A 56,658-nucleotide genomic window follows, 5' to 3' on the forward strand; every position below is an offset into this window, starting at 1 on the left:
CCCTGCTGGTCGAGAACAGAAAATAGCTTTGATCTTTCGCAGCGTCTGCGGCCCGGCGCAGTTCAGGACCATTCGGGCCGTCGACCCGGCGAATATAATGCCCGGTCGCCATGGCCGCCCCGCCCAGATCACGCGCCGTTTCAAGCAGATCCTTGAATTTTACCCGCTCGTTACAGCGCACGCATGGGATCGGCGTCGCGCCGGCGAGATAGGTGTCGGCGAAATCCTCCATCACCGCTTCGCCGAACCGGCTTTCATAATCAAGGACGTAATGGGGAAAGCCCATGGCTTCGGAGACGCGCCGCGCATCCTGAATATCCTGCCCCGCGCAACAGGCCCCCTTTTTTTGAATAGCAACGCCATGGTCATAGAGCTGAAGGGTCACGCCAACGACATCATAACCTGCAAGTTTGCAAAGCGCCGCCGTCACGGAGGAATCGACGCCGCCGGACATCGCCACAACAACGCGCGCCCCGGCGGGAACGCCGAGGTCTATGCGCGGCGCGTCGATGGTTGATATGTCAGCCAAAACGTTCATTCGGGCCGGAACATAGGGATTAGAGAGCACCGGCGCCAGCCCGAAAACACCAGAATTATCAGGGTTTGAGTGCGCCGGTTTCAAGGTCGACGCGGGCGCGCCGCAGGCCTTGTATCAGCGGCCCCAGTAGGTCGCCGTATTTATCTTCGGCATGCTGCGCTGATTTGCGTAAAGGCTGGCGCACCTGCGCGGAACTGAACGTTGCAATCGGGCGCCGGTACTTATGAAATTCAAGACATTCCGCCCGCCAGTTCAACCCGCACAGCGCAACAATCCGGCGCGCCTCCGTTTCAAAGTCGGCGATAAGATCTTCATATTGAAATAGCGGGAATCCCGATCCCAGAATCTTTTCCCAATGCGCCGAAACGCGCGCATATTCGCCATAAAAATGCGCAATGCTCTCAAGATCTACAGCGAAAGGCCATGCTTTCCCGAAATCATTACGGTAGATTGAAAAACCTGTGTCCACCGGATTGCGCCGAATGTGTATTATAACGGCTTCTGGAAAAAGCGATCTGATGAGCCCTGGCGCCCTGAAATTCAGCGGCTGTTTGTCGACAACGCAAAGCGCGCCGCCAAAATCGGGATAGCCGGCGAAATATTGATCGCGCCATGCCTGGCGTTTTTCATGCGGCGCGTCAGCGAGCGTTTTGCCGCCCGCTTGCTCCGTCCACGCCAGAACGTTGCTATAGACTGCCGGCAACGTGTTCAATTCGCCGGCGCCGTAAACCTGCGGATGCGCCGCCAGAACGCTTTCCACCAGCGTCGTGCCGGAGCGCGGCATCCCGACAACGAAAACCGGTCTCGCCGGGCCTTTCGCGAACGTGTATTTTTCCGGCGGCGCGCTGAAAATTTTATCTTCCAGAGCGCGCTGGCTCTCATAACGCGCCGGGCTGTAAGCAAGGCCTTGCGCGCGCAACAGCCCGCTGCTGATCTCATTGGCTTGATCAAACGAACGTATCGCCGCCCGGTAGTTCCGCCGGGAATGATTAATTTCTCCCAGGGCGAAAAAAAGCGAAGCGCGATGCTCCGGCGGCAGTTCGCCTCTCGCTCCCAACCGTTCCATTCGCATTTTGATATCGTCAGCGACGTCGCCATTGCGCAGCTTTGTATATTGCGCGTAGGCCATGGAAAAATTCGGATCAAGACGCATAGCTTCGGCGCTTAGCGCCTCGGCTTCATCGAGCGATCCCAGGAATAGTTTTAGGCGTCCGAGCGCATACCGGTTTTCAGCAGAAGCCGGCGCCAGTCTTTGCGCTTTTTCAAGCGCCTGCGCCGCTCCTTCATAATCGAACGCCGCCAGACAAAGACGCGAATAGATGTTCAGATGGTCCGCAGACCGTGGATTTGCTTCAACCAGAGCATGAAAAGTATCGCGCGATCTTATTGGATCGCCATTTTCAAAATACGCATTCGCCAGAATGTGTATCGCCTGTGAATTTGCAGGATCGTTTGCGCGCCATTGTTCTCCCGCCTGGATCGCATTTCCCCAGTCGCGCAATTCCGTCGCTGCAATTGAGGCGATTTTAAGCATCGCCAAATTATCAGGCGCCTCATCAAGAACGGCGAGCGCTATGCGCAACGCCTCGGCGAAAGCGCCGGTTTGCATCGCCGTTCTGGCTTGCGCAGCGCTGGCGTCGAGCGATTTAAGGTTTGAGCCGTTCTTGCCTGACAAGTTATGCCGTCCGTTTGCGTTTCTGTTGAATAGCGCTTTGAAACGCTGAAAAACGCTCCCATGACTGACAATGAAGCGCTTTCATCCGGCAGCGGCGAGCGGTTTACAGTCAGGCGGCGCGTTTCAGTTTCAATACCGTCCAGGCGTCATCGAGAGCGCCCAGAAGTACATTCATATGTTCATCGGTGTGCAGCGGCGTCGGCGTTAACCGTAAACGCTCCGTGCCTTTGGGAACGGTTGGATAATTGATCGGCTGAACGTAGATATTATGCTTGTCCAGCAGATAATCGGTCACACGCTTGCATTGCACCGGATCGCCGACTTTCACCGGGACGATGTGGCTGACTGACGCCATCACGGGCAGATCTTCTTCTGCAAGCAGCGATTTCAATTTCGCCGCGCGCTCCTGATGCAATTCACGCAGATGATTTGATTTTTTCAGCGTTTCCACGCTGGCGAGGGCGCCGGCGACCAGCACCGGAGACAGCGCGGTTGTAAATATAAAGCCCGACGCATATGAGCGAACCGCATCGATGATTGAAGCGTTTGCAGTAATATATCCGCCCATCACGCCGAACGCCTTGCCCAGCGTGCCTTCGATGATGTCGATGCGATGCGCAACGCCTTCGCGCTCTGAAACGCCGCCGCCGCGCGCGCCGTAAAGACCCACCGCATGAACTTCGTCGAGATAGGTGAACGCGTTGTATTTTTCTGCGAGATCGCAAATCTCTTTCAAAGGCGAAATATCGCCGTCCATTGAATAGACAGATTCAAAGGCGATGACTTTGGGACGTTCAAGCGGCAGCTCGGATAAGAGCGCTTCAAGATGATCCAGATCATTGTGCCGCCAGATGCGCTTGATCGAGCGCCCGCCGCGAATGCCTTCAATCATCGACGCATGATTGAGTTCGTCGGAAATAATGACGCAATCGGGAAGAATGCGCGCCAGCGTCGACAGCGTTGCTTCGTTTGACACATATCCCGAGGTAAAAAGCAGCGCCGCCTCCTTGCCGTGAAGGTCGGCGAGCGCGCGTTCGAGCTTGACGTGATAATGTGTCGTGCCGGCGATATTGCGCGTCCCGCCGGCCCCGGCGCCGACGCGATCGACAGCGTCCTGCATGGCCTCAATCACCGCCGGGTGCTGGCCCATGCCAAGGTAGTCGTTTGAACACCAGACCGTAATGTCACGCGGCGGATGGTCTGCGTCGCCAAGACCGCTTTCATTATGGCCGCCATGATAAAGCGCTGTTGGAAAGCGCCCGCGCATTCGCTCGATATCGGCGAAAACCCGGTAGCGTCCTTCCGCGCGGACCGCGTCCACGGCCGCTTTAAATGCTTTGTCGTAGTCAACCATCAAAAATTACGGCTTAATCTCGCCCCCGCCTGATCCGATTTATGAAACATAATCAAGACGCGGGAAGAAACGCCACCCTTATTTGAAAAGAATGCGGCGGACCGAACGCCGCATCCTTCAAGGGCGGTATATAGGAAAAAGAAAGCGCGCCTCAACTATGAGACGCGCTCAGCGTGTTTTTGAGAATGGTTCTTAAAAACAGTGTTTACAGGCGAAAACGCACCTGATCCGCCCAGAACCGCTCAAGACGCTGTAACGTCTTGTTCGTATTCTCGATCAGACCGTTATCAACGCCGCCGACCTGCTCAACCGAAGCGAGCTGACGCTGGAACAGGGAGGCGATGGCGTCACGCACTTCAAGGCCCGTTTCAGTCAATGAGACGCGCTTTGACCGGCGGTCCGTATTCGAGCGCTCGTCGCGAATATAGTTTTTCTCGACCAGCTGCTTGAGGTTATAGGAAACATTGGAGCCCAGATAATGCCCTCGGGAGCGCAATTCACCCGGCGTCAGTTCGGCGTCCCCGATATTGTAAAGCAAAAGCGCCTGAACCGAATTTATGTCAGTCTGGCCGATCCGCTCCAGCTCGTCCTTGATCACATCCAGAAGCTGGCGGTGGAGCCGCTCCACAAGATGCAATAATTGAAGATATCCGGACTCAAGCGCCTCCGGGTCCTTCTCGACTGTGCTTACCGCCTCGCCAATCACTTCGCGTATCGCCCCGTTTACCGACATTGTCATACTCACTCAAACTAAAGTTGTTTCATGATATACAGACGAGGTCTAAAAGCTGGGTTAAGTCAGACTGTTCAATTTGAAATCAAATTCTAATGAGGGCAAAAATGGGACACGCTCGAAGAAGGCAATTCGATAACAAATTATGAACAGAACGCCCCTCGCCCGTTATCCCGCCCTGCGCCTGCGCCGTCCGCGCATGAGCGACTGGTCGCGCCGCCTCTATGCTGAAACAAATGTTTCCCCGGATGACTTTCTCTGGGCGATAATCTTAAAAGACGGCAAGAATGTTCGTGAGCCTATTGAGGCGATGCCAGGCGTTTATCGCTTATCGACCGACGAAGCCGTGAAGGCGGCGAAAGAGGCGAAATCCTTAGGGATACCGGCGCTGGCGCTCTTTCCGTACACGGATGCGGACGGCCGCACGCCAAACGGCGATGAGGCGCTCAATCCCGATAATCTCATGTGCCGCACAGCCAAAGCGATCAAGGACGCCGTTCCCGACATCGGTCTGATGGCGGATGTGGCGCTCGATCCCTACACCGATCACGGCCATGACGGGCTGATGCAGGACGGCGAGATTTTAAACGATGAATCGGTCGATATTCTCGTCCGCCAGTCGGTGGTGCAGGCGCGCGCCGGCTACGACATCATCGCGCCGTCGGACATGATGGACGGACGCGTTGGCGCCATCCGCACGGGGCTGGACAGCGAGGGTTTCAAAAACGTGCAGATCATGGCCTATGCGGCCAAATACGCCTCAGCCTTTTACGGACCCTACCGCGAAGCCATCGGCTCGGCCGGCGTTCTGAAGGGCGACAAGCGCACCTATCAGATGAACCCGGCAAACGCCGACGAAGCGTTGCGTGAAGTCGCGCTCGATCTCGCCGAAGGCGCAGACAGCGTGATGGTAAAGCCGGGCCTCGCTTATCTCGATATCGTCGCCCGCGTGAAACAGGAATTTAGCGCGCCGACATTCGTTTTTCAGGTCTCCGGCGAATATGCGATGGTCACCGCCGCATCCCAAAATGGCTGGCTGGACGGCGAGCGCGCCATGCTGGAATCCCTGATGGCGTTCAAACGCGCCGGCGCCAACGGGATTATCACCTATTTCGCGGCGGATGCGGCGAAAGCGCTGTAATTATATTAACCAGGATATTCGCCTGGCGCGCGATTTTTACCTTTATTAATCCGCCTGCGTTGCAAACGGGATGCTGCGGCGGCGCTATTTGACGTTCATTGCGCAAAAAATAGTCTCTTCTGATTATTGATCTATCATCAACCTGTCCCGCGGTGCGGAAATTGCAACGGCCGAATAGTTGTGCAGCACGTGGGAATATCATCATGAATATCATTGCAAAAGTAACGGCTGGCGCGCTCGCCGCCGCCGCTCTTATGGCGACGCAAGCAGCCCATGCCGGCGTCATCGGTGTTACCGTCGATCCTGGCGATAATTCTGCGGTCGGGGAAACTGAATTTCGCGCGGCGCTCGGCGGCGACGCGATCCGCTATTTCATTCCGCTTGGAAACGATGACGGCGTATACGGCGTCGACGACAGCGGCGATTTCGGTCTTGCGGCGGATAGCGGCAATGGCGGCGGCGCGCTGTCAATGTATCTGTTGTTCGACGGCCTGAACGCCGGCGGCGCATATTCGCTCGATATTCTCTTCGAAGATCTCGATCTTGCCGGGGCCAACGATCCCAACGGCTTTTTCGAATCCATCGAAGTCCTCAGCGCTGACGGGTTGACCAGCTTCACCGGACTGATCACGCAAATCTCCAATCCGATGGTCAGCGGCGACGCGTCAACGCAGCAACTACTTTCTGTTTTTCTGGGAACCATCATGGCGGAATCGTTTGTTCTGCGTCTCGATTTTGTCGCAAATTTCAACACGAACGGGACTAACACTGCGGAATTTCTGATCGCCGAAATTAATGAAGTTCCCATTCCCGCCGCGCTTCCCCTGTTTTTCGCAGGAATCGCCGGGCTCGGCTTCGCCAGCCGCCGTAAAACAAGATAGACGGCGAAAAACGTTCGAAGCGGTTAGTCTCTGGTGAAAACCCCGCTCACCCAGCGGGGTTTTTTCCTGTCTATCGTCCGCCAAAACCGCCCTTGGGTTTCAGGGAATGACGCAATAATCCGTACACCGGCAAAAACGCCAGCGCTATAAGAAGCTTGATGGCGAAGTCGCCGACCATCCAGTTCAGCCAGGGCGCGCCGGTCCCGATGTAAAGGCCGGGAAAATATAAAAGCGCGAAAGTCAGATAGCCGAACAGCGCGGCGAATAACGGCGCACGCCACCACCGCCCGCCGCCGCGCACAATGTCATAAACGCTGGCCGTCATGTATTGCGCGGCCATGGCGCTCGCGGTGAAGGCGACGGTGAAACGAACCCCCGGCAGATCGCCCTCCTCCAGTGACGGCGCCAGATAGGAAAGCTCCGCGAAGACGGCCACAGCCGCCAGCCCCCAGGATGCGGTGACGGCGCGCGAGGCTTCGCCGCCGCCATATTTGCGTGCGAACAATATGATCAATAACGGCGCAAGCGCCATGATAAATCCGCCGCGGCTGAGCCAGTTCGAGGGGCGCGCGGCGATCGCGTCGCCCGCAAAACGGTCAAATACATGCAGCGGCAGATCGACGGTAATGATGGCGGCAAGCAATACCGGCGTCAGCATCATCGCCAGCATGAGCATGCGCGCGAGCGCTGTCGTAAACGCGGCTGACTGCCGCGAGAACCGTTCTACAGCGGTTTCAGGAGACTGATATCGCTCGACTGCGGCTTCCATTCACCCTACCTCGCGGGCAGGCGGAAAACCTGAGAATCGCCTTGGCCCGTATCAGGAAGCTTTCGCCAGTTTGCGCTTCAGTTTCAAGGCGTTTGGCGACAATTGATCGTCATCCGCCTTTGCAAGGAATACGTCCAGTCCGCCCATATGGTCGACGGTGCGCAGGGTTGAGGCGGCGATCTTGAACTTGAAACCCTGGCCGAACTTGTCTGAATGCAGCGTAACATTGCACAAATTCGGCAGAAAACGCCGCTTTGTCTTGTTATTCGCGTGGGAGACATTGTGTCCGGTCGCAGGACCAACGCCTGTCAAATCACACCGCCGCGCCATGGGTCTAGCCTTTTTTTAATATTCAGGGCCCACGCCGGCGTCCGGCGGCGTTCTCGCCCTTGTTGAACCTTGAAATCGAGCGGCGTCTGTTAGCCGAGCCGCGCCGGTGCGTCAAGCGATACATCGCTGATTCCAATATACGTCATTGACATATATCCGTCAGAGGCGTATATAGTGTCATGATCCGGCATCATACCGTCGTGGAAACTGAAGAATTCAGCGCCGATATACGTCATCTGAAAGTGCCGGATGAAGACGTGACGCGAATTATAACGGAAATCTCATTGAACCCAGAGAGCGGCGATATCATCGCAGGATCAGGCGGATTACGCAAAGTACGGATCGCCGGGCGCGGCGGTGGGAAAAGCGGCGGATACAGGATCCTTGTTCTCTATCTTAATGAATACTGCCCGACCTACATCTTCGCGATGCTTAGCAAAGGCGAACGGGCGAACTTTTCAAAGGCTGAATTAGCCGAACTGAGCAAAATCGCGAACGAGATAAAGCGGTACTGGAAGGAGCGAAAACAATGAGCCGGAGACCCTTAGGCGAGCGGGTGGTAAGCGCAGCGCGCCAAGCGCGCGATCATGCCGCCGGTAAGATCGCCTTGACCGAACATCTGCCGGTTATCCCCGAGGAGATTGACGTAGCGGCGATCAGAGCGCGCGCACAATTGTCGCAAGCGAAGTTCGCCCAGCGTATCGGCGTATCGGCGGCCACGCTTAAAAACTGGGAACAAGGCCATCGCAAGCCAAGCGGTCCATCCCTGGTCTTGCTTGCCATGCTGAACAAGAATCCGCACATTGTTGAAGAAACGCTTCGTACAGACAAATAATAAGTTGATGAATCTAGAGCAAAAACAATTGGCGCTAATGCTGATGTACCATAGCAATATCACCCTGCTTATTAGCTTTCCCGGAAATACAGATGCGATTGAGCAAGTTTGTTTTCTACCTAAACATTTTGATAAAGCCGGAAAACTGTTGTCCCGAGACTTCATTCAAATCATTCACAACGTAGCAACAATTATTGACTGGCCAGATCACGACAAACGTAAGATCGAATTCGAAGGTTACAAAGCGCAAATGGAAAAAATTATACTAAAACATCTGTCAACATCGCACATGGGAACAGGAACTAATATTATCTATGAGATTTGCAAACTTCCAAGGGAAACTATGATCGAATAAATATCGAATCGCTGATCGATCTGTGAAAGCCAGTATTTTACGTGCCTTCTTCCTTCTCTTTTGACGATTTCTCGCCCGCGGGCGGCGGGCGCGTGTGCGCCGTTCTTGGCCCTACCAACACCGGCAAGACCCATTACGCGCTGGAGCGGATGCTCGCGCACAAATCGGGCATGATCGGCCTGCCCCTCCGGCTGCTCGCCCGGGAGATCTACGACAGGATCCTGAAGGTGCGCGATCCGCGCGAAGTCGCCCTTGTCACCGGCGAAGAAAAAATCATCCCGCCGAACGCCCGCTATTGGGTGGCGACGGTCGAGGCGATGCCGCTTGAACGCGATGTTGAATTTCTCGCCATCGATGAAATTCAGCTCGCCGCCGATCCGGAACGGGGCCGTGTTTTCACCTCGCGGCTCCTGCATGCGCGCGGTAGCGCGGAAACATTGTTTCTCGGCTCGCACACCATGCGCCCGATCCTTCAGCGCCTGTTCGGCAATATCCAGTTTCTGGCGAGAGACCGTTTCTCGCGCCTGACCTATACCGGACCGAAAAAGGCGACACGCCTGCCCCGCCGGTCGGCGATCGTCGCGTTTTCATCGGATACGGTATACGCCATGGCGGAATTGATCCGCAGACAGAGGGGCGGCGCGGCGGTTGTGCTCGGCGCGCTTTCTCCGCGCACGCGCAATGCGCAGGCCGAGCTTTACCAATCGGGCGAAGTTGACTTCCTTATCGCCACCGACGCCATCGGCATGGGGCTCAACATGGATATCGACCATGTGGCTTTCGCAGCATCGCGCAAATTCGACGGGCGCCGGCCGCGTCATCTGACATCGGCCGAAATGGCGCAGATCGCCGGGCGCGCCGGCAGGCATGTGAATGACGGCACTTTCGGCGTCACCGCCGACTGTCCGTCGTTCGATGAAGATCTCGTAGAGGCCATAGAAAATCACGAATTCGATCCTGTGAAAGCCTTGATGTGGCGTTCGGAAAAAATTGATTTTTCGTCGCTGCCGGCATTGCTGCGCTCGCTCGACCGGCCGCCGCCGCGCGACGTTTTTATCCGTTCTCGGCGGGAAGACGACGAAGACGCGCTAGCCCGTCTGGCGGCGCGCGACGATATCCGCGACATGGCGAAAGGCGGCGCGGCGCTGGCGACATTGTGGGACATTTGCCAGGTTCCCGATTTCCGAAAAGTCGGCGGCGACCAGCACGCGCGGCTTCTTGGCGAACTTTACATGCTGTTGATGCGCGAAGGACGCATCGGCGATGACTGGCTGGAGCCGCGCATTGAGCGACTTGACCGCACCGACGGCGATATTGACGCGCTATCTGCGCGCATCGCCCATGTGCGCACATGGACGTACCTTTCTCATCGTTCAGCATGGCTGCAGCGCGCGGCTTATTGGCAAGAGCGCGCCCGCGCGATAGAAGACTCTTTATCAGATGCGTTACATGAGAAATTAACTCAACGATTTGTCGACCGGCGCACATCGACATTGTTAAAGCGATTGAAAGATGATGCGCCCTTACTTGCAGGCGTTACCGACGACGGAGAAGTGATTGTGGAAGGCCAATTTGTCGGCCGGCTTTTGGGTTTCGAATTTATCGTGGACCCGCGCGCCAGCGGCGCGGAAGCGAAATCCTTGCGCGCAGCGGGCGAAAAAGCATTGCGGCCCGTGCTTGCGGCCCGTGCGGCGGCCCTCGCCAATGCGCAAAGCGATGAATTGCGCCTGGCTGACGACGGAACGCTGTGGTGGCGCATGGCCCCGGTTGCGAAATTGCGAAAAGGCCCCGCGCCGTTGCGGCCAGAGCTGTTGATCACCGGCGCCGGCGACATCACGCCCAATATGCGCGGGCGGGTCGAAGACAGGCTGAAGGGCTTCATCGCATCGAAAATTGAAGGACTGCTGGGCCCGCTTGTCGCCTTGCAGGCTGCGGCCAACGCGGAAGGCGACGATGCGCTGAAGGGTCTGACGAAGGGCGTCGCCTATCGTCTGGTCGAGAATTTCGGCGCAACTTCACGAACGCAATTCGGCGACGACCTGAAACAGATCGATCAGACGGAGCGCTCCAAACTTCGTAAAATCGGCATGCGTTTCGGCGAATTTACGCTCTATATGCCGGCGCTTTTAAAACCCGCGCCAGCATCCCTGTTGACCCTGCTATGGTCATTATGGACTGACCGCAAACCAGGCGACACCCCCGCCCCACAGGCCGGGCGCGTCTCCATTGAAATCAATGAAGCTCTTCCGCATGCGTATTATTATGCGACGGGCTATCGCCCCTCCGGCGTTCGCGCGGTTCGCATTGACATGCTTGAACGCCTGGCGGGCCTTATCCGTTCGGCGCGCAATGAAGGCAATCCGCGCGAAGGGTTTGAAGCCACCCCCCAGATGATGTCGCTCGTCGGCTGTTCCGGCGAAGAATTCGAAGCGATCTTGCGCTCGCTCGGGTTCAGGAAGAATGTCGTAAAGCGCAAAATCGAACAAAAACCGGACCAAGAAAAAGCAGGCGAAAACGAACAGCCGAAAAAGCCTGAAGCAGAAACACCGGCTGGCGCCGATGCGCGGCAACCCGAAGACAACGCCGCTCCTGTAGCCGGCAATTCGCCCGCCCCTTCACAATCTGCCCCGCCGCAGGCGGAAACCTCACTCACGCCTCAGGCGGAAACGTCAGTCTCGCCAAACCCGTCGGCGCTGGGTGAAGCGCCTCAAGCCGGCGTGGAAGAAACAGGCGCCCAGAATACAGCCAATCCGCCGTCAGCTGCGCCCGCCGGCGCGGGACAAACAACGCCGGAGGAGCCAGCCGCCGCGGCAAGCGCGCCGCAAGGCGGCGATGCGCTTGAAGTCGCACCTACTCCTGAAATTGGCGCCCCCGCCGCCGAGCCGAACGAAATCGAAGTCGCGCTCTGGCGCCCCGCCCCGCGCCGGCCAAAACCGGCGCACAAGCCACAGCGCAAAGACGCAAAAGGCAAGACAGGCCCGTCAAGGGATGCGAAAGGCAAAGGCCGCAGCGCCAAACAAGATCAGCGCGGCCGCAACAGGAATAATCAGAACAAGAACCGGCCGCCCCGGCGCGAGAAAAAGGCGGACCCCAATTCGCCTTTCGCTGTGCTCGCGGGATTGAAAGCCGAACTTTCCAGCGGCGATGCGAAGCAAAAATCGAAAGAGTCCGAGAAAGCGGAATGACGATTGCAAACGCGGCGCAGAACGCCAAGCAGGAAAGTCAACGCATCGACCAATGGCTTTGGCGCGCCCGTTTTTTTAAAACCCGTACGCTTGCTTCAAAATTTGTCGCCAGCGGCGGCGTGCGCCTCACGCGCAGTAACGAGACATGGCGCGTCGATAAACCGAGCGCGATGATCAGGCCCGGCGATACGCTCGCCTTCAGTCGCCGGGAGCATCTGCGGATAATTGTTATAGAGGCGTGCGCCGCGCGGCGCGGACCCGCGCGCGAAGCGCAAAACCTTTATGAGGATCGTTCGCCGCCGCCGCCGCAAAAACCGGAAAAACTAGTTCAGCCCTTCGCCCGTGAAAAAGGCGCCGGCAGACCCACAAAAAAAGACCGCCGCTCGCTACAGGCGCTGAAATCCGCCGATTAGAAAGGAGCCCCATGCTCGATAAACTTTTTGACCGCTTCCGGCAGGAAACGTCAGCGCCGGAGACGCAGGAAATCGATGCGCTGCAACTTGCCTTCGCCGCCCTTCTCGTCGAAGCGGCGCGCGCCGACGAGGTCTACGCCCGGCATGAAATCGCCATTATCGATCGCGCGCTGAAAAGCAAATTCGGCCTCAACGATGAAGGGGCCGCCGCGCTGCGGACAAAAGCGGAAAGCGTTCAGGAAAACGCCACCGATATTCAGCGTTTCACGCGAATCGCCAAGGAAATGTCGAACAATGAAAAAATCAGCCTGATCGAAGAAATCTGGGAGATCATACTCTCTGATGGTGATCGCGACTCCTTTGAGGATACGCTGGTTCGCAGAATATGCGGCCTGATTTACGTAGACGACCGGGCAAGCGGCGAGGCGCGCCATCGCGTGGAAGCGCGGCTTAAGGACGGCGCCTAATAGCAAAATCAGAATTTATGGTGATCTGCCCGCTTGCGTCGCGGCTGCGAGATAGTAAAGAAGTGCCAAAAGCGATAAGAATTCAAGGAGCCTCGCGCCATGACTTACGTGGTCACTGAAGCCTGCATCAAGTGCAAATACACCGATTGTGTAGAAGTCTGCCCTGTAGATTGCTTCTATGAGGGCGAAAATATGCTGGTGATTCATCCGGACGAGTGCATTGATTGCGGGGTGTGCGAACCGGAATGCCCGGCCGAGGCGATTATCCCCGATACGGAAGACGGCGCGGACAAATGGGTTGAGCTGAACACCAAATACGCAGCCGAGTGGCCGAATATCACCCAGAAAATCGATCCGTTGCCCGGCGCGGACGACGTCGCCGACGAGGAAGGCAAGCTGGAAAAATATTTCAGCGATAAGCCGGGCGAAGGCAATTAGGGCTGTGAACCGCCGCGCTCGCCGGACCCGTAGCATCGATTGAAATTTTGTGCTAATATCCTAGATGAATCATAGGTTCTCTTGCGGCGCATTCTTTTAAGCCGGAGCACACGAAAGACGGCGTAAATCCCTGAAATTAAATAAATTTTTCTCGTTGCGCTGAGCTCGGGAAGAATCACGTTCAGGGCGTCTCCGACATCGAATCGCAAGAAGTAACCTTACCAATTGGACCCGTCGGCGGCGAGCGCCGGCGCTGTTGAACATGAAGGTCATCCATGGCGACGAAAACGAAAAAAACCGCGGCCAAAAAATCCACGGCGAAGAAAGCCGCGACGAAAAAAACGGGCGCGGCCAAGCCGAAAGCCAAAAAAACCTCCGCCAAGGCGCCCGCCGCCAAAAAGAAAGTGAAAGCGACCGTAAAATCGACAGCGTCGAAGAAAAAAGCCCCCGCTAAAAAAACGGCCGCAAAAAAGGCGGTAAAATCAGCCGCCAAAAAGAAAGCGACGGTAAAGACCACCGCCGCCAGGAAAAAGCCTGCGAAGAAAGCGCCTGTAAAAAGCGCAGCCAAAAAGACGGCGGCAAAAAAGACAGCGGCCAAGAAAACCGCGGCCAAAAAGGCGACAGTGAAATCGACGGCGACGAAGAAACCCGCAGCGGCCAAAACGAAAAAGAAGGCCACAAAGAAAGCCGAAATCGCCAAGCCAAAACCCAAAAAGCTGGCCAATGTCGGTCAGGCGCCGCGCAAGACCTCTCTTGCCGCATCCATACCGACGCCCTCAACGGTTCTTCCCAAAGACGCCCCACAGGCAGACGCCGAAGCGTCAGAAGACCCGCAGGCTTCGAAAACCGCCAAACAGGATTTCAGGGTAAAAGACAAAATCGTTTATCCGGCGCATGGCGTCGGCACGATCGTCAGTCTTGAAAAACAGCAGGTGGCGGGCATTCCCATTGAACTCTTCGTGATCGATTTCGATCAGGAAAAAATGAAGCTGCGGGTGCCGACCGGAAAAGCCAAAACCGCCGGGATGCGTCCGCTTTCGGACGACAAGACGGTGAAGGATGCGGTTACAACGCTGAAAGGCCGGGCCCGCATCAAACGCACCATGTGGAGCCGGCGCGCACAGGAATACGACGCCAAAATCAATTCCGGCGATATCAAGCTTGTAGCGGAGGTCGTGCGCGACCTTTACCGCGGCGACGACCAGCCGGAACAAAGTTACTCTGAAAGGCAGCTTTTTGAAGCCGCGCTGGACCGCATGGCGCGGGAAGTCGCCGCGGTGCGCGATGTCGATCTCGGCAAAGCCATTGAAGAACTTGAAAGCGTATTAAAGAAAAAAACCGCGGCGGCGGCGTCCGCCTCGGCGGCGAGCTAAACTCCGGTTAGCAGTTCGATCTGTTTTTGATGGGTCAGGTCAATGGATGGTCCATTGATCTCCTCTACAAATCCGCGAATGCGCACATGCGCGCCTTCAAGCGCCTCGAGATCAAATCCGTTGTTCAACCAACGGCGGTGAAGCCGCCCGGCGGCGCCGGCTGTAAAATCAGTGCGATAATCCTCGCCGAAATTCAGATATAAACGGCTGCGCGTATTGGCGGCGCGCTTCGCGACGCCTTCTATCAGATGATAGCCGCCGATTGCGCCTTCAGCCGACCCGGCTTCAAACACGCCATAATCGTCGATGAACCACAGGCCGGCCCTTGCGTCGCGCGCCAGGGTTTCCAGCGCTAACAACCGATCGATAAATTCATGATCGTCCGTTTCCGGCGCAACACGCACCGCGCCCTCTTGCGTCAGGATTTCCTGAAACGTCTTGCCTGCTGAAACGCTTTTTACCGTGCTCATCTGTACGCCCCACCGGTTCGGCGCGCCGATTTTTTCAATAGCAAACTCCGCCGAAAGCAGCATTTGCAAAGCAACCCTTGCTTTGTCGAAATAGGCCGGACGCTGATTATCAATAGTGTACAAGGCCGGCGCCGTTACATCCGTCAGCTTGTATTCGCCACCGCCGGCTAGAAACCGGTCGCCTGAAAGGGCGCGCGCGTTTGTCGTTCCGCCTTGCGCATGCGCTACGACTGGCAACGACATGGCGGCGGCAAGAAACTTCCGGCGTTTCATCCCGCTGAAACGCGAACTTTGGACCGCGCAGACTGGCCCGCCCTGTCGACCACCACAATGTCATAAAACCCTGATTGCTCAGGGCGCCAGATTGACCGTCCGCTCGTTGATTCCTGCGCGACAAGATCGCCGTTGACGTACCAGCGATATTCATCGGCGCCGCCGCGCGCGGAAAGCGAAAACCCGTGCGTTTGCGCGCCAAGATAAACTTCAACGCCGTTACGCGGAAAAATAATTTGCGGCGGCGTTTTTTCTACGGGTTTTTCAAATCGCGCCAACGCCAGCGCAGAATTGTCGTCTGCGCTCATGTCCACGCCATCGCGCATCTCTTTGTGACGCCCCAACAGATCGAACGCCTCAAACAATAACGGCGCGGCTGTTTTGCGGCCCGTATGTCCCGGACGCGGCGCGCCATCGGCCCGGCCGACCCAGACAACAACGGTATAATCGCCGCCATGTCCGGCGGCCCATGCGTCGCGAAATCCGTATGAAGTCCCGGTTTTGTAAGCGATCTCAATTGCGTTTTGTGAAAGCAACGCCGGCGCGCGGCCTTCAAGCGATGGCGCGCCGGCGAGAATGGCGCTGATTCGCGTCGCCGTCGTTTCAGAAAACAAACGATAGCCGCTTGCATTGTCATTCACCCGGTCTTCGCGCCACACCAACGGTTTAACCTCTCCGCCGTCGCCCAGGCCTGCATAAAGCACGGCAAGTTCCTGCGCGGTGATCCCCGCCCCGCCGAGCGCCAGGGCGAGCCCGTACGCGTTGTCCGTGCTGCGCGGCGTTTTCAGATCAACTCCGGCCGATTTCAACAACGCCGCAAAACGGCCAGCGCCGACGCGATCAAGCGCGCGCACCGCCGGAACATTCAAGGAATGCTGAAGCGCTTCGCGCACCCTCACCTCGCCCCGAAAACCGCGATCGAAATTTTCCGGCGCGTAATCGCCAAAAGCGCGCGGCATGTCGTCGATGACGGTGTCGCCGCCTGCAAATCCGTCTTCAAAAGCCAGCCCGTATATAAAAGGCTTCAAAGCAGATCCGGGCGAGCGGGACGCGCGCGTCAGATCCATCCAACCGCCATCTGCGTCAAGACCGGACGAGCCGACGCTGGCCCTGACGGCGCGCGTTTCATTTTCAATGATCATCATTGAGGCCGTGGCGCCGTCGTCGAATTGTTTTACATATTGCTGCAGCAGAATTTCCGCGCGGCTTTGCAATACGAGATCGAGCGTAGACTGAATGACGCCGGCGCGGCCCGACTGTGAAAGCCGATGCGCTGTATGATAGGCGAGGCGCGGCGGCGCATGACGCTCACTCGGCAATCTCGATTGCGCCGCCTCTTGCGCCAGTTGCGGCGACATGGCGCCGAGGCTCACAAGTTTTTCAAGTATTTTTTCCCGTGCGGCGCTCGCTGTCATCGAACGCCTGTCCGGGCGGCGCGTTTCCGGCGCCTGCGGCAACGCAATCAGCAACGCCTGTTCTGCATCGGTTAATCGCGTCGGTTCCTTGTCAAAATAAAACCGGCTCGCAGCGCGCACGCCTTCAAGATTGCCGCCATAGGGCGCAAGGGTCAGATAGAGTTCAAGAATTTCCCGCTTCGACAAGCGCCGCTCTAACTGAAACGCGCGGAGCATTTCGATCATCTTTGACGTGAATGTTCGCGGCCTTGGTTCAAGAAGGCGCGAGGCCTGCATGGTGATGGTCGATGCGCCGGAAACAATTTGTCCGGATTTAATGGCGGAACCGCCTGCCCGCGCCACGGCCAGCGGATCAACGCCCCAATGAGCATAAAAACGTTTGTCTTCAACGGCGATCAATCGTTCAATAAACAACGGATCAATCTGTTCCAGATCGGCGGCAAAACGCCAGCGCCCGTCTTCGGTCGTAAACGCGTGCAGCCACTCTCCATGCCGATCAACAACCAGCGGCGAGACTCGTTGCGCCTTGTCTATCGGGGGCGGCAGTAAAACGTCTGCTGCCGCAACCATGAATAAAAATCCGGTCATTCCAACGACAGCCGGGATCAGGAAAGACCTTTTTCCTGAACCCCGGCTTTCGCACGGACGGCCGATCTGAAATATGCGTCGGAAACGCCTCATTCCGCAGCAGCGATGGCAACATCTGAAACGCTTGTGCGTGCGAAAACGCCCGGCCGGTACATGTCTTCAATCACTGCGCCCGGCATGACAAATTCGCCCGGCGTCACCGCGCGCACCACATAGGCGAGCGTGAAGCGGTTGTCTCCTCGGACATCCACAGCCGCCACAAACCGGTCATCGCGCGCTTCGGCGACGCGCGGATAGGAAAGCGCGCCGGCCCAGCTATAGGGACCGTCGCGATTTTCGCCGCCGCCGTCTTCCGGATCGAGAATGGTTTCAATCTCAAAACCCGCCGGCAGGAGATCTGCAATGACCGCCGGATGCAGACGCTGGTCCGCGGCCGCGCCCGTGATGACAATCACGAGCCGGTCATTTTGTTGAATGTTTGCAAGATCTGCCGGTCGTCCGTCCCGGGTCGCCACGCGTTTTGTCAGCGTAAAGCCCTGCGCGGCGGCGGGCGGCGCGGATGTCGGCGATCCCGACACTGTCAATGAACGGAAGATCTGTCCGTCGCCGTCATTGCGGTAGGAAATTCCGTCTTCAATGTCCGCAATCGCCGGGGTAAAAGACGGGGCCGGCGGTAAATCGGAAAGGCTTTCGCCATCCACCGTCAACGCAACAGGGCCGCCTTCCCGCAACAGCGCTTGCGCGGCGAGAAGCGTGAACGCCTTTTCCTGGGTATGCATGGATTTCGGATCTTTCATCACGGATATGAACTGCTCCGTAATCGCTTCCGTTTTATCCGTTTGCCCGGCCTCAACGGCAAGCGCCAGCACGCCCGCAACATCGCGCAGGTTCGTCTGGTAATAATCGCCGCGGTTTTGCCAGCCGAACGCGGCGATCGCCTTTTCAAAAGCGCTGTTCGAGCGCGCCCGGTCGCCCATCAACGCCAGCGCCGCGCCAATATGCGCGCGGGCCAGCGGGCTCGGCGTTTCATCCAGCAAAGCATCATGAAAATAGCGCAAGTCTGAAAGATCGGCTTGTCCCGCGCGCGCCAAAACGTATAGCGCATAGGCGGCGGAACGCCGCCGGAGATGATCGCGCGTATCGTTGTTATTGGTAAATTCCGGCACCGTCGTCTGGTAGCTGGCGAGGTACCAGCGATCGACGCGGGCGATATCCTGCAGCGAGGAGTATGCGCGTTCCAGCGCTTCCGCCGGCACCCCATAGCCCTCCCCCTTGGCGCGGTACAAAAAGTCCGTCACGTAAGCGCCAAGCCAGGGAGACGCCCAGCGGTCATTGACGCGCCATAATCCAAACGCGCCGTCAGGGCTCTGACGATTGAGAAGTTCGTTTACGGCCTTTTGCACGCGCGGGCGCACCTGCCGCTCCGGCCCGCGGCCGATCTCTCCGCCGAGAACATCGACAAACAGCAGGGGCATGGCCGAACTCGTCAACTGTTCTGAGCAACCGTAAGGATAACGATAAAGCGCATCGAGCAACGGGCCGGGTTCGACACCGCGCAGGCGTGAAAACGATACGGCGATCTCAGCCGAGCCCGGAACGAATTGATCGCTCACCGCTTTCGTCAGCTGAAACGTTTCGCCGGGTTCGAGCGCCGCGGTTCTGACTTCCGTCACCGGGAAATAAGGCGTGCGCGACTGGATCGGATATGATCGCGTTACGGAAAACCCGCCGGGGCCATCGACGCTTAAATTGACGGCGCCGATCCCCACCGCGCCCGTGCTGAACGGGAAAACCTGCGTTTGTTTCTCGCCCTGCGCCAGCGTGAAGGTTTCGCTCACTGATAGACCCACCGGCCCCTCGCCTGTCAGCGAGACCTTATAGTCGCCCGCCTCGCCATCGACATTATCGATGAGCAGCGTTGCGCTCGCCATATCGCCGGGGGCAAGAAATCGCGGCAACGCCAGTTCCGCTGGAACGGCGTCGCGCACAGTCATGGGCTTTGACGCGGAACCGAGCTTGTCCTTTGACCAGGCGACCGCCATCAGTCTCAACTCGCCGTTGAAGTCCGGAACATTGATGGGAACGCTTGCCTCGCCGCCCTGCCCGACCTTCACCGGCCCTGTGAAGAGCGCGACAGATTTTGTCGGGACAACGGTTAAACCTTCGCCGCCAATACCGTCGCCCCCAAAACGCGCCGCCGCGCCGAGATTGGCATCGAGAATTCGTCCGTAATCGTCGTGAATAGAAACGCCGAGCCGTTTCTTGCCGTAATAGTAGTCGACGGGATCGGGGGATTCGAATTTCGTGAGGCGCAATATGCCCTCATCCACCGCCGCCAGCGTCATCATCACGGTGGAGCCGGGCGCGGCGCCGTCAATCGTCACTGGCAAATCCAGTTGCTGGCGCGGCCGGAAAACTTCCGGATCGTCAATCGCGACATTCAGCTTCCGGGCTGTCATGTCGAAAGGCACATACGACACCGCCATGGCGCGGCGCGGCACTGGCCGTTCGCCCGCATCGCGCGGCGTCACGACAGATGCGAGAACATAAAAACCCGCGCCCCAGCTCGGGTCGGTGTCGATGATAATTTCCCTCCCGTCGGCGCCGACCTTCATGCGCTGGACGAGATGCACCTTGTCCGTTGCGATTGCGATGGTCGCTTCGCCGGCATAGGGCGGATTGAGAAACAGCCGCGCCCTGGCGCCGGGCGTTACATCTTCTGTTTGCAGGGTCACCGCCGCCTGATCCGGCGTGTCCGCGCCGGCTGCATAAGAGCGCCAGCCGACATAAAAACGGATATCGCTTGTCGCCTTGCCGCCGGCGCGCGTCGCTGTCAGGCGGTATGTACCCGGATCAACCCGCTGATTGACGAGCGTGGCGATTTGATCGCGCGATGTCTTTCCGCGGCCTTCCGCAATCAGCACGTCGCGGAAAGAACGGCGCCAGCGCCACTGTCCGTTTTCGCGATACCAGTCGAACCAGTAATCTTCTTCGACCAGCTTCCATTCCAGTTCGCTTTCCGCCGGCTGGCCCCGCCAGTCCAGCAAAACAGCATTGACCGCGACTGTCTCGCCCTGACCGAAACTGCCGCCGTCGCTGGCGAGCTTCAAACCCACATAATGATCGTCGGGACGCACAGGGATTCGCGCAGATTCGCGCACAACGCGACCGCCGGGCTCCACGACGCCGACAACAAGATCGGCCCGCATGGGCGCGCCGTATCCTTTCGGCGCAGAATCCACATTGACCGCCACTATCGCTTTGCCTTCGGCGTCCGTCGTTGTGTTGGGCAGCGTCAAAAACCGTTCGTCGAAACGGCCGTTCACCGGGCCGAAACGGTAACCGGAAAAATCCGGAAACGGATTGGGATCAAGCCGCAACCGCGCCTCCGCCTCGACAGCGAGCGCGCTCGCCGGAGCGCCGTAGAGATAACGGCTCTCAACCGTGAACTCGCGTGTTTCGTCTGGCCGGATCGGCTTTTCTTCATCGCCCTCGAGTTTCACCTCGAGGCGTTGCGGCACGAAATCCTCGACGGAAAACTGCTCGCCGCCCACAAAACCGTCGAGGCCGTCCGCTTCGACTTGTATATTCCACATGCCGCGCGCGGCCGCATCCGGCACGTCATAGTCAAACGAGAAGCCGCCCACTTCCAGCGTATCGATTCGCCGCTTGTCCGCCTCGGTGCCGTTAGGCCGTCGAATAGTGACAGTCAGCGGGCGATCTTCTATCGCCCTGCCGGCGTCATTTCTCAAAAGTCCCGAAATATGGACAGTCTCACCCGGCCGGTAGATGCCGCGATCGAGATAGACGAAGGCGTCAACCTTGGACGGCGCGGACCTTCCCCCGACATTGCGATCGGAAAGATCGAGCGGCGCGCGCGTCAGGTCCAGAGCCGCAAAGTCTTCCTGCGGCCCATAGGCCATGAGCATGCGCGGCGTCAGCGGGTGCTCGCCATTGACAGCCGCGCCCTCAAACCGCGCGCGCCCATCCGCATTGGTCACAGCTCTGGCGAGAACCTCGTTATTTTGCGCGATAAGCGATAGCTGGACGCCGGTCATGGCGCGGGCCGAAGAAATTGAACGGACAAAAACATCGACGCCGTCCGCACCGGTATAGGTGGTCAACGCCATGTCTGTGAAAACAATCCAGCGCCAGGCCTGCGCGTTGCGATATTCGTCAGCCCCTGCGGACACATCCTTGATGTGGATGAAATAGGCGCCGGGTTTTATCTCATCGAGCGCGGCGCCGAGCGAAAAGACTGTCGTTGCTGTTTCGTTGCGTTCGCCGGGCGTTGGCAGTTTGCCGTTCCAGACTTTGACGCCGACATCCTTGCCGTCTTCCTGATCCCAGACATAGGAATACTCGCCCTCGCCGCTGGCTTCACCGGCGACGATATTTTTACGGGCGAGAGACCGATCTGAAACGCGATAAACATCGATCTCAATCTCTTCGACATTGACCGTTTCAATGCCGATGCCGTCTGCTTCCAGCCGGGGCAAAATAACGCCGTCGCCGGCAAAACCGGCATAGGCCGGTTTATCGCCAAAAGCGACGGCGACTTCTGCAGCCCGTTCCAGCCTTTCGCCTTTTCCGCTCGGCAATCCGGCCCGCAGGCGCACGCGATAATCCTTGTCAAACGCAAGTCCGGTCAGACACAGCGACGATCCGTCTATTTCAACCGCAACCCCGTCGTCGGGAGTTACACGCACGAAGTCGCTGTAATTCACATCGCCGCTGTCGTTGAGCTCACGCGTAAACTGAAGACACGCCTTTGGCGTTTCCGTCGCCATATCGAGCCGCAGCCGGCGATAGGCGAATGTCTTGATAATATCTTCTTCTGGCCGGTCGGCGGTCTCGGACCGGCGCTCCTGGAACGGCCGTCGCGGCGCATCGCTGCGCGGGTCGGACGCAATCACCGACTGACTGTCAGCCGCGCCCCGCGAGCCGGTATCCGGCGCAATCATTCGTCCCAGTAAGAGGCCGATTGCAAACGCCGCCAGCAATCCCCCGGCAATAATAGCTCCCTGTCGCCGCGCCATAAACTCGTCTCCCGCCTGTTTCGCTCGCCCGCAATTGGTTCTCTGCGCCAATTATGGCGGTTAATAAGCGTAAGGAAAACGATTCAAAGACAATTTCAGGAGATTTAAGCAGCCGCGCGAGCGCCAGCGCCCGCTCGGACGGCTGAGATACCCGCCGTCGAGGCCGCGCAAGGTCCCGTCCGGCTTCGTCATACACATGCCAAAGCCGGGCAAATGCCAAAGCCGGGTTTTGATGCGCTGCGATATTGGCTAAGGTCGGTCTTGGCTTAACAGTCCCCGTAGCTCAGCAGGATAGAGCATCAGATTCCTAATCTCGCGGTCAAGTGCGAATTTGTTTTTTGAAGCCAACAGCTTATGAAATTTGGATTTTCACCGAACCGTTTTCCGAACCGTGTCGATTGTGTAAATGGAAGAGGCGCAATAGACATCGCGTGATCCGTCCCCGTAGCTCAGTAGGATAGAGCACCGGTTTCCTAAACCGGGTGTCGCAGGTTCAAATCCTGCCGGGGACGCCAACTTTTATTTGTGATCTGAACAATCGATGTTCGTCGCGCGCTAGTTCTGCAACGAGCTCAACCGCCGGTGCGCTCTTTCGATCCTGTCTGCGGTCTTATCGTCTATTCCGGCTGTTTTGACGAAACTCCGCCACTTGCCGACTGATGCGTCTACTTCCTCGATAATGTCTCGCGCTTTGGCCGGTTTAATCGCACCGGAGCGGGCGAGCGCCAGAAGGTCGTCAATATCAAATCCATCGCGCTTGCCGTTAATGCTCATCTGATGGCGGCTCGTCCACGCTCCGGAAGGATTGTAGGAGTAGGCGACGTCGAACGCCGGCGAAAGTCTCCAGTCCCCTTGCTTGTTCATGAGATAGGCGATGTTTTTCACATGATCGTCATGATTGCGAGCAATCACGTTAAAGACGGCGCGTCTGAATTGCTCTTCCATGTCCGCCATCGGCATGCCGATGCGGCGAATTGTTTGTAACGCCTGCTCGTAAGAATAGGCGTCAGGCTGATTGAAATCGAAATGCATCATGGCGCAAAGGGACTGCATGTGGAGCTTTTCGCCCGCATCCGTTCTGTCGAATCGTTTCGTCATGAAGTGCGCCCGCCCGCCTTCCTTATGGAGGCGGCATTCCATCATGCCGATGCCGGCGTCCTTCGCCATTAAGTAATAGGCGAACTCGATAAGACCGTAGCCCTGCGGATCGGCAAGCTCCTTATCCTTGTTGCCCGTAACGCCATCGAATTTCATGAGCCAGTATGAAAAGCCGTCATCAGCCGGAACCTGGCCGGATCGAAATTCGCCGGTTTTTTCATTCCAGGCCAAAATAGCTTTCGCTCGCGCGCCACCCGCGGATGTGCCAACGCGAATAATATCTTCAATGACTTTTGCGTCGTCGCTTCCTGCAAATTTCCCTTCCAGGGCGACGCGCTCATCTAGCACCTTATTCGCCAGTTCAACCAGCGCGGCCACTTCAAGCTTTTTGCTCCGTATCGACGGGTCCAAAATTGCTGGCTGGAATTCGAGGGCGCCCATGCCGCGCACGCCGATGTAGCAAAGGCGCTCTACAGGATTAAAACTTTCAGGCGTCCGTCCCTGGCGGGCGAGCCATGCATCAATCAGCGCATTGCCGAACTTGTCAGGCAATGAATCAGCAAGCAGTCCAGGCAGCCCCTTGAAAGCTTCGCGCGGCAGTCCGGGAAACTCGTACGGCGCTTCCCTAAGGGGCATCATCAGCGGCGCTACTTCGATGCCGCTCTGTACGAATTCAGGCGCATATTGAAAGACGCCGACTTCCCGGTCTTCCAGCCACGAAACGGCGCCGATTTCACGCCCCCAAAGCATGACACGAGCATCCGTCATTGCTTCTTGGGCTCCTCCGCCCATTTCCAGCTACCTGAAGCGCTTTTTGATTTTTTCCGTGCGTGCTTTCGTTCTTGTCCTTGAAATTGCACACGTTCCACAGGCCGGACGCTTGGATCTGGCAGCAGCGTCGAGAAACGATCAGCCAATCCCAGCGCGCGCATAACCCGGATTAGCGTGTCGAGAGAAACTCCCTTGCCGTTCTCCAGGCGCGTGATAGTGCGGCGAGATACGCCGGCCTCCTCGGCCAGCTGCGTTTGATTGATATTCCGGCTGAGGCGGATTTCCTCCAGGCGGCGTCCCAGGGCTCCTTCCACCTCACTGGGCGTAGCCAGCTCAAAGTCTATTTTTTGCGCCATATATTGCTCAAAAAGCTCGATATTCCGATATTTTGGGTAATATATGTCTCAAATTCTTTTACTCAAGGTGAATTTAGTTTTTGAGACATAAATTGCTCAAAAACCCATATTTCTGACTGTTCTGAGCCAAATATGGCTCAAATATCAGCATCGTACTAGCCAGGCAATTTTCCATTTGCGGCCGGCCTCTCTGTGAGACCTAACCTCCGCTTTCGCTTGAAGGCGGCATCCCCATCCATGAACTCGCCGATCATGGAGGCGGCGATTGTGCTGACGGGTTCGCCCTCGCCGTACTCCTCGGCATAAATCCTCGCATAGTCTTCAAGAGCGTCAAAGACTTCCGGATCGAGTGTCAGGGTCAGCTTGACGGGTTTCCTGTTTGGGAGCCGGTCAAGCTTGATGGTTCGTTTCGGCATGGCTCATCCTTCGAAAGGCTGCAGGATCAGATCCCTGTTGACGATCACGCGCACCGGCCACCCCTGACGGATTTTGATCGTCGGCTGAATGTTGAGTGTGCGATCGATGAGGCGCTGACCTGCCTGATTGGCGGAGTTCTGTGCGGATTCGCGCAACGCCTCGATAAGATCGCTTTCCGAATCGTCAAAAGAAAGTTCCGTTCCGACGCCAAGCAGCGTTGAAAGCACAATGCCTTTCAGCAAGCGCCAGGTATGGAAATCGACTTTGTCCTTAAGGCCGGCGTAACCGCTGGCATCGGCGCCGGGAAGATTCTCAATGCGGATTGACGTTCCATCGGGATTGATGATGCGCGTCCAGACCACAAGTGCTCGAGACTGTCCGAAGGCGACGACGGAGTCATAGCGTCCAATGAGCCGCGCACCTTGCGGAATCAACAGATAATCGCCGGTGACGGTATCGTAAACATTCTGCGTAACCTGCGCGATGATCGTTCCCGGCAAATCCGAATTTATCCCCGTCACCAGGCTTGCTGGAATGATGGTTCCCGCCATCACCTGATAAGGCGAGCGCGGCGTCTGCATCGCATAGGCGTTGTAGATGTCGTCATCGATTTCTTCTTCGGCGAATCCGATCTTCCGAGCCTGCCGGTTCGGGTCTTCATCGAGCGAAGCGTCAAAAGGCGACGGCTCGCCGAATATTGGCTGGCCGGGCGAAATTGTTTCCGGCGCCGGTAGCTTCGCCGAAACTGAACTCCCGCCCCTCGATACCTGAAAGAAGACGCCCGCCTCGCGCGCGGCGTTCTCGATTTTCGCCTGCCGCAAGGCTTCCTCACGGGCCGCTTCCGCAGCAGGATCAGCGCGGAACGGCTGATCCGGCGATGATAATGAATATGGCAGTGGCTCAACGCCCAGGTCACGCTCCGCCTTCAGAATAGAGGCGCCTATATCGCCCTGCAGCGGCGGGCCAAGCACAGAGTCGACCGCCGGATCGGACTTCACCTGACTATAGTCGGCAGGCAATGCGTCGAAACCGTCGGCCTGCGGCTTCGTCTGCACATTATAAAGTTCGCGCTGTTTGTTCTCACCTGCGGCGCGCGGCGGGCGCAGCGCCACCATCAGCGCCGCAAAGAGCAGCAGCACAGCGCCACCAGCGGCGGCCATTAGGGCCGGTTTTGAAAACCTTGTCGTCGGCCGCGGCCGCCCGCGAATTTCAAGTGGTTTGTCCATGAGTGTCAGCGGCGCGCGAGTTTCAGATCATTGCGGGTGATGCGCACGATGTTCTGACGCTTGCCGCCATGGCGCAGCTCGGCAGCGGCGAAGAGCCGGTCGACAATGTAATAGGCGCCTTTGACACGGTAATTGACGAGTTCCGCCTCCCCGCTTTCCCCCACGATGAAAAGCGGCGGCGCTTCTCCTTGCGCGATATTGTCGGGAAACTGAATATAGACCTTCTCCCCGTCATCGAAGGCGTGGACAGGTCGCCAATGCGGTTTGTCGCCGTCAATCTCGTAACGGAATTTGAGCGACGCAATCGCAAGCCCACGCTCTATCGTCGGCGAACGCAACGATTTGGGCTTTCGCTCGCTCGAAACCAGCTCGGCTTGGGGATAGCGCCAGGAGACCGCCGCCATATAGGTCTCGTTAAAGCTGCGCATTTCGAGATGATAGGCCCGGAGGTCTGTCGTGATCACGAGATTGGTAGTCAGCCCGGAAGAGATCGGCTTAACAAGAATATGCACCTGTTCGGCGTCGCCATATCCGCTCGTCGTATCGCCGACGACCCAGCGCACCGTATCACCCGCCGACACCGATATGAGCTGCTCTCCGGCCTGAAGGGCGATATCAGTCACCTGCTCCGGCGCTGCGTAAAGCTGGTACAGCGCGCCCTGAACAAAGGGATAGACCTGCACGGCGTTGACAAAATTATCGAGGGCCGGTTCGATTTTCGCATCGGCGTTCGCCTTGTCGATCCGCTCATAGGGTTTGAGCGACGGCGCCGCCGTCTTCTCGACAATCGGCTTCAACTGGCCCGGCAAGGGAAGCGGCGTTACCTGGGGTTCGAACTCGACGACGGCGGGAGGTCTCTCGGCCTTCGCCTCACTAAAACTCGCCGGATCGAGAACAAAATCTGGCGTTGTTGTTTCGCACGCGCATAGCAGCGCCGGCGACAGCCAGATCAAATGTTTCTTAATACGCATACTCACCCTCCATTGAGGTCTTTCGACCAGTTGACGCCGTGGACGTAGATGCCGAGCGGATTTTTATGCAGCGCTTCGGCTGTGTGCGGCTCATCCATCACGATGCTGAGGACTGCGGTGTATGTCGCCGCGCCGACAGAGTTGCCATTTCGGTATTCGTTTTCGCGCCAGCGGATTTCGAAACTATTGTCGGAGGACCGCACAATGGAATTGATGTCCACCGAAACGCTGCGCTGGCCGACCTCACGGAACGGGTCGTTGACGCGCGCATATTCATTGAGCGCCGCCGCGCCGCGATCCGTGGCGTAATCGTAAGCTGCAAGCCAGTTCTGACGCACGACGACCGGATCGATAGAGACCGACCGCACGTTTCTGATGAAGTTCGCAAGATGATAAGCAATCTGGGCGTCATTCGGGCTGAAGGCGCCGCGGGCCGGCCCAACCGCCCGCACACCGCCGTCTGCGGTCACTTCAATCACGTAAGGCGTTACAAGGCTCTGGCCCGACCGCCAGACAAGCCCGCCGCCGAGAACCGCCGATAAGATAAGCGCGCCAAAGGCGGCGAGGCGCCAGTTGCGCGCCTGCGCGCGCGCCGAGCCGATGCGTTCGTCCCAGACCTGCCCGGCGCGCTGATACGGCGTTTCGGGTTCCGGCGTTTTTCCGTAGGCGTCCTGACTTCGTTTCCACATATCAGTCGTCGTCCTGTTTGAGTTTTGGAGAATCGCCGCTGACGGGCCGGTCGCCGTCGCGGATGGCTTGTGTCGTCGCGAGACCTGCGTCCCGGACGAATTGTTCGCGTTTTAAATTGCGCGCCCATTGCGGCGCGGCGGTAGCTACCGATGACGGCGTATTGACGGACCCCGCGGCCTTGCCGCCGGTTCCTTCAAACGCCGCGCGCGCGCCTGCGCTATACGAAGCGCCAGGATCGCCGAACATACGGGCTGCCCCCTTGCGCATGGACGACATGGCGGCGCCCGCCCCCGCCGAGGCCATGGAGGAAACGCCAGAAGCGGCGCCACGCCAGCCGCCCGAGCCGGAAAGAGAACGTCCCATGGCGTAGGACGCGTGAGCGCCACCAGCCAGGGACGCGCCAGAAGAGACCGCGCTGCGCGCGCCGGATGCGGCAGCCTTGATCCCGCTATAAGCGATTGCGCCGCCTGCCAGCGCGCCTGCTCCAACGCCGGCGATCGTGCCGACGGCCGCCCCGGCGCCAAGCTGCGGTGCGCCCGAAACAAGACCGTTGGCGATGGCGGGCCCAAAAACGCCAAGGGCGAGCATCGAAAGCGAAGCGAGAATGACCGACGCAGCCTCTTCAAGGGTAATGGCGCCCGGCGTGAAGGCGCCGGTGATCGATCCGAAGATGGTGGAGCCGATTCCGACGATAACAGCGAGCACCATGAGCTTGACGCCGGAGGAAATGACATTGCCGAGAACGCGTTCGGCAAGAAACGAAGTCTTGTTCCAGAGCGCGAAGGGAACAAGGATGAACCCCGCAAGCGTCGTCAACTTAAACTCGATGATCGTGATGAAAAGCTGGATCGCCAGAATGAAAAAGGCGAGCAGCACGATCAGCCACGCCAGCATCAGTATCGAAATCAACACGAAATTTTCAAAGAAGGCGATGGGCCCGAGTAACCCGCCCACTTCATCCAGCAACGGATAGGCGGCGGTGTAGCCGGTGTTGGCGACGAAGCCGGGCTTTAGGAGATCGGCCGCCGTGAGTGTGCCGCCCGTGGCGTTAAGGCCAAGCTGGGCGAAGGACGAAAAGATCACATTCGAGAGAAAGCTGAAATTGTTGATGATGAACGCGAAGGCGCCGACATAAAGCACCTTCTTCAGAAACTGCCCGATAACATTCGTTTCGGAGCCAAGCGACCAGAAAAGTCCCGCAAGGACGATATCGATGCCAATGAGGATCGCCGTTAAGAAGGCGACGTCCGGCGCGAGCAATCCAAAGCCTGAATCGATATAGGCTGTGAAGGTCGCAACGAAACTGTCAATGACGTTAAGATCACCCATGTGCGTTAGGTCCTAGTCAAAGAAAGGAGTGCTTTGATTTTAAAGTCGTTACTGATCTCGCAAGGTGAGAAACCTTGCACGCCGCATGACGCAATATGCGGCGATGAGCAGATGGGTGAGGCAAGCCGAGTGCTTTCGGTTCGCCATAAATCAGCAGAACCCATCAAAGCCGGACAGACGGGAACTTCCGATCTCGTGGCTGGTCCGGCCAGCGAGCCTGTCATGGCGAGGGAAACCGAACCGATGGTGGAAGCCTCGTTACCTCTTAACACTCGCCAACTCGGAAGTGGGCGGGGACATTTGCGGCGCAAGCCGCCAGTCTGTGGAGCGTTGGTCTGTAGTATGGATGTACGGACTGGAGGCGCGCAGTTCGCTGCGCGCCAGCCCCGGCGTGGGTTTGCGTGGCGCCGGGGCCGGATTCCACACGGGGTAAAGTCGGCGCCTAAAGCAGGCGAGAGATCAGTTGCGGAACCTAAGAACCTTGTGATCGCTTCCGGTGCGTTCCGACGCCGGATGGCTGAAGCGACCAGCGACCGCGATGACGAGGGGCGGAGCCTTCGTAGTAGTCCGGGGACGGGAAAGCCGTCCACATGGCGAAGGGAGGCAGTGGATACGGCAAGCAAGCAGGAGGAAGGGTCATGACCGGCGATGTGAATACGTCGTTCGTCCTCGACATGCAACGCAAGCTGTATCGGTGGAGCAGCGAAGACCCTAACAAGGTGTTCGCTGATCTGTTCAATCTCGTTTGCGACCGCAGAACCCTGAACGAAGCCTGGCGACGGCTCGCCCGCAATAGCGGCAGCCAAACACCGGGAACGGACGGGATGACGCGGCGTTCGGTCGAACAGCGCCCCGGCGGCGCAGCGGGACTCCTCGATGACATTCGAGGACGTCTCCGCGACGGAACTTATCGCCCGGAACCTGTCAGGCAACGGCTTATCCCGAAGCCCGGCAAGCCCGGAGAGTTCCGGCCGCTCGGCATTCCGACGCTGACCGACCGTCTGGTGCAAATGGCTTTGAAGCTGATCTTGGAGCCCGTCTTCGAGGCGGATTTTTATCCGACCTCGTTCGGATTCCGAAGAGGAAGAAACGCTCATGATGCTCTGGAGAGAATCCAGAAATGCCTTCACCCGACAAAGCGTGGACCTTCGGTCTACCGCTACGTTATCGAAGGCGACATCAAGGGGTGTTTCGACGCCATCGATCATCATGTCATGATGGAGCGCGTGCGACGGCGCATCAACGACCGCAAGGTGCTGAAGCTGATCCTCGCTTTCCTGAAAGCCGGCGTGATGGTCGAAGGGACCGTTCGTCATTCCGTCACAGGCTCGCCGCAAGGCGGGATCATCTCGCCGATGCTGTCGAATATCTATTTGACAGCCATCGACGAGCGGTACGGACGATGGTCCATGCGACCTCGCGAACCAAGTATAAACGCCGCCGCTCGACGGGTCAGAGACCACCGACGAGGCAGGCCGGTGTTTTACATGGTTCGGTACGCGGACGACTTTGTCGTTCTCGTCGAAGGCGCGAGGGAGCAAGCGGAAGCTGAAAAGCGCGCGCTGGCGGAGTTCCTGAAGAAGGAACTTCGCATGGAGTTGTCGATGGAAAAGACGAAGATCACCGATGTCAGGGAGGGCTTCGACTTCCTTGGCTATCGGGTGGTGCAGGAAAAGGCGGCTCGCCCAAACAAACACGGGCGACGCCCCCAAGTCGGCAAACTCTTCATTCCGAAGAGCAAGCTGAACGACCTGCGTTACACGATCAAGAGTCTGGTGAAGAGCATCCCTACGGGATGGTCGCTCGCCAACGTCATCGATAGACTTAATCCAATCCTGTTGGGATGGAGGAACTATTACCGCTACGCCACTGGCGCTTATCGGGAGTTCAGCCGTCTCGACTTTTGGATATGGCAGCGCGTCGGGCGCTGGCTGAAGATGAAGCACGGAAACGCATCGTGGCCAGTGCTGCGACGACGCTATCATCTCAGCGCTCCGGGTAAACGGCGGCAATGGACTGAAAAGCCCAAACGCCTGCGTCACCTCACTGAAGGAAGGACGATGCGTTACCCGAACCAGAGCATAGAGAAACCGAACGGATGGAACGCGAAGTGGAAGACCAGACAGCGTGACAGCATGTATGACTTCCAGGACTCGTTCCGACGCCTCAAACATATTTGAGGACCACCCATGGGCGCGCAAACGCCCATGCAGGGAGAGCCGGATGCTTGGAAACCTGCACGTCCGGTTCGGAGAGGGGGATGGAGAAACTTGTCTCCGTAAGGTGATAAAGCGCTTCATCTCTACTCTACGGGACTTTACTTTCAGGGCGTGTAGACGGCGCCGTCGCCAACAAAGCGGGCGAGCCGCGTGCGCCCCTCTTCCTTCGCCATCAACTTGCGGGCGTCGTCGAGGGTCTGGGCGCGGTATTGGGCGGCCAACAATTGCTGCATTTGTAACGTCTGCTTCGCGTTCATAGCTGCAAGCTGATTGCCGGCTTGCGCGACCTGCAGATTTCCTGCGGCGCCCTGGCTTTCTGTCATCAGAAGATCGATCACCGCCGCATCGGCAGTTGCAATTTCGGCGACTTTCGCTTGCAGCCGGAGCGCATCTTCCATGGCGTAACGCGCCGCCTCCCAGCGAAGCCGCGCATGGGTCGTCATCTGCGCATTCGAATAGGACGCATAATCCGCCGGATAAAACGCAGCATAGGCGGCGTCGGTCTGCGATACCGTAAAAGCGATGCCCCTGGCGCTTGCGACGAGAGAGTCGATCTCGGTAAGAGTCGCCTGCAAATCTGCGGCAACGGAAGTGGGCAGGTTTTTCAGGTTTTCGGCCTGATTGACGATCATCTGCGCTTCATTGGCGAGCTGCTTGACCTGATTGTTGATCATCTGCAGTGTGCGCGCGGCCGTCAAAAGGTTTTCCGCGTGATTGGTTGGGTCGTAGACAATACCGCCCAGAATAAAGGCATGAGACGGCGTGACGACGGATATCGCGAGCGCGCTCGCGGCAATGAACGCCTTTAGCTTACGGCGCATGAGAGTTCTCCTTCCTTTGTTTCATGATCGATGAGATCGGCCGCCCAATGGACGCCATTGGCGCGCAGCCAGGCGGGCGCAAATGGCTGTCCATGGGTTTCGCCAAGTATTTTCTTAATGCGGGCCTGATCCTGTTGAGACGACGTTGCGCAAAAAGCGCGGGCGATGGGACCAAGCTGCAGATCGAACAGCCGGTCGCCGTCGCGGGATTGAAGATAATAATCCCGCTTCGGCGTTGCGCAGGCGATGATCTCGATCTGGCGCGAATTCAATCCGAAGGAGCGATAGATGTCGCTCGTCTGCGGTTCGATGGCGCTGGCGTTGGGCAGGAAAATCCGGCTGGGACAGGATTCGATAATCGCCGGCGCAATGGCGCTGGCGCCAATGTCGCTCAAGGATTGCGTTGCAAACCAGACAGCGACATTTTTCTTGCGCAGGGTTTTCAGCCAGTCGCGAATGCGCGCCGCGAATTGCGGATTGTCGAGAAACACCCAGGCTTCATCGAGAATAAGAAGCGTTGGAGACCCGTCAAAGCGTTCATCAAGCCGGTGGAAGAGATAGGAAAGCACCGGCGCGACAAGCCGCTTTTCGCCCATAAGTGTTTCCATTTCAAACGCGGCCATATCCGTGAGCGAAAGGTTTTCATGATCGGCGTCGAGCGCGGCGCCGTGCGCGCCGTCAAGAGTGAATGGTTGTAACGCGGATTTCAGCCGCTGGTTTTGAATGAGTACAGCGAGGCCTGTTAGGGTGCGCTCCCGCTCAGGCGCCGTCGCAAGGCTATTGAGCGCTGACCAAATTGTTTCTTTCAACTCCGGATCTATAACAACGCCTTCGCCGGCAAAGAGATCGCAAAGCCACTCCAGCGCCCAGGAGATTTCATGAGCTTGGTCAATGTGTGCCAGCGGCTGAAAGCTGAGGGCATCATCCTTGCCTAGATCGAAAAACGCGCCGCCAAGGGCCGCCATCGCGGCCCGCGCCGAACCGCCCTTATCGAAAAAGAAAACCTGCGCCCTCGGATAACGCCGGAACTGCATCGCCATGAGGCTTAGGAAAACAGATTTTCCGGCGCCGGTAGGCCCGACCACCATGCCATGGCCGACATCGCCCACATGGGTCGAAAACCGGAAGGGCGTCGCGCCTTCCGTCGTCGCATAAAAAAGCGGCGGTCCCTGAAGATGAGCATTTGCTTTTGGCCCCGCCCAAACCGCCGATAACGGCGCCATATGGGCGAGATTGAGAGAATGAACGATGGGCTGGCGGACATTTGCATAAGCGTGGCCCGGCAGCGATCCGAGCCAGGCTTCGACGGCGTTGACGCTCTCGCGAATGGCGACGAAGCCGGCGCCGTTCAGCACCCGTTCGATTTCACGGGCCTTGTCGTCGGCGGCTCTAGAATTCGCGTCGCTAACAATAATGGCTTGCGTTAAATAGCCGAAAGCGACGTCATCGGCACCGAGTTCTTGTAACGCCGCGTCGGCGTCAGCCGCCTTATTGTCAGCGTCGGTATCAACAAGGGCGCTCCCCTCATTGAACATCACTTCCTTGATGATCGCCGCAATGGATTTTCGTTTGGCGAACCATTGGCGGCGATATTTGGCGAGCGCCTTGGTCGCCTCGGTTTTATCGAGAGGCAGGAACCGCGACGTCCAGCGATAGGAAAACCCGAGCCGGTTTAAGTCGTCAAGGAATCCCGGCTCGGTCATATTGGGCAATCCGCGAACGCTGACGACCCGCAGATGCTGACCGCCAAGCATCGGTTCGAGACCGCCGGTGAGGATAGAGTCGCTTAGGATGGCGTCGAGATAGACCGGCGTTTCAGGAACGCGAACGCCATGGCGCTTGGCCGATATTGTTCCATGCAGATAGGAAAGCGTCTCTTCGTCATTGAGGATATGAAACGCGTCGAATTCGTTTTCGAGCAAATCGAAGGCGCGGCCCGAGTCGGTCAAAAACCGCTCAAGGTGAATTTTAGAACTCGGCGCCGCTGTTCCCTGCTCGCGCTCCACGAAGAGCTTTTCGGCGCGGTCGACCGACTGCGGCGGCGGCAGAAACCCGAGCGTCAGATAATATTCGCTCTCATAGTGCCCTGCCTCTTCTTCAAACATCGCCCGGCGTTCTTCGTCGACGAGCCAGGCGGCTGCTTCGCGCCATTCGCTTTGGGGATAGTCAATCGCGGGAACGCGCGCCGCCTCGAAATAAAGCGCCCAGCCGGAACCGAAGCGTTTGAGGACATTATTGATGCGAGCGGTTTTTGCGAGCAGTTCTTCCGCCGTTGCGCTTGCGAGGTCTGGCCCTCGATAACGCGCCGTGCGCTGAAAACTCCCGTCCTTGTTCAATACGACGCCCGGCGCGACGAGCAAGCCCCAAGGCAAATGATCGGCAAGCATGGCGCCTCGATTTCGGTATTCGGCGAGGTTCAGCATCGATAGCTCCCCGCCTGACGAACATGGCGCAGGATCACTTCCAGAAACTTCGGATCGCGCTTTGCGGCGAAGACGGCGAGACCGTGCCCGACAATCCAGAAGACAATTCCAGCGAGCCAGAGTTGCAAGCCAAGGCCGACCGCAGCCGCCAGCGTGCCGTTAAGGATCGCCACCGCCCGGGGCGCCCCGCCCATGAGAACGGGCTCGGTCAGGGACCGGTGCAGCGGCACGGTAAAGCCTTGGGGAAGCGCGCCCGACATTAGATCGCCGCTCCACCGCCAAAAGAGAAGAAGGCGAGAAAGAAGCTCGTCGCCGCAAAAGCGATGGAAAGACCGAAGACGATCTGCACGAGCTTCCGGAAACCGCCATCGGCGCCGCCAAAGGCAAGCGTCAGCCCGGTGATGGTGATGATGATGACGGCGATGATGCGCGCTACCGGCCCCTCGATCGAGTCGAGTATCTGGGTGAGCGGCGCCTCCCAGGGCATGCCCGAGCCGGCGGCGTGCGCCGATGATGAAAAGAAGACGATAACGGCGACTAGCGCCGCGATATTCAAAGCACGGATCATGATGCTTTCCTTTCCTGCGATCCAAAAGAAACGGGAGTGAGGTCGCGCAGCCGGAAGCCGTCAGGCGCAAGCCCTGTAACCTCAAGAATGGATTCAACCCGGCGCGCTTCCCCTCGGCCTGCGATGAAAACAACAATGTCGATGGCTTCCGCGATCAGGGACCGCGGCACGGTCATCGCTGCTTCGCCGATCAGTTGTTCAAGACGGGAGAGCGCGGCTTCTGCGGAATTGGCGTGAAGCGTCGCCAGCCCGCCGGGATGGCCTGTGTTCCAGGCCTTCAGCATGTCGAGGGCTTCGCCGCCCCTCACCTCGCCGACAATGATCCGGTCCGGACGTAGGCGTAGTGTAGACCGCACAAGACATCCAAGCGCCGCGACGCCCGGTTTGGTGCGAAGCGCAATCCAGTCGTCGGCGTCACAGGAAAGCTCGCGCGTATCTTCGATGAGAATGATGCGCTCGCCCGATGCGGCGATCTCAGCAAGCAGCGCATTTGCGAGTGTGGTCTTCCCCGATCCAGTGCCGCCAGCGATGAGAACATTCTTGCGTGTTTGCACAGCGGCGCGAAGCGTCTGCGCCTGCTCGGCGCGCAACACCCCAGAGGCGACGTAATCGTACAGCCGGTATAGTTTCCCGGCAGGTTTGCGGATGGCGAAGCACGGCGCCGTCGAAATCGGCGGCAATACGCCCTCAAAGCGTTCTCCGCTCTCCGGCAGTTCCGCCGAGACGATGGGATGGCCTCTGTCACATGAAACGCCTATATGACTGGCGACGAGACGGATGACGCGTTCTGTAACGTCAGTAGTCAGCACGACATTGGTTTTTTCGCGGCCGCTGCCATGGCGTTCGACCCAGAGCGTACCGTCGGGATTGACCATGACCTCAACAACGGACGGATCGGAAAGCGCATCGGTGATCGCCGCCCCCAGGGCGGACCGCAGCATGCCGGCAAGGCGCTGGCGGAAAACATCATGCATGGCCCGCCTCCTTTAAGTCCTGGAGGTCTTTAGCCTCGAAGAAATCCTCCGCAGAGGGGACGAACTCCTCGAACGCGTCTTCGAAAACGCTGCGACGGCGTTCGAGCTGGCCTTTGACGGCGTCGATGTAACGGGAGAAACGTTCGTCGCCTTTGAGTTTCGCCGCTTGCTTCGAGGCGTCGGGGATCAAGGGTGCGAAAGTAAGATAGATGCGCACATATCGTGTCATCATTTCGGCGAAAATGGCGTCGTTGCGTTCAAGCCGGGCCATGTGCCGGCTCATGTGATCGAGCCTACGGATGATCGCCGCGTCGCGCTGATCGTCCACTTCGTGGGAGAAGAAAGCGTTGAGCGCCGCTTCGATGATTTCGGATTGGAAACGCCGGGTTTTTTCGCCGCGGCGGCGACCTTGGCGCGAATGTCATTGGAAACGTATGCGATGAGACGCGGCTTCGCCATTACCGGCCTCCAATCAGGTCAAGATCACCGCCGCGCTCGACGCCATAGGCGCGCTGGGCGGGCGACAAGCCTTTTGATTTCTGCGCCATCGCCTTAGCGGCGATCTCCGGCGAATCGTCATCGGTTAAACGCTCGCCGCTTTTACGATCATCACGGCATTTCGTCCTGAAGGGCTTTCCGTAAGCGCGGTCCCGTTCGATGTCGTCATCGGATTTCCACGATTGGCGCGCCGTTTCGAGAAGGTCTAGATGAACCGAAGCTTTGACGCCAACCCAGTCATGTTTGGCAGGCGCCTCGTTTATTTTTGGCGCTTCCTGCGCCGGCAGCGTGCGCTCCGTGAAGTTGCGGTCTTCGTAATATTTGAGCTTCTTCGCCCTGATCGGCGGGAGCCCCGATATCATCACCAATTCATCGTCCGGCGGCAGCTGCATGATTTCGCCGGGGGTCAATAAGGGGCGCTGGGTTTCCTGACGCGAAACCATGACATGAGCGAGCCAGGGCGCGAGGCGATGGCCAGCATAGTTACGCATGGCGCGCATTTCCGTCGCTGAACCAAGCATATCGCTGACGCGCTTTGCTGTGCGTTCGTCATTGGTGGCGAAAGAAACGCGCACATGAGCATTGTCGAGGATCGAATGATTGGGCCCGTAAGCGTTCTCGATCTGATTGAGGCTCTGGGCTATCAGAAAAGCACGCACCCCGTATCCAGCCATGAACGCAAGTGCGCTTTCGAAGAAGTCGAGCTTGCCGAGCGCCGGGAATTCATCGAGCATCAGGAGAACGCGTTGGCCTGCATGCGCCGCGCCGTGATGTTCCGTCAAGCGCCGTCCAATTTGATTGAGGATGAGCCGCATCAGCGGCTTGGTGCGCGAGATGTCTGACGGCGGAACGACGAGATAGAGTGACAGCGGGCGCTGCTCATCTCGCAAATCAGCGATGCGGAAATCGCATGCCGACGTTGTGTTTGCGACGAGCGGATCGCGATAAAGAGAAAGAAAGCTGAGCGCTGTCGAAAGAACGCCGGAACGTTCATTCGAGGTGCGGTTTTTCACCTCCTGCACGAATTCGGCAATGACAGGATGGGTCTTGGGCGCATCTTCGGTTCCCACATGATTTGTGCCCGCCATCCGGTCGATGGTCTCGTCGAAGCTGTGATTCGGATCGGAAAGGAGGCTCACGACCTGGGCGAGGGATTTGTTCTCTTCGGCGTAAAGGACGTGAAGAATGGCGCCCACGAGCAGCGCATAGGCTGTCTTATCCCAATGGTCGCGGCGCAAATAAGGTCCATCCGGATCGACCAGAATGTCAGCGATGTTTTGGGCGTCGCGAACTTCATTGGCGCCACGGCGAACTTCCAGCAAAGGATTGAAGCGCGCCGTTTGCGGATCGGTCGGATCGAACCGCACACAGTTTGAAAATCCGCTGCGCCAGCCGCTGGTCAGATCCCAGTTTTCGCCCTTGATATCGTGAATGACGGCGCCGCCCGGCCAGGAAAGGAGCGTCGGAACAACAAGCCCGACGCCCTTCCCCGACCGCGTCGGGGCGAACGCGATAACATGCTCCGGCCCGTCATGACGAAGATAGTTTTGTTCATAACGGCCTAGAAATACGCCGGCCGACTTGTGATATCGCGCCTTGATGATTTCTTTACGCGTCGCCCAACGCGACGAGCCGTAAGTTGTCACATCCTTCGATTGCCGCGCCCGCCACACGGAGCCTGCAACCGCTGTACCGGCGCCAAGAAAACCGCCGGCGGCCGCCATCGCCCCAGCCTTGTTGAATACTGCTGGCGCATAAGCTTCATAGGCGTACCACCACTGGAATAACCGCCAGGGGTGAAAGACGCGCAGGTCGCCAAGAAAAAACCATGGACGGCCGAGCCATGGATCATTGTTCAGCGTCGCCGCCGCCCACTGCGTCGCGCCCCACACCGCGCCGATAACAACGGCCAGTACGACAATGATCTGCCCAATGAGAATTTTAGTCGGCGTCACGCGCGTTCGCTCCTTTAATGGAGCGAACTTTCAAGTCAGAAGACAAAAAACGTCAAGGCGAAAAAGCGAGCAGTTTCAATGCATTATATTGTTCGAAAGTGAATAATATGGAACCTGTGAGTACGGCTGATGACAATGTGGGAGGAGGATTTTTTTGTGCTGTGGGATCCAAGTACGACCGTTTTATCCTCAAAGCGGACCTTAAACGGGGTTGACGAATCGATCGTTCCATTCTATTTCACTTTTTCTACGTGAGTTATGGTGAATCAAATGAAGATCGACATGAGGGCGCTAGCGAACGATACGATTCTGGCCGGGGCCGTTGCGGGCAAGGCGGTTTTCGTCAGGTTGATTGCGGCGACAGGGAGCGAACCGGAAGAGCCGACGGCCCTGATCATGGACTTTGGCGGCGTCGAGGTGGCGACCGCCAGCTTCCTGCGCGAAACTGTCTTTGCGTCGAAGACTTATATGCGTGCGCGGCAGTCCTCTCTTTATCCGGTGGTTGCAAATCTGAATGATGAAATTCGCGATGAACTCGCGGTGCTGACAGAGGCGCTGAGCGACGCGATCATTTCTTGCGAGATTTCTTCGTCAGGTCTGCTTTCAAATGTTCAGCTGATCGGCAAACTCGATCCCAAGCAGCAGCTCACATTCGACTACATCATCGAAAACCGCGTGGCGGATGCAAACACGCTGAAAGAACGGCTTGGCGACACTGAAAAAGCCAAGAGCACGAATGCCTGGAATAACAGGCTTGCGGGTCTCGTCGCTCGCGGGGTGATCAAGGAGTTTTCGCGCGGACGCGCGAAATTTTACAAACCAATTCTCGATGAGGCATTATAATGGGTGCTGATTTTCTCGACAAGCGCAACAAAGGTTACGCCAAGCATATCGACCGTAAACGTGCCGCACTGGCGACAGGCGATTTATTCACGCAAGAACCGAATGACAAGCCGCGCCGAGTCATCGCCAAGTTGAAACGCGGCTTTAGCGTCGCCAAAGGCGATAAACTCATTATCGAGAAGAACGGCGCGGGTCTTACCGGATGCCAGGGAAACAGCGTTGTCGCCGAGGTTGAGACGGCTTCTCCAGTGATCGCTGAAGCTGTCTCGAAATCGAGTGGCGTCGCCACGGGCACCGTCGAGAAGGTCAATAAGATCTCGGGAACGGTGGAGATGTCAATCAAATGAGCCAGATGCCGCCAGACCTTCGCAGCGATCGATTGATTGCGCGAAAACTGACCGACAGCCCTGGAAGCGTTCCAATGGCGCTTGGTTGCCCGTCCTGCCGACATTTTGACATATGCGGCGGTCTCAGCATCGAGGAAGGCGTTCTCGATTGCCTCGCCTTCTGTTGCGGGAAATCGGAATCCTGCTCGTTGGTTTGCCGGAAAAAGGCTGAATTGTTCGCGCAACAAGTTCGCGAGATCGATGGCTTCGAATTCGACAACGTCGCACGAACGCCGACTGTCGCGGTCAATTTCAACGACGAAATTGTCCCGCTAGTCTACCATGGCAGCAGCCGGGCGAAGGCGCTGTCATACGGCATCATGGCGCTTCGTCTCGCTGACCTTATCAACTTCCGGACCGGAAGGCTTCGCTTCGAAACGAGGGCGGAGCTTTGCAAGGCGTTCCGCATCGAAGAGGCGGCAACGCTTATCTTGACGGGCGTTGATCAAGATCACCGCATCGAGCCGTGGTGGGCGCTTGGAGAGAAGCGCCTCGGCATCATTGAACAGCTTCGCCAGATCGGCGTCGCACTGGTGACGGCACCCAATTTCAGCGTCTTTATCAATCATCCCCGCACGGATGACCTTCATGCGATGAAACGGATTGCGCTCGTCTTCGCCGAGTTTCAATTGGGGGGTATCGCCTGCGCACTTCACGCCCATGGACGGACGGAACGCGACTTCAGTCGGTGGGCGTTTTTCATTCGCGAGCGGCCGGAAATTCAGATCCTGTCGTATGAATTCATTACCGGATCTGCCACGAAGGCCCGACGCAGATTTCATCTCGAACAGCTGGCGATGATCGCGAAGATGGCTGGGCGCGATCTGGACATCATCATCCGCGGCAAGCCCGATGTCATTCCATTCCTGAGGAAGCTCTTTCGGCGAGTGATTTACATCGAATCCGGAACTTTCGTGAAAACCATCAACCGGCAACGCGCAGAGCGCGTGGGAAACCGCAATCTCACCTGGGCAACAATGCCGACTGATATGGGCGCACCCGTCGATGCCTTGTTTCAGCACAATGCACGCGAGCGGATCGCCTATCTTCACAACAGGTTCTACACGGACCCCGAACCCGACCCTGTGTCGAGAGCGGCGTGAGGTGACTCATCGACGCGCTCACTTACGACATTGCGGACGATATCGCCCTTGCACTCGAAAGCGGCGCGGTTGCGATCGACGATTTACCGGAGCACCGCGTCTACGATGTGTCGCCGGCGCTGGAGCTGGCCCATTGCAGGCCTGAGGTCGCATCATCGTTCAATGGGCACGGAGCATGGCTCGATACCGGGGCCGCAGAAGCGCTGCTCGTCGCCAGCATCGGCAATCTGAACACCTTTATCTCCACGGATGGCCGGCAAGGCATGATTTCTGTTGCTGAGATCAGCCGAAACGCCACCGCATGGACCGATTTCGCTATCAAGCTTAAGGCCGCCGCCGGAGATTCTGGATTTTCCTCGGACCACGGAGGAAAGCTGCTTGCGGCAGTTAAAGAGTTTTTCAGCAACGTTATCGAGCACAGCGAAAAAATTGAAACCGGACAGGTGCTCTTCTCGGCGCGGCTAGGACGATTCGAGATTGTGGTTCGCGATCGCGGTATCGGCGTCTTGGAGAGTTTGAGAAAAAATCCGAAGTACGCCGATTTGAATGACGGCGGGTCCGCGATTGAGCTTGCGCTTCAAGAAGGCGTTTCGCGCCATGCTGAAGAACCAGGACATGGTTTCGGATTTCGGCCGGTTTTTATCGGCCTCGCCAATGTAAGCGAATACATACGGTTTCGCTCGGGCGATCATTGTCGGGAGTTTTTTCAAAAGCCGGGCGGGTCAATTGATGCCCATACCAAGCAATCGAGCGGGCTAGACGGCTTTAGTTGCACGGTAATCTGTACTCCGAACAGCGTTTAGATTTTCGGCGCACAACGTAGAAAAAGAGTGAGTTGTTGAGATGTTTATCGAGCGAAGGCTGAATAAGGCTACAGGTGCCGTCGAACTCTGGTACTGCGAATGGAAGAACGCAACAGGAGAGGACGCGCAAAAGGTGTGGGTCGAAAAAGTGTGTAATGAGCAGGCAGCAAAACAGGACGCCGTGAAAGTTCGAACCGAGGCTGCGGCGATATGTTGGTCCTACGGACGGACGCTCGGAAATATCGCTGTGAACTCGCCGGAAATGCTGGGTCATTTTCCGGCAAAGAACGGCTCTGATGCGGAGTTACCGTGCGATTTCACCGACGCCGGGAAATTCCGCAACGGGCAACCACGGGTGTGGTGTCGCACGCATCAGACGCATTGGGGAACGAAGGCTGATTTCGCATCGAGGGAGCAGCTAGGCGTGATGAGGTGTGCTAATCACGGCCAACGGATGAACTACGTCGTATCGCCTTACTGCGTGAACGTCGATGCGCATGAAGAGGTTGGAATCTGGTGTTCGATGCCGGCCGCGATTTCAACCGAAGAGATCGCCCCTCGGCCGCCGAAGATCCATGTCCATGTGCGAGAGAATGCGGGCGCCAAAAAAGTTATCGATAAGGACTTTCACGCCATTTCCATTCAATATGGATCAGGCATGGACCTGTTCGGGGCAAACGATATCAGCCTGGTAAACGTCACGCCGCCCGCGGCGTTTGATTTCGTCTGCGGGCTAGAACTTGAGAAAGAAATGGACTGCATCAATTGCAGCCATTGCGGCTATCCGCATCTGGACCTCGGCGACTTCGCCCAGACGCCGCACCGAAAGCACTTTTGCGGGAATTGCGGTCGCGACAGTACCTGGAGCAAGAAGCCTATCGTCTCAACGCCACTGAAGCCTTTACATGACAGCTTCGCGAAAACCCTAAAATACGCCACGCCGGATCGTTCTTTGAACCTCGACGACTACAACGGCTACACCCATACAATTTGGGCGTCCACGCCGGCAATTGTCTGGACCGCCGCTCGCGAACAGGAATTTGGAATTCACGTCCATGTTCACAAGGGTGCCGATAGGGTCGTCGACGATACCTTTGGCGAGGTTATTCTCGGTGGTAAACCGTTGGATCGGGCGGCTTTAGTCGCAATGATGATGGAACGAACGATCGTGTAAGGTGCAGGTTGCCAAGTTCTCTTCGGGTAATCCCGCCCTTACAAAAGCTAATGCCTCATTTCTTGCGCGTTTCTGAATTCCGGCCAATTCTCAAAGCGGACATTCGCCATCGGGACTAATTAGATAAATTCCAAAATGAGCACACCTCACACCAAACTTTATTCACCCTCAGCATCATCCCGGCGTCCGCTACCGGTCACAGAATCCATCTCTCGAATGTATTCCTCAAGCATCCCATAGTGATTGAGAATTCGGTAGGAGTTTCGGGATGCGGCATTCGCCCGCATTGCGTCGTCAATCTGACACCAAGAGCATTTTTCTTGAACAGAGCCTAAAGGCTCCTTGCACTCTTTGCAAAAACTCTTGCTAGACGAGATTTCTGTTCCGGTGAACGTAAATGAACGACCACTTGAATCGACTAGGAATGGTACTGAAGAGCTCTTACCGATTCGGAGTTCATAGTACTCACACCCCATTGTCTTTGATATATCCTGGAGACGGCCCTTTGTTTCTTGCGATGCATTTGCACCGCAAACTATGCTCTTTAAGCACGCCGGCGGAAGGTCTAGCAAAATTAAGTCATTCAATTCACGAACGAATGAATTTTGCGCTATCAATCTTCTCTCTTGCTCGTAGCTCCAACACACCGTTTTTGTAAAGTAGGCCGCCTCAAGTACGGCGTTGGTAAGTAGGTAAGTATATCTCGGTTTTCCAATATGCACGACACGCGCGATTAAATCAGCAAAATCCGTCAATGGCCGATCTGAATATTTGACATTATCAATCCGAGCCTCGTGCAGGTAGCTAGTCAATTCATTCTCAAAAAGTTCAATTACGAATCCCTTATGATTTTCCGCATAGTGTGCCCACATGGGAACGACAACCGGTGAAGAAGAAAAACAAGTTGTCGGAAAATGAGGAATCTCTCCAACCGCTTCTGCATACGCGGCAAGCAACTTTGGGTCTATATTGAAATCGGTCGTCAAAAAAAGCTCATAAGGGTCATTGAAGTCCTTAGGTCGAGAGCATCTCAAAGTTATTTTACTGGACGAAGGAAAAACCTTGTCGACGTTGCTCGGTCCGACATACTTAAATGCGCTTCTTGACATTTCCAAACCTCAAGGGTTTTGAGTGATCGCCTCCACCGAGAAATCCTCACAGCAGACATTCTCCAGACAAGCGAAAAACATCTACTAGCTCGAACAACAAAGCATCAACAAATTAACTCTAACGCATTAGATCGCTCTAGCCGGAGTAAGTCTTGACCCGATCAATCACACTTTTTTCGTCCATGAGTATTGCGACGCTGTGTCGAGCTCTAGTCAGCGCCACATAAAACTGAGCCTTAGACTTATCTGTTTTGCCTCGGTCAAGCTCTGTTCGGTCACCTAAGAAAAACGCTTTCTGGGGTTCCGTCGGTACTATAAGGACATTATCAAATTGCTTTCCCTTAGCCTTTCCAAAAGTGAATGACTGAATCCCTCGGCATAATTCTATTTCCACATTCTTGTTTAGGCGTATGATCGATGGTTTGCAAAATGAAACGTAATCCGCGAGTTTGTCGCGACTTACAGTGAACACCCCCGTGTGACGGGGCAGCGGGTACTTTGCCACATCTACAATACTGACAGTATCCTCATAATGCCCTGGAGGATAAACAAGGTTAGCTACGTCACAAATGGCTTGGCAACAACGATGACTACCTGGCATTGGAATAGTCTCAAAGTTCATTTGAGCGAATTTTTCTTTTTTCTCATTATCACTTTGTGGGCGTCTCGTTCCAAACGCTGTTTGGTAGATTGTTTGACGAAAATCACCCACCGCATGAACAACCGGTAGGCTTGACTTTGAAAGTGCGGAAAGCACTTCGTAATCCCATCCCACTAGATCTTGCACTTCGTCGAAAAAAATACCGCCGTAAATTCTTGATAATCGAGAAACAGAAGCCCCAGCACTCGCTTTATGGATTCTTTCTGCCAGTTTCGAAACAAAGAAAGTATGCACGAGCTGACCGTTATTTGTTGTAAAATGACGACGAAGATTCTGTTGTTCTCCGGTGCCTCGGATTGTGAAAGTCCCCTTCTTGTGGGGATTTGAATCATTGAAATTTACGTTCCGCAGTCGCGTTTCCAGCAAATAATTTTGATACGGCCTGATCATATCCTCTAGAAGAAATGAGAACCAACCCTTTACCTCAATCTTGATTCTGGTGTCGCCAAACTTATCAACAAGCTTTCTTTTCAACTCAAGTTGGTTTTCTTCAGTATACGTAACTATAAGACAAGGCCTACCTGCTTGAGCGAGCTTGGCGGCTTCGGAAATAATCCAAGTAGATTTGCCCGCTCCGGCACAAGCTATTCGAAGTTCACGAGTCAAATTTGAGCGCATTTTCCAGGTACGGAGGATAAAGTATCGAATCATTACTCTCGAAAATGCGAATTGCTGAATCTACCTTTTTGTCTCCGCTATCTTTGAACCAGTCTTTGAGGAAATCGGTCTTCCCCTGTATTCCTTCTTCCGCCGCGTACTTCTTGTAGGTTTGTGGGGACAAAGCGATTTTTGCATAACTATCCAATTGATCTTCTGAGTTCCCATTCACCGCAAAGAGCGCTGGCTCAAGCGAGTTCAAAGTACCATCAAGCTCTGAGAAAAATTTGATTTTCGGGTAATCGGTATACTCGCAAATAAGTGGCTGTACTTTCGTAGAGTAATTGCCGTCGTTGTCTTTTACGACATGAATCTGATTGCCAACTTCGCAACCGATATTCAAAAAGTTCCTAAATCCAATTCCGCGCACAACGATTATGTCTATACCATGCTTTTCGGGCAGGACGCCGTGCAAAGTAAGATATTTCTTTTTGAGAAGTATTTCATCTGAAGGTCCTTCGACTAGAATAACTTTTCTCGCCAGCACAACTCGTAATGTATCGTAGCCCGGCATCCGCTTTAGGCGCTTGGCGGTTTCCTTATCGACGGTATTTAATCGCTTGGGACTCTCGCCGAGCACAGTCACATTAGCTAAGTTCAGCTTATTCAAGACGTAAGAGCTATGAGTCGTTAGAAACAGCTGTTTCCCTTGTCCTTCCCCCTTAAAGTCAGGCCATGTGATAAGGTGATCACTAGGTATTTTGGGGAATGGATTGATGGCCCGGAAACGGTTTTCAGACGAAGATGTATTGAATCTTCTACGGCAGATTGAGGTTGAACTTTCAGCGGGCAGTGATGTCACTAGCGCCTGTCGAAAGGCCGGGATCAGCGATGCAACCTATTACACATGGCGCAAGAAGTATGGCGGCATGGGCAAGTCGCAGCTCCGTGAGATGAAAGACTTGGAAAAGGAAAACACCCGGCTTAAGAAGATTGTCGCCGATCTCGAACTCGACAAGCTGATCCTCAAAGAGACGCTCGATTATCTAAAGCCCAAGGCCTGACCGCTGCCGATCTCCGTCAGGCCGTCATTCGCGTTCGCCAGAAGCTGGATATGTCAGAACGGCGGACCTGCAGAACGGTCGGCATGGCGCGCTCTTCACTGCAATATAAGCCGAAACCCAGACGAGATGACGAAGCCCTGCGCCTTTCGCTGATCCGTCTTGCCAAACAATATGGTCGCTACGGTTATCGCAAGATCGCTAAGCTTCTTCGTATCGAAGGGTGGGACGTCAATCATAAGAAAGTTGAGCGGCTGTGGAGAGAGGAAGGTTTGCAACTGCCGGCCCGTCACAAGAAGCGCAGACAGCTTTACCACAAGGACAGCTCCGTCATTCGCCTCCGTCCCAAGTATCCCAACCATATCTGGAGCGTTGATTTTGTTCACGACAAGCTCAGCAATGGCCGGCCCTATCGCATGCTGACGGTCATCGATGAATACACCCGCGAGGCGCTCGCTGTCGTCGCCAGACCAAGGATGGGCTCAGCGGACGTGCTCGACGCGCTGTATCCATTGATCCTCAACCGCGGAAAGCCTGACTTCATTCGGTCTGATAACGGAAAAGAGTTCACGGCTGAAGCGCTGCAAGACTGGCTGAAGAAGATCGGCGTCAAGCCAATCCAGATCTACCCAGGCAGTCCATGGGAGAACGGCTATAATGAGCGGTTCAACGGAACGCTGCGCCGAGAAGTGCTGAATGCAGAATGGTTCGCGACGGTCGAACAAGCCAGAACTGTCATCGGTAAATGGCTCCGCCAATACAATCACATCCGCCCGCATCAAGCGCTCGGAATGCGCCCGCCGGTTCCGGAAACTCTAGCTGAAAGTGGCCCATGAAGATGGGGCTGGACACCTTTCTATGCGCTCGATTGATTTTACAAGGTTAAGATGGGAAAGGTGGTTTTCAGGTTCCTCGATTAATACAAATGGGGCATCTTTGAGCTTTTTGCTTAATGCGAGCATGAGCAAAATCTGAGTTTGTTCTCCTTTGCCAATGTACTCAAATCGGATCTTGTTGACTGCAAGCTGCAGATTCCGCTCCCAAGTGTTCGAAGACGAAATGTCTGCAACAACCGAAAGGTTCTTTTCGGTTATCTCGCAATCAGCATCTAATCCATCATTTATCCTCTGGACTTCTTTTTGTTCGGCAAACACGGCTTGTAACTGTCGAAAGCTCAAATTCAGGGTTCCAATTTCTTGATCACCGATAGCACTTAGAGTGCTTTTGATATACTGATGTCGTCCGAATGATGGATGAATTCGAGTAGGGTCTATCGCAATACACCGAAAATTTGCGCTCATCTGATGAATTTGTTTCCAGTCGAATCCGTACCATTCCACTAGGAAGAACTCGATCGGAAGCGTTTTCAAATCAGTGTTATTTTTCAAAAATTTCGAATACGCGTCGCTTAGTTCAGAGTTGAAACGTATCCGTAAACAAACTCCCGTACTGTCACTTTTGTCGCTATTCTGAGAGCCTCGAAGTTTTGCTTCACTCGTAAAGTCTGCGACCTCTTCTAGGAACGCTTCGATCAAGATCTCTGGTAAGTGCTCCGCGGATTTATCGCTTTGGAGAAATTCTCTTGCAGCCTCGTTATTGAAGAGGTCCGTAGATATACTCTGCGTGAGTGATTGACCATGTAATCGACTATTCAGCACCATTTCTAGCGCTTCTAGCAGTGTGGTTTTGCCAGAGTCATTATCCCCAACGAGAATATTGGTTCCTTTATCGAATAAGAACTCATGAGTTCCATGGAATTTCTTGAGGTTTTTGATTTTTAATTTCGCTATGTACATTCATCTATTCTACCACCGGATGGAGTAATTAAAAGCTTCCTTTGTTTGGTTGCTGGGTAAGTTGGTGGCATCTCTCGATTGATCCTATAGAACGAATTTGGGTGGAGCTTCACGCTGCTCATGTCCGGTTTTGCGCGCAAAGACGACCAACCACTCGGCTAGCGCCCCTTGCCCTTCGTCCAGTCCCAGGTCACACGCCCACTCCGTGCTATTCTAAAAACCTGCCGGCCTAATGCCCTCTCCATACCCCGCCGCAATGTGACCAGCGTTAGTTCGCGTCTCTTCTCTATGATAGCGTATCGCCCACTCGCTAGCTCAATATTACGCACATATCGCCCTTCGATCTTACCGCTTTTCGGGGCGTCTACGAACGGCTTGCCGAATTCGGCGGACAGCGACTCTCCGGCCGCCGAAAGCTCCATCGCCTCCAGGCGGCTCAACAGCACGCGATCAATCGAGGCGACCTCACGCTCATTTACGAGGCCTCGCGCCAGAAGGAACTCCCGGCGGCGTTCCATGGCTTTTCTGACCTCGCCGCCGAAGCCCTCGTCCGACAACCGGCCCGCCCCATGTTCTACCGCCTCCCGATCAATCCATCCCGCGCCGAGTGCTTCCGTCTGGTCGGCAAGCGTCCAGGTGGTAAGTATGCGTGCCTCAACTGGCGATTTACTCAAGAGCCCTCGATGCGCTCTGCGGATGCGCGCTTCATAGTCGTCCGGGATTTCCCACGAGCCATCACCCGACCTATCGACGACGCCCAGCCGCCGCAAGGCTTCCAGTCGGCGGACATGAGCGCGTATGAATTCGCGGCTGGCATTGGGATCGGATTCAGCGTGCCGCTCCGGACTGTAAACGCCGTTATTGCGCCGGGCGATATCGGCAATGACGCGGTCGGCTTTTTTTATCCCATCGCCCCGCCCTGAAACCTCAATAATGACGCCGCGTTTTATTTCATCAGTTTCCTCCGCCTCACCGAGATCAACATGACGGACTGAACCGTCAATGCTGTCGATCACCGCAAAGGCGCGCTCGTGAAAGTCGCCATGCCGCCCGGTTTCAATGACGCGGCCGACGAATTTCCCTTCCTCTTTCACCGGATCGAACAATGCCTCCGCGCCGAGCGTTCGCTCGTCGCCGCGACTTCGCAGCGCCCGGTTCATCCCCTTGACGATGTCACCCTTCAGCCCAAGATCGCGCAACTTTTCCTGCCAACCAGCAGCGAGCCGCCAGCGCCGCCCTTCGACCTTATCCGCAAGGCCAAGGCGTTGAAGTTTTTCAAGACGCAAGAGATGCAGCCGTGATTTCAGATGCCGGGAGTCTTTCTCGACCTCGACTGAACCGTCCCTTTCCATGGCGGCAAGATCGCGGTCGAGACTTGTCCATCGCTCCTGCCCGACTTCGCGTCCGATGCGCTGCTGTAACTCGCGCTCGGTGACGGGCCCAAGCTCAATGGTCAAAAGCTCATTGGCTCGCACGCGCATTTCGTAGGCGATGATGCGTTTCGGAATGATAAGATCGGCGCCGTCCTCGCGCCTGCCGCGAATGACGATATGCGTGTGAGGCCTGCCGGTGTCGTAATGATCCGCCGCGATCCAGTCGAGCCTCGTTTCGAGGTCGCGCTCCATCGACGCCATCAAATCGCGGATTAGAGGCTTTAAGGACTCAAGGTCGCCGCCGTCTTCCGGCGACAGGATGATCCGGAACTGATGGCGGTCGCCCTTCCCTCGCTCCAGGAACGCGTCGCGATCAGCTTCGCCTGTCTCCCTGTCATAGAGTGCGCCGCCATGTGCCTTTCCGGTTTCTTTCCCGCGCGCGGCGTCGCGTTCGATATAACGCAAATGCGCGCGCTGTTTCGCGGCGCCCGTCCCCGCCATTTTGACGATGCGGGTTTTGACAATGGACCGGCGGCCATATCGCCCGCCAGCCGCCGGCGATGTCGCGCCACGCCGAATTCGCTTCTTCGCGCGCGGGCCCGAGGCGACCCGAATAAGCTTTTGCACTTCGGTTTGCCCCGAGCGCGCTCCCTTATTGCGAATACGTCCAAGGCGCGGCGTGAAGTCATATTCGCCGCCGGTCATAACGGTCCCGGCGCTTGAAATGGCCGCCCCGTCAAACTTGGCGCCAACAATTTCTTCGCTAACTCAACGACTTCTTTAGAAACAGCGACTCGCTGACTTGTCCGCGCGAGTCGCGCGGAAGGGATGTGCAGACTGGGCTGACGCGCTTCTTGGCGCCAGTCCCTTTTATCTTGCCTTCCGCGCCCCTCCGCCCCGCGCCCCATTGTTCCTCCGCCATCTGACGATTTTCACTTCACGAAAACCGCCAGCGGCGTCGCAACGCCCAGAATGCGGTCTTCGCCAACCGGCCCGAAATACCGACTGTCAAAGGAGTTTGGTATTTGCGTTGAAAGCAGGAAAAATTCTCCTGCCTGAAGCTGAAAGCATCCCTCATGAATGGGCATCTGTCGCCCATAGGAATCGCTTTCAAGTACGTCAACAACACGTCTCCCGTTAATAAATACGGTGCCGTTTTCAATACAAATGCGGTCTCCCTCGATCCCGTAAATGCTCTTCAAAACCGGTAGATTTTCGGGCAAATACCCCCTGCCTGACGCCAGTTTTTGCGCCTCTTTTGGAGTAAATGCGGCAACAAAATCGCCTCTCTTAAACGCTGTTTTTTGCCCAATCCAATAGAATCCCTTCGGCGCGCTGGCACTTGGATTGTAAATCAACTTTGCCTGCATTGGCGCAACTGATGCGGCCATCAACAACCCGACAGACACAAAACCTGCGCCCAAAATAATTCGCTTTTTTCTCATCTCACGACCTTTTGCTTCACTGAAACAGCGGCCCGTTGCGCTTCTCCGAAAGCATGCGGTTCGTGGTTCAATTGCAGCATAAGATGTAAGTGCCGCCAGTAAGAGGCAGAGAAACTCTCCACTACATCCCCTCTTCTTTTCAAACCGTCAATGGAAGCCAAAAACTGTTTTGAACGTCTAGCGCCGCGTGTCGAGAGCAGGATTTCGACGCTTGGCGAAACGCCGGGAATGCAGACGCCTGGGTTATTCGGCGCAAGCGTTCTTAAGACAAAACAGCGCCAGATTTGCGTGCCGTATTCATTCGCTCGCCATCGCCCATATCCGACGATTGTATTTGACGGAAAATAGACTATGGACCGCTCCCTATCGATCCACCGACGGAACGCTGGCGCCGGAAACAGCAGTCGATAATTCACCCGGCCTTTGAAGTAATGGATCTCAAAAGCGGTTAATTCCGTAAAGTTGTCCACGAAGTTTATGGCGCGTTGGAAGACCGCGACCAGTCGCGCAAATCGTCGATATGATAGCAAACACGACCGCCATGTTTTCTGAATTTCGGTCCGTCGCCGCGCCATCGCATATTATCGAGGGTTCGCTTTTTTAACTTGAGATAAGCTGCTGCTTCCGATGTTATCAGGAAGGGGCTTTGCTCTGGATTATCGACTGCTTCTTGATGGGATTCGGACACAATTTTTGCTCCCCCACTCATACCCAAACAACCGCAAAATACATATCACAAATCCTAGTATTCCGCAATAAAACATAGTCAAAAAATCCCCATTACTACGTTGTTTTTCCTAAGGCTTTCGCAGTATTCCCCAGCACGCACTTAACTTCACTCAAATCCACTCACAACACCCTTAAAAGTTCAATTTTCTGGGTCTATTTTTTACTATCCGGCGCCTAATACAAAGTAGAGAAATCTTTCTTTTTCCAGTCGAAAGATAACCGTTGAAAAGCGCATGAAGCAGCATAAAAACCCTCGCGCGGATAAACCGCGCGAGGGCCGTTTTTTGCGATGAAACCCGCGGTTAGTTTTGCGGATTCCAGAGAATGGCGAGGACGCTTTCGTCATCGGAGCCTGCTGCGCGGGCGAGGTTCGCAAAGATGCGGCCCGGTCCGAAGGCGGGATGCGCGAGCGTCAGCGAGACGTAAGGCTTGCCGGAATTCTTTCCGACGCGATTCCAGCCGCCGCCGATTTCGCCGCCATTGCGGGCGTAAATGCGATAGTCGGGCTGGCGGTCGTTTTCCTTCGCCTCGTTCGGCACGATCGAGATTTTCGCATTGAGCGTCATCATCGCGAGCGTGCCTTCAAAGCCGCCATTGTCGCGTTTCGTTACGGTTCCAAGTGATTGAGCCATCTTCAAGTCTCCTTGTCGATTGGCCGGAGACCCATTCCCCGGCCGATGCGAAACGGAAAGAACGGCGCGCCGGAACGCCCGCATCCGTCAGGACCGCAGCGCAGCGGAGGACCGACGACGGCGGATTTTTTGTTTCGCGATGAATGGCGAAGCCAGAGGAAAAAATCCGGCGACGGCGGTTTCGGGCGGGCCGGTCGTCGTTCAGTTTCGCGTCAAATCAAGGCCGGGAATGACTGTCTCCGCCGCGACCGGAGGGGAGACTTATGGCGCAAATCCGGACCGGAATTTCACAACGCACCGACAATTCTGCGGCGGCGTTTCACGCCTGCCGAATGCGTTTCTCAATGCGGAATCCTTGGGCAAGGAGCGGGGCGAAACATGCGTTCCGCCCCGCTGATCCGCTCACGCCGCGAATAGCGGCGAGAGCCATTCGGCGCGCGCCGCGCCGGAATGTCCGGCGTCCGTATAGGCGAGGCCGCCGCCAATGAGCCACGCCGGGCGCCAATTCGGAACCGCCTCGCGTCCGTTGGCGCCGCTGAGAAAATCGCGAATAATCGCCTTCTGGACCTTCACTGGCTCGCCCGCATTCGCCGCCGCGATCTCGGCCCCGGCGATCTCTTTCAGCATGGCGTTCGTGACTTTCCTGTCGCGCAACAGATCGAAAAACGCCTCGTCCGGCGTCATCCAGTCCGCAATCTCGAAGGGAATAACGCGCTCTATGCAGTCGATAGCGGCATGACCCGGCGCCAGCAACTCGCTAGATATGTAGACAAGAATGCGCGTCACGTCTTCGTTGGAAAGTTTCATCAGCCGCGCGAAGATATTGGCGAGGCGGTATTCGTCGCCATTGCCGCCGCTGATCGAAGCGGCGTCCTCAAGCTCGATGAGCGCCGCGATTTCCTGACGTTCTTTTGCGAAAACCGCTTCGCCTTTCGACGCGGCGAGGCTTTCCGCCGTCGCTTCCTTTCGCGTTTGCAGTTTGTCCGGCTCGGCGCGGATGTTCGGCGCGCCCGCGATCAGATGCGCGGCGAGCATCCGCAAAGCGGCGCCGGGATGGCCTAACATCGCCGCCCTCAGCGCCGCGTGACGATGCAGGTCTACATAATTCTGCATCGGCGCCGAGAGTTCCGGGCGCGCGGCTTGCGCCGCATCCTTGCCCTTGTTCTTCGCTTTCCTGACGCGCGGCGCATAGCCTTTATGGACTTTGACCTCGCCGGAATGGCGGGTTTCGACGAAGACTTCGCCCCCTTGTTTTTTGGTCTTCTGGTCGTATTCCCAAGAGGAAAAATGCTCGCCGCGCGGCAGGATATTGACCTTGGCCCATCCGCTGGCGATGAGGCTCTCGCGCAGTTTTTCGACGGCGCCGTCCTGCCAGCGCCAGAACTTTTCGGCGTCGGCGAAAACGGACTTTTCCCCGAACAAGTCCTCGTAAATGTCGCCGTCATAATCTTCGAGGGAAAAGAGCGCGACTTTCGTTTCGATGTCGCCGCCGCCCAAGAGCCAGCGCTTAAGCTCGCGCCCGCGCGGCGCCCGCATGTCGTCGGCGCGAAACATCTGAAACCATTCTTTCTGTTTCGCCTCGCTCGCCAAGGTCAGCGCCATGACGCTGGCGCCGTCTATGTCCTCGTTAGCGTAAGCCTTTCGGATCGCCGGAATGAGGCTTCCGAGCGCAAGGCGGCGGCGGACGGTGAGTTCCGTGACGCCGAAGACATTCGCGATCTCCTCGACGCTCCGGCCCTTGTCCGAAAGCGCTTTGAACGCCTCGAATTGCTGCATGTCGCCCGGTTCAAGGCGCGCGACATTTTCGAGGATCGACGCTTCGACGGCGGCAGCGTCATCGCCTGCGGCGAGAACGCGGCACGGCAAGGGCGTCGCCTCGCCGGACTCTTTCGCGACTTCCTTCGACGCGAAATAGCGCCGCCGTCCGGCGATGATCTCAAAGGCGTCGTCCCTGTCCTTGGGCCGGACAAGCAAGGGCACAAGAACGCCGCGCGTCCTGATCGACGGCAATATGTCGTCGAGCGGCGGTTTCTTCCGTCCGGCCCGCATATTGAGGGCCGAGACTTTGAGGTTCTCCAGGGGGATATGCACAAGGTCCATGATGGTTCTCCTTTCAGGCTGCTTGTGATTGGGAAAGCGTTTGCGCGCGTTGCGGCGCAGGCGTCTCACCAAACGCCAGAATGAAATCCGCCGCTTTGGAGGCGAGCGACGCCGCGTTGAAAATCGCGCGGTTGTCTTGTTTCAGAACCTCAAGCCACGCGCCGACATAATCCGCATGGCGAACGGTCGGCGTAATCGCGAGCGAGGCGCAGATGAATGCTGAGCTAAGTTCCGCAACCAGTTCCTCGCGGGCGTAGGCGTGCGAACCGTAGCGGCCTTTGAATTCGCGATTGAGGCGCGAAGCGTGGCCGGTCCAGTGGCCAAGCTCGTGAAAGCATGTCCGGTAATAGTTGATCTGCTCGAAAAAAGCGGGCTGCGGCGGCACGCGAATGAAGTCTTGGCTCGGCACGTAAAAGGCGCGGTCGCCGCCGATGCGGAAGTCGGCGCCGGTCGCGGCGATGAGATTTTCCGCGCGCGGGATCGTCTCGCATTCGGGGTGCGGTTCTGATTTCGCGGCGACGCCTTCGGGCAGGCCTTCGCATTGCGCGGCGTTAAAGACGGTGTAGCGTTTCAGGAAAGGCGTGAACTTCGCGTCGCCGCCTTCCTTGGCGACTCTTTCCATTTCGTCTTTGGGAATGAACTTGTCGGCGTAGACGACCATCGAGCCGCGCTCGCCCTTCATTACCGTGCCGCCGAGGGCTTTCGCCTGTTTGAAGGTGAGCCAGACCTGAGACGAAAAGCCGTTCTCGATGGCGGCGCCCCACAGCAGCAAAATGTTGATGCCGGAATATGTCGCGCCCGTCGCCGCGTTTTTCGGCAGGCCCGCCGCAAGGGTTGCGGCCTCGCCTCTTGCGGCCCAAGGCTGCGCCCAAGGAAAGCGGCCCGCCTCAAGCTCGGCCACGATTTTGGACGTCACTTCCTCGTAAATGTCTCCGCGCGGCATTCTCTTTTTCCTCGCCGTGCGTTCCTTGGTTTCGGTTTTCTCCCCGGTCATGCCCATCGCTCCTCTCGGTCCCGCCGCTGTTTCCCCCGGACTGGCGGGGGCGGCGGAAGCGGGGCTTTCGGGCGACGGGCTTCAAGGGCGCGGCGCAACCGTTTCGGTAGGAGAAAAAAACGGACGCAGACGGATTAATATCCGAAGCGGTTGCGCCGGGACCGCCCGGCGCCAGGCCCGCTTCCGTTCCGCCGCCCCCGCCAGTCCAAGGGGAAACCCTTGAAAAGCCGGCGCGCCAGCGCCGTCCTTATCCCGCGCGCCAGCGCGGGCCGCGGCAGGGATCAAAGCCCGAAGGGCGAAGACCGCAAATAGCGGGCTTCGTTCACGCGAGCCCGGCGCCGCACAGCGGCGGCGGCCGCCGAAGCATTTTTCAGGTTGGAATTTATAAATGCGCAAATAGAACCGCTGCGTAGATCAACAGTTACACTGTGTACAATCATAATGTACACTGAGCACTCTACGCCTCTTCACTCAATATATATTTTGTATCTGCTATTAACCGCCAAGTTTAATCTGGTCTGCGCTCGAAACTAGCGGGAATCAAAATGTTTCTTTTCAGCGGAACTTATCTCAATTAAATATATTTCTCTCTCAAGCTAACGAATTCATCTTGTTCCTCGCGTAATACCTTTATTTTCCCTTTTCGCAGATCAAATACCCAGCCGTGTATTTGCAATCGTTTTTGGGCCAAAGCCCTAACGACATAAGGATGGGTCTTAAGATGCGAAATCTGCAATCGTATATTTTCTTCAACTAAGTGGTCGAGTTTTCCAGCATCGTCCAGTTCAGCGTACCGATCCTGAACTACAAGAGTTGCCGCCTCAACATAACTAAGCCATGTAGACGTATGCGGCATCTTGCAGACAGATTCCGGCTGCATTGCAGCTTGCATCGCACCGCAACCATAGTGACCACAGACTACAATGTGAGGGACATTCAATATTCCCAAGGAATATTCTATGCACACCGTCATTGCACCCGTTTGGTGCGAATGCGGCGGCACAATGTTGCCGACATTTCTGCAAATAAAAAGTTCGCCCGGTTTGGATTGTGTAATCAGATTTGGATCGAGTCGGCTATCTGAACATGTTATAAACAAGGCGTTTGGTTTTTGCCCGTGAACAAGATCTTCAAAATGCTTCTGGCAATCTTTAAAAATTGTATTTTCAAATTGTAATGCGCCGCGGACAAAATCTAGCATCGGTAAAATCCTGATCCTATTTGATGATACGTGAGCAGCTTTAAAATTGCTTCCGGATCGCGA

At 56.6% G+C, this 56,658-nt stretch carries 54 protein-coding genes, 1 tRNA gene and 1 pseudogene (2 of these 56 cut by a window edge); 19 read left to right on the forward strand and 37 right to left on the reverse strand.

The features are described from left to right. From mnmA to ACQK2Q_RS08285, 4 genes are all read right to left on the reverse strand, one after another. Positions 1–538: the 5' portion of a tRNA 2-thiouridine(34) synthase MnmA gene (gene mnmA, locus ACQK2Q_RS08270; RefSeq protein ID WP_425409272.1), read on the reverse strand. 635 nt of this gene lie to the left of the window's left edge; 538 of the gene's 1,173 nt are visible here — the first part of the coding sequence; its start codon is at positions 536–538; its stop codon lies off the left edge, out of view. 58 nt (positions 539–596) lie between these two features. Beyond that, positions 597–2,213 (reverse strand): tetratricopeptide repeat-containing sulfotransferase family protein, encoded by a 1,617-nt coding sequence (locus ACQK2Q_RS08275; RefSeq protein ID WP_425409273.1) that lies wholly within the window; start codon positions 2,211–2,213, stop codon positions 597–599. Positions 2,214–2,322: 109 nt separating this feature from the next. Next, positions 2,323–3,567: a 5-aminolevulinate synthase gene (gene hemA / locus ACQK2Q_RS08280; RefSeq protein WP_425409274.1), complete on the reverse strand. Its 1,245-nt coding sequence runs from the start codon at positions 3,565–3,567 to the stop codon at positions 2,323–2,325. A 205-nt stretch (positions 3,568–3,772) separates the two neighbouring features. Further along, entirely contained in the window at positions 3,773–4,300 is a 528-nt protein-coding gene (locus ACQK2Q_RS08285) for a MarR family winged helix-turn-helix transcriptional regulator (RefSeq protein ID WP_425409275.1), read from the reverse strand. Between the two features lie 145 nt (positions 4,301–4,445). Here ACQK2Q_RS08285 and hemB point away from each other — a divergent pair, with 145 nt between their 5' ends. Both hemB and ACQK2Q_RS08295 read left to right on the forward strand, forming a co-directional pair. Further along, positions 4,446–5,441: a porphobilinogen synthase gene (gene hemB, locus ACQK2Q_RS08290; protein WP_425409276.1), complete on the forward strand. Its 996-nt coding sequence runs from the start codon at positions 4,446–4,448 to the stop codon at positions 5,439–5,441. 203 nt (positions 5,442–5,644) lie between these two features. Beyond that, positions 5,645–6,322, forward strand: coding sequence for a VPLPA-CTERM sorting domain-containing protein (locus tag ACQK2Q_RS08295; protein ID WP_425409277.1), 678 nt, complete (start codon positions 5,645–5,647; stop codon positions 6,320–6,322). A gap of 70 nt (positions 6,323–6,392) precedes the next feature. Here ACQK2Q_RS08295 and ACQK2Q_RS08300 read toward each other — a convergent pair whose 3' ends face one another. Both ACQK2Q_RS08300 and rpmB read right to left on the reverse strand, forming a co-directional pair. Continuing rightward, positions 6,393–7,091, reverse strand: a complete 699-nt coding sequence (locus ACQK2Q_RS08300; RefSeq protein ID WP_425409278.1) for a VUT family protein — start codon at positions 7,089–7,091, stop codon at positions 6,393–6,395. A gap of 51 nt (positions 7,092–7,142) precedes the next feature. Continuing rightward, entirely contained in the window at positions 7,143–7,421 is a 279-nt protein-coding gene (gene rpmB / locus ACQK2Q_RS08305) for a 50S ribosomal protein L28 (protein WP_425409279.1), read from the reverse strand. A 179-nt stretch (positions 7,422–7,600) separates the two neighbouring features. Here rpmB and ACQK2Q_RS08310 point away from each other — a divergent pair, with 179 nt between their 5' ends. The 8 genes from ACQK2Q_RS08310 to ACQK2Q_RS08345 all read left to right on the forward strand — a co-directional run bounded on the left by ACQK2Q_RS08310 (position 7,601) and on the right by ACQK2Q_RS08345 (position 14,487). Then, positions 7,601–7,954, forward strand: coding sequence for a type II toxin-antitoxin system RelE/ParE family toxin (locus tag ACQK2Q_RS08310; protein ID WP_425409280.1), 354 nt, complete (start codon positions 7,601–7,603; stop codon positions 7,952–7,954). Continuing rightward, on the forward strand, positions 7,951–8,256 hold the full coding sequence (locus ACQK2Q_RS08315) for a helix-turn-helix domain-containing protein (protein ID WP_425409281.1): 306 nt from the start codon (positions 7,951–7,953) through the stop codon (positions 8,254–8,256). Before ACQK2Q_RS08310 ends, ACQK2Q_RS08315 begins: the two co-directional genes overlap by 4 nt. Further along, positions 8,225–8,611, forward strand: coding sequence for a hypothetical protein (locus tag ACQK2Q_RS08320; protein ID WP_425409282.1), 387 nt, complete (start codon positions 8,225–8,227; stop codon positions 8,609–8,611). The genes ACQK2Q_RS08315 and ACQK2Q_RS08320 overlap by 32 nt, the downstream gene beginning before the upstream one ends. A gap of 92 nt (positions 8,612–8,703) precedes the next feature. Further along, the gene (locus ACQK2Q_RS08325) at positions 8,704–11,796 is read left to right on the forward strand and encodes a helicase-related protein (protein WP_425409283.1); all 3,093 of its coding nucleotides are present in this window, start codon (positions 8,704–8,706) and stop codon (positions 11,794–11,796) included. Next, entirely contained in the window at positions 11,793–12,209 is a 417-nt protein-coding gene (locus ACQK2Q_RS08330) for an RNA-binding S4 domain-containing protein (RefSeq protein ID WP_425409284.1), read from the forward strand. The genes ACQK2Q_RS08325 and ACQK2Q_RS08330 overlap by 4 nt, the downstream gene beginning before the upstream one ends. A gap of 11 nt (positions 12,210–12,220) precedes the next feature. Then, positions 12,221–12,676 carry a TerB family tellurite resistance protein gene (locus ACQK2Q_RS08335; protein WP_425409285.1) on the forward strand — a complete coding sequence of 152 codons (456 nt, stop codon included), beginning with the start codon at positions 12,221–12,223 and terminating at the stop codon, positions 12,674–12,676. A 99-nt stretch (positions 12,677–12,775) separates the two neighbouring features. Next, a complete protein-coding gene (gene fdxA, locus ACQK2Q_RS08340; RefSeq protein ID WP_425409286.1) occupies positions 12,776–13,114 on the forward strand; it encodes a ferredoxin FdxA in 339 nt (112 codons plus the stop codon). Between the two features lie 275 nt (positions 13,115–13,389). Continuing rightward, complete coding sequence (locus ACQK2Q_RS08345; RefSeq protein WP_425409287.1) at positions 13,390–14,487, forward strand: CarD family transcriptional regulator; 1,098 nt, start codon at positions 13,390–13,392, stop codon at positions 14,485–14,487. Here the strand turns inward: ACQK2Q_RS08345 and ACQK2Q_RS08350 are convergent. From ACQK2Q_RS08350 to ACQK2Q_RS08360, 3 genes are all read right to left on the reverse strand, one after another. Then, entirely contained in the window at positions 14,484–15,200 is a 717-nt protein-coding gene (locus ACQK2Q_RS08350) for a thermonuclease family protein (protein ID WP_425409288.1), read from the reverse strand. The two genes, ACQK2Q_RS08345 and ACQK2Q_RS08350, sit on opposite strands and share 4 nt — an antisense overlap. Before the next feature lie 26 nt (positions 15,201–15,226). Continuing rightward, on the reverse strand, positions 15,227–17,215 hold the full coding sequence (pbpC, locus tag ACQK2Q_RS08355; protein ID WP_425409289.1) for a penicillin-binding protein 1C: 1,989 nt from the start codon (positions 17,213–17,215) through the stop codon (positions 15,227–15,229). A 107-nt stretch (positions 17,216–17,322) separates the two neighbouring features. Further along, positions 17,323–22,272 (reverse strand): alpha-2-macroglobulin family protein, encoded by a 4,950-nt coding sequence (locus ACQK2Q_RS08360; protein ID WP_425409290.1) that lies wholly within the window; start codon positions 22,270–22,272, stop codon positions 17,323–17,325. Between the two features lie 438 nt (positions 22,273–22,710). Between ACQK2Q_RS08360 and ACQK2Q_RS08365 the strand changes: the two genes are divergently transcribed. After that, positions 22,711–22,787: transfer RNA gene (locus tag ACQK2Q_RS08365), tRNA-Arg, on the forward strand. Positions 22,788–22,827: 40 nt separating this feature from the next. On the opposite strand, the gene ACQK2Q_RS08370 is transcribed toward ACQK2Q_RS08365, so the two are convergent. The 7 genes from ACQK2Q_RS08370 to trbL all read right to left on the reverse strand — a co-directional run bounded on the left by ACQK2Q_RS08370 (position 22,828) and on the right by trbL (position 29,130). Further along, on the reverse strand, positions 22,828–24,138 hold the full coding sequence (locus ACQK2Q_RS08370; protein ID WP_425409291.1) for a type II toxin-antitoxin system HipA family toxin: 1,311 nt from the start codon (positions 24,136–24,138) through the stop codon (positions 22,828–22,830). After that, positions 24,135–24,497, reverse strand: a complete 363-nt coding sequence (locus tag ACQK2Q_RS08375; RefSeq protein WP_425409292.1) for a helix-turn-helix transcriptional regulator — start codon at positions 24,495–24,497, stop codon at positions 24,135–24,137. The genes ACQK2Q_RS08370 and ACQK2Q_RS08375 overlap by 4 nt, the downstream gene beginning before the upstream one ends. 155 nt (positions 24,498–24,652) lie before the next feature. Then, the gene (locus ACQK2Q_RS08380) at positions 24,653–24,913 is read right to left on the reverse strand and encodes a DUF2274 domain-containing protein (RefSeq protein WP_425409293.1); all 261 of its coding nucleotides are present in this window, start codon (positions 24,911–24,913) and stop codon (positions 24,653–24,655) included. Between the two features lie 3 nt (positions 24,914–24,916). After that, positions 24,917–26,074, reverse strand: coding sequence for a TrbI/VirB10 family protein (locus ACQK2Q_RS08385; RefSeq protein ID WP_425409294.1), 1,158 nt, complete (start codon positions 26,072–26,074; stop codon positions 24,917–24,919). Positions 26,075–26,145: 71 nt separating this feature from the next. Next, positions 26,146–27,111 (reverse strand): P-type conjugative transfer protein TrbG, encoded by a 966-nt coding sequence (trbG, locus tag ACQK2Q_RS08390; RefSeq protein WP_425409295.1) that lies wholly within the window; start codon positions 27,109–27,111, stop codon positions 26,146–26,148. A gap of 2 nt (positions 27,112–27,113) precedes the next feature. Beyond that, on the reverse strand, positions 27,114–27,800 hold the full coding sequence (gene trbF / locus ACQK2Q_RS08395; RefSeq protein WP_425409296.1) for a conjugal transfer protein TrbF: 687 nt from the start codon (positions 27,798–27,800) through the stop codon (positions 27,114–27,116). Position 27,801: 1 nt separating this feature from the next. After that, positions 27,802–29,130 (reverse strand): P-type conjugative transfer protein TrbL, encoded by a 1,329-nt coding sequence (gene trbL / locus ACQK2Q_RS08400; RefSeq protein ID WP_425409297.1) that lies wholly within the window; start codon positions 29,128–29,130, stop codon positions 27,802–27,804. 638 nt (positions 29,131–29,768) lie between these two features. On the opposite strand from trbL, the gene ltrA reads away from it, so the two are divergent. Further along, positions 29,769–31,310: a group II intron reverse transcriptase/maturase gene (gene ltrA / locus ACQK2Q_RS08405; RefSeq protein ID WP_425408295.1), complete on the forward strand. Its 1,542-nt coding sequence runs from the start codon at positions 29,769–29,771 to the stop codon at positions 31,308–31,310. A gap of 143 nt (positions 31,311–31,453) precedes the next feature. Here ltrA and trbJ read toward each other — a convergent pair whose 3' ends face one another. The 8 genes from trbJ to traG are packed head-to-tail and all read right to left on the reverse strand — an operon-like array spanning position 31,454 to position 38,588. Beyond that, a complete protein-coding gene (gene trbJ, locus ACQK2Q_RS08410) occupies positions 31,454–32,170 on the reverse strand; it encodes a P-type conjugative transfer protein TrbJ (protein WP_425409298.1) in 717 nt (238 codons plus the stop codon). Next, positions 32,155–34,593, reverse strand: coding sequence for a conjugal transfer protein TrbE (trbE, locus tag ACQK2Q_RS08415; RefSeq protein WP_425409299.1), 2,439 nt, complete (start codon positions 34,591–34,593; stop codon positions 32,155–32,157). The genes trbJ and trbE overlap by 16 nt, the downstream gene beginning before the upstream one ends. Next, positions 34,587–34,853: a VirB3 family type IV secretion system protein gene (locus tag ACQK2Q_RS08420; protein WP_425409300.1), complete on the reverse strand. Its 267-nt coding sequence runs from the start codon at positions 34,851–34,853 to the stop codon at positions 34,587–34,589. The genes trbE and ACQK2Q_RS08420 overlap by 7 nt, the downstream gene beginning before the upstream one ends. Continuing rightward, positions 34,853–35,161, reverse strand: a complete 309-nt coding sequence (locus ACQK2Q_RS08425; RefSeq protein ID WP_425409301.1) for a TrbC/VirB2 family protein — start codon at positions 35,159–35,161, stop codon at positions 34,853–34,855. The genes ACQK2Q_RS08420 and ACQK2Q_RS08425 overlap by 1 nt, the downstream gene beginning before the upstream one ends. Continuing rightward, positions 35,158–36,135: a P-type conjugative transfer ATPase TrbB gene (trbB, locus tag ACQK2Q_RS08430; RefSeq protein ID WP_425409302.1), complete on the reverse strand. Its 978-nt coding sequence runs from the start codon at positions 36,133–36,135 to the stop codon at positions 35,158–35,160. Before trbB ends, ACQK2Q_RS08425 begins: the two co-directional genes overlap by 4 nt. Further along, positions 36,128–36,418, reverse strand: a complete 291-nt coding sequence (locus ACQK2Q_RS08435; RefSeq protein WP_425409303.1) for a hypothetical protein — start codon at positions 36,416–36,418, stop codon at positions 36,128–36,130. The genes trbB and ACQK2Q_RS08435 overlap by 8 nt, the downstream gene beginning before the upstream one ends. After that, positions 36,415–36,594 (reverse strand): hypothetical protein, encoded by a 180-nt coding sequence (locus tag ACQK2Q_RS08440; protein ID WP_425409304.1) that lies wholly within the window; start codon positions 36,592–36,594, stop codon positions 36,415–36,417. Before ACQK2Q_RS08440 ends, ACQK2Q_RS08435 begins: the two co-directional genes overlap by 4 nt. Then, complete coding sequence (gene traG / locus ACQK2Q_RS08445) at positions 36,594–38,588, reverse strand: IncP-type conjugal transfer protein TraG (RefSeq protein ID WP_425409305.1); 1,995 nt, start codon at positions 38,586–38,588, stop codon at positions 36,594–36,596. Before traG ends, ACQK2Q_RS08440 begins: the two co-directional genes overlap by 1 nt. A 270-nt stretch (positions 38,589–38,858) precedes the next feature. Between traG and ACQK2Q_RS08450 the strand changes: the two genes are divergently transcribed. The 5 genes from ACQK2Q_RS08450 (at position 38,859) to ACQK2Q_RS08470 (ending at position 42,897) form a co-directional block, all read left to right on the forward strand. Then, positions 38,859–39,431, forward strand: a complete 573-nt coding sequence (locus ACQK2Q_RS08450) for a hypothetical protein (protein ID WP_425409306.1) — start codon at positions 38,859–38,861, stop codon at positions 39,429–39,431. Next, on the forward strand, positions 39,431–39,778 hold the full coding sequence (locus ACQK2Q_RS08455; RefSeq protein ID WP_425409307.1) for a hypothetical protein: 348 nt from the start codon (positions 39,431–39,433) through the stop codon (positions 39,776–39,778). The genes ACQK2Q_RS08450 and ACQK2Q_RS08455 overlap by 1 nt, the downstream gene beginning before the upstream one ends. Beyond that, positions 39,775–40,920: a hypothetical protein gene (locus ACQK2Q_RS08460; RefSeq protein WP_425409308.1), complete on the forward strand. Its 1,146-nt coding sequence runs from the start codon at positions 39,775–39,777 to the stop codon at positions 40,918–40,920. The genes ACQK2Q_RS08455 and ACQK2Q_RS08460 overlap by 4 nt, the downstream gene beginning before the upstream one ends. 107 nt (positions 40,921–41,027) lie before the next feature. Continuing rightward, on the forward strand, positions 41,028–41,723 hold the full coding sequence (locus ACQK2Q_RS08465; RefSeq protein ID WP_425409309.1) for a hypothetical protein: 696 nt from the start codon (positions 41,028–41,030) through the stop codon (positions 41,721–41,723). A gap of 40 nt (positions 41,724–41,763) precedes the next feature. After that, entirely contained in the window at positions 41,764–42,897 is a 1,134-nt protein-coding gene (locus ACQK2Q_RS08470; protein WP_425409310.1) for a hypothetical protein, read from the forward strand. Between the two features lie 158 nt (positions 42,898–43,055). On the opposite strand, the gene ACQK2Q_RS08475 is transcribed toward ACQK2Q_RS08470, so the two are convergent. The 3 genes from ACQK2Q_RS08475 to ACQK2Q_RS08485 form a co-directional block, all read right to left on the reverse strand. Beyond that, a complete protein-coding gene (locus ACQK2Q_RS08475; protein WP_425409311.1) occupies positions 43,056–43,883 on the reverse strand; it encodes a DUF2971 domain-containing protein in 828 nt (275 codons plus the stop codon). 259 nt (positions 43,884–44,142) lie between these two features. Continuing rightward, positions 44,143–45,273 (reverse strand): hypothetical protein, encoded by a 1,131-nt coding sequence (locus ACQK2Q_RS08480; RefSeq protein WP_425409312.1) that lies wholly within the window; start codon positions 45,271–45,273, stop codon positions 44,143–44,145. Continuing rightward, the gene (locus ACQK2Q_RS08485; RefSeq protein ID WP_425409313.1) at positions 45,263–45,934 is read right to left on the reverse strand and encodes a TOPRIM nucleotidyl transferase/hydrolase domain-containing protein; all 672 of its coding nucleotides are present in this window, start codon (positions 45,932–45,934) and stop codon (positions 45,263–45,265) included. The genes ACQK2Q_RS08480 and ACQK2Q_RS08485 overlap by 11 nt, the downstream gene beginning before the upstream one ends. 106 nt (positions 45,935–46,040) lie before the next feature. Between ACQK2Q_RS08485 and ACQK2Q_RS08490 the strand changes: the two are divergent. After that, positions 46,041–47,161 (forward strand): annotated as a pseudogene (locus ACQK2Q_RS08490) (IS3 family transposase). Here the strand turns inward: ACQK2Q_RS08490 and ACQK2Q_RS08495 are convergent. From ACQK2Q_RS08495 to ACQK2Q_RS08520, 6 genes are all read right to left on the reverse strand, one after another. After that, positions 47,141–48,121 (reverse strand): AAA family ATPase, encoded by a 981-nt coding sequence (locus ACQK2Q_RS08495; protein ID WP_425409314.1) that lies wholly within the window; start codon positions 48,119–48,121, stop codon positions 47,141–47,143. The pseudogene ACQK2Q_RS08490 and the gene ACQK2Q_RS08495 sit on opposite strands and share 21 nt — an antisense overlap. Before the next feature lie 158 nt (positions 48,122–48,279). Continuing rightward, a complete protein-coding gene (locus ACQK2Q_RS08500) occupies positions 48,280–50,199 on the reverse strand; it encodes a DUF3363 domain-containing protein (RefSeq protein ID WP_425409315.1) in 1,920 nt (639 codons plus the stop codon). Between the two features lie 227 nt (positions 50,200–50,426). After that, entirely contained in the window at positions 50,427–50,939 is a 513-nt protein-coding gene (traF, locus tag ACQK2Q_RS08505) for a conjugative transfer signal peptidase TraF (protein ID WP_425409316.1), read from the reverse strand. Next, positions 50,936–51,514 (reverse strand): DUF2840 domain-containing protein, encoded by a 579-nt coding sequence (locus ACQK2Q_RS08510; RefSeq protein WP_425409317.1) that lies wholly within the window; start codon positions 51,512–51,514, stop codon positions 50,936–50,938. The genes traF and ACQK2Q_RS08510 overlap by 4 nt, the downstream gene beginning before the upstream one ends. Beyond that, the gene (locus ACQK2Q_RS08515; protein WP_425409318.1) at positions 51,415–51,627 is read right to left on the reverse strand and encodes a helix-turn-helix transcriptional regulator; all 213 of its coding nucleotides are present in this window, start codon (positions 51,625–51,627) and stop codon (positions 51,415–51,417) included. The genes ACQK2Q_RS08510 and ACQK2Q_RS08515 overlap by 100 nt, the downstream gene beginning before the upstream one ends. Positions 51,628–51,970: 343 nt before the next feature. After that, complete coding sequence (locus ACQK2Q_RS08520) at positions 51,971–52,300, reverse strand: DUF736 domain-containing protein (protein ID WP_425409319.1); 330 nt, start codon at positions 52,298–52,300, stop codon at positions 51,971–51,973. Positions 52,301–52,439: 139 nt separating this feature from the next. On the opposite strand from ACQK2Q_RS08520, the gene ACQK2Q_RS08525 reads away from it, so the two are divergent. Next, positions 52,440–52,697 (forward strand): hypothetical protein, encoded by a 258-nt coding sequence (locus ACQK2Q_RS08525; RefSeq protein WP_425409320.1) that lies wholly within the window; start codon positions 52,440–52,442, stop codon positions 52,695–52,697. 5 nt (positions 52,698–52,702) lie between these two features. Here ACQK2Q_RS08525 and ACQK2Q_RS08530 read toward each other — a convergent pair whose 3' ends face one another. From ACQK2Q_RS08530 to ACQK2Q_RS08545, 4 genes are all read right to left on the reverse strand, one after another. Further along, positions 52,703–54,400: a ParB/RepB/Spo0J family partition protein gene (locus ACQK2Q_RS08530; protein WP_425409321.1), complete on the reverse strand. Its 1,698-nt coding sequence runs from the start codon at positions 54,398–54,400 to the stop codon at positions 52,703–52,705. A gap of 13 nt (positions 54,401–54,413) precedes the next feature. Further along, positions 54,414–55,400, reverse strand: a complete 987-nt coding sequence (locus ACQK2Q_RS08535; protein WP_425409322.1) for an ArdC family protein — start codon at positions 55,398–55,400, stop codon at positions 54,414–54,416. A 568-nt stretch (positions 55,401–55,968) separates the two neighbouring features. Further along, complete coding sequence (locus tag ACQK2Q_RS08540; protein ID WP_425409323.1) at positions 55,969–56,595, reverse strand: carbonic anhydrase; 627 nt, start codon at positions 56,593–56,595, stop codon at positions 55,969–55,971. 40 nt (positions 56,596–56,635) lie between these two features. Next, positions 56,636–56,658: the 3' portion of a TonB-dependent receptor gene (locus ACQK2Q_RS08545; protein WP_425409324.1), read on the reverse strand. Its footprint extends 2,236 nt past the window's final position; only the last 23 of its 2,259 coding nucleotides appear in the window; its start codon lies off the right edge, out of view; the stop codon is at positions 56,636–56,638.

It is taken from the genome of Hyphococcus sp. (genome assembly GCF_965228385.1).
Lineage (GTDB): Bacteria > Pseudomonadota > Alphaproteobacteria > Caulobacterales > Parvularculaceae > Hyphococcus.

What these genes read in the sequence shown, in the direction of transcription:
- hemA (WP_425409274.1), bottom strand. Translation starts at nt 3,567, where the DNA reads ATGGTTGACTACGACAAAGCATTTAAAGCGGCCGTGGACGCGGTCCGC.
- ACQK2Q_RS08285 (WP_425409275.1), bottom strand. Translation starts at nt 4,300, where the DNA reads ATGTCGGTAAACGGGGCGATACGCGAAGTGATTGGCGAGGCGGTAAGC.
- hemB (WP_425409276.1), top strand. Translation starts at nt 4,446, where the DNA reads ATGAACAGAACGCCCCTCGCCCGTTATCCCGCCCTGCGCCTGCGCCGT.
- ACQK2Q_RS08295 (WP_425409277.1), top strand. Translation starts at nt 5,645, where the DNA reads ATGAATATCATTGCAAAAGTAACGGCTGGCGCGCTCGCCGCCGCCGCT.
- ACQK2Q_RS08300 (WP_425409278.1), bottom strand. Translation starts at nt 7,091, where the DNA reads ATGGAAGCCGCAGTCGAGCGATATCAGTCTCCTGAAACCGCTGTAGAA.
- rpmB (WP_425409279.1), bottom strand. Translation starts at nt 7,421, where the DNA reads ATGGCGCGGCGGTGTGATTTGACAGGCGTTGGTCCTGCGACCGGACAC.
- ACQK2Q_RS08310 (WP_425409280.1), top strand. Translation starts at nt 7,601, where the DNA reads ATGATCCGGCATCATACCGTCGTGGAAACTGAAGAATTCAGCGCCGAT.
- ACQK2Q_RS08315 (WP_425409281.1), top strand. Translation starts at nt 7,951, where the DNA reads ATGAGCCGGAGACCCTTAGGCGAGCGGGTGGTAAGCGCAGCGCGCCAA.
- ACQK2Q_RS08330 (WP_425409284.1), top strand. Translation starts at nt 11,793, where the DNA reads ATGACGATTGCAAACGCGGCGCAGAACGCCAAGCAGGAAAGTCAACGC.
- ACQK2Q_RS08335 (WP_425409285.1), top strand. Translation starts at nt 12,221, where the DNA reads ATGCTCGATAAACTTTTTGACCGCTTCCGGCAGGAAACGTCAGCGCCG.
- fdxA (WP_425409286.1), top strand. Translation starts at nt 12,776, where the DNA reads ATGACTTACGTGGTCACTGAAGCCTGCATCAAGTGCAAATACACCGAT.
- ACQK2Q_RS08345 (WP_425409287.1), top strand. Translation starts at nt 13,390, where the DNA reads ATGGCGACGAAAACGAAAAAAACCGCGGCCAAAAAATCCACGGCGAAG.
- ACQK2Q_RS08350 (WP_425409288.1), bottom strand. Translation starts at nt 15,200, where the DNA reads ATGTCGTTGCCAGTCGTAGCGCATGCGCAAGGCGGAACGACAAACGCG.
- pbpC (WP_425409289.1), bottom strand. Translation starts at nt 17,215, where the DNA reads ATGGTTGCGGCAGCAGACGTTTTACTGCCGCCCCCGATAGACAAGGCG.
- ACQK2Q_RS08360 (WP_425409290.1), bottom strand. Translation starts at nt 22,272, where the DNA reads ATGGCGCGGCGACAGGGAGCTATTATTGCCGGGGGATTGCTGGCGGCG.
- ACQK2Q_RS08370 (WP_425409291.1), bottom strand. Translation starts at nt 24,138, where the DNA reads ATGACGGATGCTCGTGTCATGCTTTGGGGGCGTGAAATCGGCGCCGTT.
- ACQK2Q_RS08375 (WP_425409292.1), bottom strand. Translation starts at nt 24,497, where the DNA reads ATGGCGCAAAAAATAGACTTTGAGCTGGCTACGCCCAGTGAGGTGGAA.
- ACQK2Q_RS08380 (WP_425409293.1), bottom strand. Translation starts at nt 24,913, where the DNA reads ATGCCGAAACGAACCATCAAGCTTGACCGGCTCCCAAACAGGAAACCC.
- ACQK2Q_RS08385 (WP_425409294.1), bottom strand. Translation starts at nt 26,074, where the DNA reads ATGGCCGCCGCTGGTGGCGCTGTGCTGCTGCTCTTTGCGGCGCTGATG.
- trbG (WP_425409295.1), bottom strand. Translation starts at nt 27,111, where the DNA reads ATGCGTATTAAGAAACATTTGATCTGGCTGTCGCCGGCGCTGCTATGC.
- trbF (WP_425409296.1), bottom strand. Translation starts at nt 27,800, where the DNA reads ATGTGGAAACGAAGTCAGGACGCCTACGGAAAAACGCCGGAACCCGAA.
- trbL (WP_425409297.1), bottom strand. Translation starts at nt 29,130, where the DNA reads ATGGGTGATCTTAACGTCATTGACAGTTTCGTTGCGACCTTCACAGCC.
- ltrA (WP_425408295.1), top strand. Translation starts at nt 29,769, where the DNA reads ATGACCGGCGATGTGAATACGTCGTTCGTCCTCGACATGCAACGCAAG.
- trbJ (WP_425409298.1), bottom strand. Translation starts at nt 32,170, where the DNA reads ATGCGCCGTAAGCTAAAGGCGTTCATTGCCGCGAGCGCGCTCGCGATA.
- trbE (WP_425409299.1), bottom strand. Translation starts at nt 34,593, where the DNA reads ATGCTGAACCTCGCCGAATACCGAAATCGAGGCGCCATGCTTGCCGAT.
- ACQK2Q_RS08420 (WP_425409300.1), bottom strand. Translation starts at nt 34,853, where the DNA reads ATGTCGGGCGCGCTTCCCCAAGGCTTTACCGTGCCGCTGCACCGGTCC.
- ACQK2Q_RS08425 (WP_425409301.1), bottom strand. Translation starts at nt 35,161, where the DNA reads ATGATCCGTGCTTTGAATATCGCGGCGCTAGTCGCCGTTATCGTCTTC.
- trbB (WP_425409302.1), bottom strand. Translation starts at nt 36,135, where the DNA reads ATGCATGATGTTTTCCGCCAGCGCCTTGCCGGCATGCTGCGGTCCGCC.
- ACQK2Q_RS08435 (WP_425409303.1), bottom strand. Translation starts at nt 36,418, where the DNA reads ATGAGCCGGCACATGGCCCGGCTTGAACGCAACGACGCCATTTTCGCC.
- ACQK2Q_RS08440 (WP_425409304.1), bottom strand. Translation starts at nt 36,594, where the DNA reads ATGGCGAAGCCGCGTCTCATCGCATACGTTTCCAATGACATTCGCGCC.
- ACQK2Q_RS08450 (WP_425409306.1), top strand. Translation starts at nt 38,859, where the DNA reads ATGAAGATCGACATGAGGGCGCTAGCGAACGATACGATTCTGGCCGGG.
- ACQK2Q_RS08455 (WP_425409307.1), top strand. Translation starts at nt 39,431, where the DNA reads ATGGGTGCTGATTTTCTCGACAAGCGCAACAAAGGTTACGCCAAGCAT.
- ACQK2Q_RS08460 (WP_425409308.1), top strand. Translation starts at nt 39,775, where the DNA reads ATGAGCCAGATGCCGCCAGACCTTCGCAGCGATCGATTGATTGCGCGA.
- ACQK2Q_RS08470 (WP_425409310.1), top strand. Translation starts at nt 41,764, where the DNA reads ATGTTTATCGAGCGAAGGCTGAATAAGGCTACAGGTGCCGTCGAACTC.
- ACQK2Q_RS08495 (WP_425409314.1), bottom strand. Translation starts at nt 48,121, where the DNA reads ATGTACATAGCGAAATTAAAAATCAAAAACCTCAAGAAATTCCATGGA.
- ACQK2Q_RS08500 (WP_425409315.1), bottom strand. Translation starts at nt 50,199, where the DNA reads ATGACCGGCGGCGAATATGACTTCACGCCGCGCCTTGGACGTATTCGC.
- traF (WP_425409316.1), bottom strand. Translation starts at nt 50,939, where the DNA reads ATGAGAAAAAAGCGAATTATTTTGGGCGCAGGTTTTGTGTCTGTCGGG.
- ACQK2Q_RS08510 (WP_425409317.1), bottom strand. Translation starts at nt 51,514, where the DNA reads ATGGCGCGGCGACGGACCGAAATTCAGAAAACATGGCGGTCGTGTTTG.
- ACQK2Q_RS08520 (WP_425409319.1), bottom strand. Translation starts at nt 52,300, where the DNA reads ATGGCTCAATCACTTGGAACCGTAACGAAACGCGACAATGGCGGCTTT.
- ACQK2Q_RS08525 (WP_425409320.1), top strand. Translation starts at nt 52,440, where the DNA reads ATGAATGGCGAAGCCAGAGGAAAAAATCCGGCGACGGCGGTTTCGGGC.
- ACQK2Q_RS08530 (WP_425409321.1), bottom strand. Translation starts at nt 54,400, where the DNA reads ATGGACCTTGTGCATATCCCCCTGGAGAACCTCAAAGTCTCGGCCCTC.
- ACQK2Q_RS08535 (WP_425409322.1), bottom strand. Translation starts at nt 55,400, where the DNA reads ATGGGCATGACCGGGGAGAAAACCGAAACCAAGGAACGCACGGCGAGG.
- ACQK2Q_RS08540 (WP_425409323.1), bottom strand. Translation starts at nt 56,595, where the DNA reads ATGCTAGATTTTGTCCGCGGCGCATTACAATTTGAAAATACAATTTTT.